General features: G+C 40.5%; 48 protein-coding genes (1 of these 48 running past the window's edge). 33 read left to right on the forward strand and 15 right to left on the reverse strand.

Annotated features, from left to right (window positions below; translation table 11 throughout):
* The first annotated feature begins 293 nt into the window (after positions 1 to 293).
* Entirely contained in the window at positions 294 to 1325 is a 1032-nt protein-coding gene (locus ACK4HU_RS15120) for a YncE family protein (RefSeq protein WP_409808126.1), read from the forward strand.
* Between the two features lie 165 nt (positions 1326 to 1490).
* Here ACK4HU_RS15120 and ACK4HU_RS15125 read toward each other — a convergent pair whose 3' ends face one another.
* Positions 1491 to 2426: a hypothetical protein gene (locus ACK4HU_RS15125; protein ID WP_409808128.1), complete on the reverse strand. Its 936-nt coding sequence runs from the start codon at positions 2424 to 2426 to the stop codon at positions 1491 to 1493.
* 342 nt (positions 2427 to 2768) lie between these two features.
* On the opposite strand from ACK4HU_RS15125, the gene ACK4HU_RS15130 reads away from it, so the two are divergent.
* From ACK4HU_RS15130 to ACK4HU_RS15140, 3 genes are all read left to right on the forward strand, one after another.
* On the forward strand, positions 2769 to 3572 hold the full coding sequence (locus ACK4HU_RS15130; protein ID WP_409808130.1) for an NYN domain-containing protein: 804 nt from the start codon (positions 2769 to 2771) through the stop codon (positions 3570 to 3572).
* Positions 3573 to 3937: 365 nt separating this feature from the next.
* On the forward strand, positions 3938 to 5755 hold the full coding sequence (locus ACK4HU_RS15135; RefSeq protein WP_409808132.1) for a serine hydrolase: 1818 nt from the start codon (positions 3938 to 3940) through the stop codon (positions 5753 to 5755).
* 101 nt (positions 5756 to 5856) lie between these two features.
* Positions 5857 to 6534 carry a hypothetical protein gene (locus ACK4HU_RS15140; RefSeq protein ID WP_409808134.1) on the forward strand — a complete coding sequence of 226 codons (678 nt, stop codon included), beginning with the start codon at positions 5857 to 5859 and terminating at the stop codon, positions 6532 to 6534.
* 4 nt (positions 6535 to 6538) lie between these two features.
* Here ACK4HU_RS15140 and ACK4HU_RS15145 read toward each other — a convergent pair whose 3' ends face one another.
* Positions 6539 to 7642, reverse strand: a complete 1104-nt coding sequence (locus tag ACK4HU_RS15145) for an ATP-binding protein (RefSeq protein ID WP_409808135.1) — start codon at positions 7640 to 7642, stop codon at positions 6539 to 6541.
* Between the two features lie 824 nt (positions 7643 to 8466).
* Here ACK4HU_RS15145 and ACK4HU_RS15150 point away from each other — a divergent pair.
* Positions 8467 to 8706 (forward strand): hypothetical protein, encoded by a 240-nt coding sequence (locus ACK4HU_RS15150; RefSeq protein ID WP_409808136.1) that lies wholly within the window; start codon positions 8467 to 8469, stop codon positions 8704 to 8706.
* Positions 8707 to 8709: 3 nt separating this feature from the next.
* Positions 8710 to 9120 (forward strand): PIN domain-containing protein, encoded by a 411-nt coding sequence (locus ACK4HU_RS15155; RefSeq protein ID WP_409808138.1) that lies wholly within the window; start codon positions 8710 to 8712, stop codon positions 9118 to 9120.
* Between the two features lie 115 nt (positions 9121 to 9235).
* On the opposite strand, the gene ACK4HU_RS15160 is transcribed toward ACK4HU_RS15155, so the two are convergent.
* On the reverse strand, positions 9236 to 9820 hold the full coding sequence (locus ACK4HU_RS15160; protein ID WP_409808140.1) for a hypothetical protein: 585 nt from the start codon (positions 9818 to 9820) through the stop codon (positions 9236 to 9238).
* Positions 9821 to 10055: 235 nt separating this feature from the next.
* Between ACK4HU_RS15160 and ACK4HU_RS15165 the strand changes: the two genes are divergently transcribed.
* On the forward strand, positions 10056 to 11237 hold the full coding sequence (locus tag ACK4HU_RS15165) for an ATP-binding protein (RefSeq protein ID WP_409808142.1): 1182 nt from the start codon (positions 10056 to 10058) through the stop codon (positions 11235 to 11237).
* A gap of 232 nt (positions 11238 to 11469) precedes the next feature.
* Here ACK4HU_RS15165 and ACK4HU_RS15170 read toward each other — a convergent pair whose 3' ends face one another.
* On the reverse strand, positions 11470 to 11709 hold the full coding sequence (locus ACK4HU_RS15170; protein ID WP_409808144.1) for a hypothetical protein: 240 nt from the start codon (positions 11707 to 11709) through the stop codon (positions 11470 to 11472).
* 905 nt (positions 11710 to 12614) lie between these two features.
* Here ACK4HU_RS15170 and ACK4HU_RS15175 point away from each other — a divergent pair.
* From ACK4HU_RS15175 to ACK4HU_RS15230, 12 genes are all read left to right on the forward strand, one after another.
* Entirely contained in the window at positions 12615 to 12782 is a 168-nt protein-coding gene (locus ACK4HU_RS15175; protein WP_409808145.1) for a hypothetical protein, read from the forward strand.
* Positions 12783 to 12969: 187 nt separating this feature from the next.
* Positions 12970 to 13182, forward strand: coding sequence for a hypothetical protein (locus ACK4HU_RS15180; protein ID WP_409808147.1), 213 nt, complete (start codon positions 12970 to 12972; stop codon positions 13180 to 13182).
* Positions 13183 to 13290: 108 nt separating this feature from the next.
* Positions 13291 to 13635: a DoxX family protein gene (locus ACK4HU_RS15185; RefSeq protein ID WP_409808149.1), complete on the forward strand. Its 345-nt coding sequence runs from the start codon at positions 13291 to 13293 to the stop codon at positions 13633 to 13635.
* Between the two features lies 1 nt (position 13636).
* On the forward strand, positions 13637 to 13993 hold the full coding sequence (locus tag ACK4HU_RS15190; RefSeq protein WP_409808150.1) for a DoxX family protein: 357 nt from the start codon (positions 13637 to 13639) through the stop codon (positions 13991 to 13993).
* 282 nt (positions 13994 to 14275) lie between these two features.
* Complete coding sequence (locus ACK4HU_RS15195) at positions 14276 to 14914, forward strand: peroxiredoxin (RefSeq protein WP_409808152.1); 639 nt, start codon at positions 14276 to 14278, stop codon at positions 14912 to 14914.
* Between the two features lie 12 nt (positions 14915 to 14926).
* Positions 14927 to 15241 (forward strand): thioredoxin family protein, encoded by a 315-nt coding sequence (locus ACK4HU_RS15200; RefSeq protein WP_409808154.1) that lies wholly within the window; start codon positions 14927 to 14929, stop codon positions 15239 to 15241.
* The gene (locus tag ACK4HU_RS15205) at positions 15222 to 15479 is read left to right on the forward strand and encodes a DUF6952 family protein (protein WP_409808156.1); all 258 of its coding nucleotides are present in this window, start codon (positions 15222 to 15224) and stop codon (positions 15477 to 15479) included. The genes ACK4HU_RS15200 and ACK4HU_RS15205 overlap by 20 nt, the downstream gene beginning before the upstream one ends.
* 395 nt (positions 15480 to 15874) lie before the next feature.
* Entirely contained in the window at positions 15875 to 16618 is a 744-nt protein-coding gene (locus tag ACK4HU_RS15210) for a carbonic anhydrase family protein (protein ID WP_409808158.1), read from the forward strand.
* A gap of 277 nt (positions 16619 to 16895) precedes the next feature.
* A complete protein-coding gene (locus ACK4HU_RS15215; protein WP_409808160.1) occupies positions 16896 to 17768 on the forward strand; it encodes a DUF6929 family protein in 873 nt (290 codons plus the stop codon).
* 42 nt (positions 17769 to 17810) lie between these two features.
* A complete protein-coding gene (locus ACK4HU_RS15220) occupies positions 17811 to 18776 on the forward strand; it encodes an arsenic resistance protein (protein ID WP_409808161.1) in 966 nt (321 codons plus the stop codon).
* Positions 18777 to 19133: 357 nt separating this feature from the next.
* The gene (locus ACK4HU_RS15225) at positions 19134 to 19448 is read left to right on the forward strand and encodes an HPF/RaiA family ribosome-associated protein (protein ID WP_409808163.1); all 315 of its coding nucleotides are present in this window, start codon (positions 19134 to 19136) and stop codon (positions 19446 to 19448) included.
* A gap of 377 nt (positions 19449 to 19825) precedes the next feature.
* Positions 19826 to 20251 carry a response regulator gene (locus ACK4HU_RS15230; RefSeq protein WP_409808165.1) on the forward strand — a complete coding sequence of 142 codons (426 nt, stop codon included), beginning with the start codon at positions 19826 to 19828 and terminating at the stop codon, positions 20249 to 20251.
* Positions 20252 to 20666: 415 nt separating this feature from the next.
* On the opposite strand, the gene ACK4HU_RS15235 is transcribed toward ACK4HU_RS15230, so the two are convergent.
* Positions 20667 to 20837, reverse strand: a complete 171-nt coding sequence (locus ACK4HU_RS15235; protein WP_409808166.1) for a hypothetical protein — start codon at positions 20835 to 20837, stop codon at positions 20667 to 20669.
* Between the two features lie 458 nt (positions 20838 to 21295).
* On the opposite strand from ACK4HU_RS15235, the gene ACK4HU_RS15240 reads away from it, so the two are divergent.
* Together ACK4HU_RS15240 and ACK4HU_RS15245 are read left to right on the forward strand one after the other, a co-directional pair.
* Positions 21296 to 21664: a multicopper oxidase domain-containing protein gene (locus tag ACK4HU_RS15240; RefSeq protein WP_409808168.1), complete on the forward strand. Its 369-nt coding sequence runs from the start codon at positions 21296 to 21298 to the stop codon at positions 21662 to 21664.
* Positions 21665 to 21677: 13 nt separating this feature from the next.
* Positions 21678 to 22061, forward strand: a complete 384-nt coding sequence (locus tag ACK4HU_RS15245) for a multicopper oxidase family protein (RefSeq protein ID WP_409808170.1) — start codon at positions 21678 to 21680, stop codon at positions 22059 to 22061.
* A gap of 150 nt (positions 22062 to 22211) precedes the next feature.
* Here ACK4HU_RS15245 and ACK4HU_RS15250 read toward each other — a convergent pair whose 3' ends face one another.
* Both ACK4HU_RS15250 and ACK4HU_RS15255 read right to left on the reverse strand, forming a co-directional pair.
* Positions 22212 to 23276 carry a WD40/YVTN/BNR-like repeat-containing protein gene (locus ACK4HU_RS15250; RefSeq protein WP_409808172.1) on the reverse strand — a complete coding sequence of 355 codons (1065 nt, stop codon included), beginning with the start codon at positions 23274 to 23276 and terminating at the stop codon, positions 22212 to 22214.
* Between the two features lie 346 nt (positions 23277 to 23622).
* Complete coding sequence (locus ACK4HU_RS15255; protein WP_409808174.1) at positions 23623 to 23886, reverse strand: hypothetical protein; 264 nt, start codon at positions 23884 to 23886, stop codon at positions 23623 to 23625.
* A 282-nt stretch (positions 23887 to 24168) separates the two neighbouring features.
* On the opposite strand from ACK4HU_RS15255, the gene ACK4HU_RS15260 reads away from it, so the two are divergent.
* Positions 24169 to 24972, forward strand: coding sequence for a zinc-dependent peptidase (locus tag ACK4HU_RS15260; protein WP_409808176.1), 804 nt, complete (start codon positions 24169 to 24171; stop codon positions 24970 to 24972).
* A gap of 846 nt (positions 24973 to 25818) precedes the next feature.
* Here the strand turns inward: ACK4HU_RS15260 and ACK4HU_RS15265 are convergent.
* Positions 25819 to 30033, reverse strand: a complete 4215-nt coding sequence (locus ACK4HU_RS15265; protein ID WP_409808177.1) for a chitobiase/beta-hexosaminidase C-terminal domain-containing protein — start codon at positions 30031 to 30033, stop codon at positions 25819 to 25821.
* 708 nt (positions 30034 to 30741) lie between these two features.
* Here ACK4HU_RS15265 and ACK4HU_RS15270 point away from each other — a divergent pair.
* Together ACK4HU_RS15270 and ACK4HU_RS15275 are read left to right on the forward strand one after the other, a co-directional pair.
* Complete coding sequence (locus tag ACK4HU_RS15270) at positions 30742 to 33906, forward strand: carboxypeptidase regulatory-like domain-containing protein (RefSeq protein ID WP_409808179.1); 3165 nt, start codon at positions 30742 to 30744, stop codon at positions 33904 to 33906.
* An 81-nt stretch (positions 33907 to 33987) separates the two neighbouring features.
* Positions 33988 to 35358, forward strand: a complete 1371-nt coding sequence (locus ACK4HU_RS15275) for an alkaline phosphatase family protein (protein WP_409808181.1) — start codon at positions 33988 to 33990, stop codon at positions 35356 to 35358.
* Positions 35359 to 35715: 357 nt separating this feature from the next.
* On the opposite strand, the gene ACK4HU_RS15280 is transcribed toward ACK4HU_RS15275, so the two are convergent.
* Positions 35716 to 36330, reverse strand: a complete 615-nt coding sequence (locus tag ACK4HU_RS15280) for a Crp/Fnr family transcriptional regulator (protein ID WP_409808183.1) — start codon at positions 36328 to 36330, stop codon at positions 35716 to 35718.
* Positions 36331 to 36697: 367 nt separating this feature from the next.
* Between ACK4HU_RS15280 and ACK4HU_RS15285 the strand changes: the two genes are divergently transcribed.
* The 4 genes from ACK4HU_RS15285 (at position 36698) to ACK4HU_RS15300 (ending at position 42264) form a co-directional block, all read left to right on the forward strand.
* A complete protein-coding gene (locus tag ACK4HU_RS15285; protein ID WP_409808185.1) occupies positions 36698 to 37585 on the forward strand; it encodes a dienelactone hydrolase family protein in 888 nt (295 codons plus the stop codon).
* Between the two features lie 158 nt (positions 37586 to 37743).
* Positions 37744 to 38373 carry a hypothetical protein gene (locus ACK4HU_RS15290; protein ID WP_409808186.1) on the forward strand — a complete coding sequence of 210 codons (630 nt, stop codon included), beginning with the start codon at positions 37744 to 37746 and terminating at the stop codon, positions 38371 to 38373.
* A gap of 156 nt (positions 38374 to 38529) precedes the next feature.
* On the forward strand, positions 38530 to 39003 hold the full coding sequence (locus tag ACK4HU_RS15295; RefSeq protein WP_409808188.1) for an acyl-CoA thioesterase: 474 nt from the start codon (positions 38530 to 38532) through the stop codon (positions 39001 to 39003).
* A gap of 423 nt (positions 39004 to 39426) precedes the next feature.
* Positions 39427 to 42264: a M16 family metallopeptidase gene (locus ACK4HU_RS15300; protein ID WP_409808190.1), complete on the forward strand. Its 2838-nt coding sequence runs from the start codon at positions 39427 to 39429 to the stop codon at positions 42262 to 42264.
* Positions 42265 to 42562: 298 nt separating this feature from the next.
* Here ACK4HU_RS15300 and ACK4HU_RS15305 read toward each other — a convergent pair whose 3' ends face one another.
* Positions 42563 to 44602 carry a family 20 glycosylhydrolase gene (locus tag ACK4HU_RS15305; RefSeq protein WP_409808192.1) on the reverse strand — a complete coding sequence of 680 codons (2040 nt, stop codon included), beginning with the start codon at positions 44600 to 44602 and terminating at the stop codon, positions 42563 to 42565.
* Between the two features lie 179 nt (positions 44603 to 44781).
* On the opposite strand from ACK4HU_RS15305, the gene ACK4HU_RS15310 reads away from it, so the two are divergent.
* Positions 44782 to 45993, forward strand: coding sequence for a hypothetical protein (locus ACK4HU_RS15310; protein ID WP_409808194.1), 1212 nt, complete (start codon positions 44782 to 44784; stop codon positions 45991 to 45993).
* A gap of 357 nt (positions 45994 to 46350) precedes the next feature.
* Positions 46351 to 47682, forward strand: a complete 1332-nt coding sequence (locus ACK4HU_RS15315; RefSeq protein ID WP_409808195.1) for a GntP family permease — start codon at positions 46351 to 46353, stop codon at positions 47680 to 47682.
* Positions 47683 to 47824: 142 nt separating this feature from the next.
* Here the strand turns inward: ACK4HU_RS15315 and ACK4HU_RS15320 are convergent, their stop codons facing one another.
* The 3 genes from ACK4HU_RS15320 to ACK4HU_RS15330 form a co-directional block, all read right to left on the reverse strand.
* Positions 47825 to 48619 carry an SDR family NAD(P)-dependent oxidoreductase gene (locus tag ACK4HU_RS15320; RefSeq protein ID WP_409808196.1) on the reverse strand — a complete coding sequence of 265 codons (795 nt, stop codon included), beginning with the start codon at positions 48617 to 48619 and terminating at the stop codon, positions 47825 to 47827.
* Positions 48620 to 48806: 187 nt separating this feature from the next.
* A complete protein-coding gene (locus tag ACK4HU_RS15325) occupies positions 48807 to 49898 on the reverse strand; it encodes a TIM barrel protein (protein ID WP_409808198.1) in 1092 nt (363 codons plus the stop codon).
* Positions 49899 to 49915: 17 nt separating this feature from the next.
* Positions 49916 to 52459 carry a c-type cytochrome gene (locus ACK4HU_RS15330; RefSeq protein ID WP_409808200.1) on the reverse strand — a complete coding sequence of 848 codons (2544 nt, stop codon included), beginning with the start codon at positions 52457 to 52459 and terminating at the stop codon, positions 49916 to 49918.
* A 631-nt stretch (positions 52460 to 53090) separates the two neighbouring features.
* On the opposite strand from ACK4HU_RS15330, the gene ACK4HU_RS15335 reads away from it, so the two are divergent.
* Positions 53091 to 54245, forward strand: a complete 1155-nt coding sequence (locus tag ACK4HU_RS15335; protein WP_409808201.1) for a DEAD/DEAH box helicase — start codon at positions 53091 to 53093, stop codon at positions 54243 to 54245.
* Positions 54246 to 54432: 187 nt separating this feature from the next.
* Here the strand turns inward: ACK4HU_RS15335 and ACK4HU_RS15340 are convergent, their stop codons facing one another.
* Positions 54433 to 56358 carry an AAA domain-containing protein gene (locus ACK4HU_RS15340; protein WP_409808203.1) on the reverse strand — a complete coding sequence of 642 codons (1926 nt, stop codon included), beginning with the start codon at positions 56356 to 56358 and terminating at the stop codon, positions 54433 to 54435.
* A gap of 63 nt (positions 56359 to 56421) precedes the next feature.
* On the opposite strand from ACK4HU_RS15340, the gene ACK4HU_RS15345 reads away from it, so the two are divergent.
* Together ACK4HU_RS15345 and ACK4HU_RS15350 are read left to right on the forward strand one after the other, a co-directional pair.
* Positions 56422 to 57027: an ACP phosphodiesterase gene (locus ACK4HU_RS15345; RefSeq protein WP_409808205.1), complete on the forward strand. Its 606-nt coding sequence runs from the start codon at positions 56422 to 56424 to the stop codon at positions 57025 to 57027.
* Entirely contained in the window at positions 57014 to 57472 is a 459-nt protein-coding gene (locus tag ACK4HU_RS15350; protein WP_409808207.1) for a hypothetical protein, read from the forward strand. The genes ACK4HU_RS15345 and ACK4HU_RS15350 overlap by 14 nt, the downstream gene beginning before the upstream one ends.
* 16 nt (positions 57473 to 57488) lie before the next feature.
* Here ACK4HU_RS15350 and ACK4HU_RS15355 read toward each other — a convergent pair whose 3' ends face one another.
* Positions 57489 to 57671 carry the end of an inorganic diphosphatase gene (locus tag ACK4HU_RS15355; protein WP_409808208.1) on the reverse strand. Its footprint extends 357 nt past the window's final position, so 183 of the gene's 540 nt are visible here — the last part of the coding sequence; the start codon falls outside the window, past its right edge; its stop codon occupies positions 57489 to 57491.

The raw sequence follows: 57671 nt of genomic DNA on the forward strand, positions 1-57671 counted from the left end.
TAAAACAAAACTAACGGACACCGAGCGAAGTCGAGGTGAAACTAAATAGAATTTGGCTAGTGGCAGAATTGCGGATATTCATATTATTAAAAATAAAGAATTCAAATAACTTCATTATAAAAAAATAACCCTTCAAGAATCAAATTTTTTGAAGGTTTATGCATCTATTGAAGCTCGGCTTTTTGTGGTCTTAGATCCGAACATCCGGGAAAACTGAATCCTTAAGATTCAAGACAGCACAGGACAATTCCTGAAGCTAGTTTTCATAACTTCTGCGGTCCAGAAATCTTGTCATGATAAAAATAACCAGTTTTTTACTGCTCCTAATCAGCCTCCTCCCTCTGGAATCACAGCCTCTGTTTGCCCAAGGCGGGATTCGGGCAGTTGATCCGGATTCACCGGTAGTAAGCTTTGGACCTACGCCTAGGGAGGCCTTGCTCGTGGGTGAGAAGGATGCTGGTCGTCTGGTGATTATCGATCCCGAAACACTTGAAATAGTGGCACGGATTCCGGCAGGGGGAAATCTTCATGAACTGGCAACCGATGGGCGGTATGTGTACATAGGATCTAATCTTCCTGGAATCACGGTGGTGGATGTGATGGCGCAAAAGCGGGTTGAGCCCATTGACATCAGCGCATTTGGAGACCGTCATGCCATTACTTTTGCAGGCAAACACCTTTATGTGGGCCATGAGACCAACCGCCTGATCTCACGTTATGATCCGGTAAAAAAGAAGTTTGACGAGGTCATCGGGCTCCCCGGAGGATCTCACATGCTCATCGTCACTCCCGATGAACAACGTATCTTCACAGCAAGCAGTAATGGCAGTATCATCGCCATTATCGATCGGGTAACAAATGAAAGAGGCCAGAAATATTTAGACTTCACTACTTTTCCCGGAGACACCCGTATGGAAGGCATGGCGCTTTCACCCGATGGAAACGAGTTTTGGGCCCTTCACATGAATGCGAAGAAAATATCGATCATCAACGTGCCTGAGAAAAAACTGGTCAGCACAATTTCGTTTGAAGGGGGATTGAACAACCGAATTAAGTTTACGAAGGACGGAAAATACGTATTGATGAATGAGCTACAGGGCAATGAGCTACGTGTCTGGGATGTCGCTTCACGCAAGGAAGTCAAACGTATTGACGTGGGTGCCGGTGGGGAAGGCATCTTCATCGATCCGGTACGTCCTCGGGCATACTATACGATGAGCGCCGGCAACAAGCTTGTTGTCATTGACACCGACACAATGACAATAATCAAAGAAATACCCGACCTTCTGAATCCTGATGGAATGGATTGGTTTAGTGCGAAATAAATATCAATGTGCTGGCAGTAAGCCCTACCTCGGCGTATTCTAACTGCTTGGGCGGAGTCCACTCTTTTATCGATAAATTACCCAATGAGCTTTGGATTAGGCGTAAGAGTTTGCAAAACTTATATCTACCAAAACCAATTTTCACGCTGTATTGCTTTCAAAAAATCAATCGTGTACAAAATAGCCGAACTCTGCAAAGGTATGACCAAACCACCACAAGCTGTTGTTAAAGAAGCTTTTGTTGACGCGACCGGCTTGAGACTGAAGTGGAATTTTGATCGTGCCATCGAGATTGCGGCTGGCCTTCTCTGAATTGTTTTCGGGTACCACTGCGCAGATATGACCCGATCTATTCTCATTCAGATTTCGGGCAGCTATGATGCAGATCTTGCCTTTATTGGCTTCTGCCTGCAACTCAGTCAAATCAAAAACTCTCCTCCAACCAAAATCATCCCCCCACTCATAAAACCAACGCAGGAGGTTATTCGCATTTAGCTCATTGACTGTTTGCCCATATTGCACAGGTACATGGACCCGATTGCTTAAGTCAATAAGTGCTCGACTAGACCACCAAACTCGGGGCAGATAAGCGCCATTGAGGTAGCAGTAGTCGTGCGCATATATATTGCAATAGGTACTGGTGGAGTTGGGTGCATAGCGAGCACTTCGCTCCACATTGATCCATTTCACAACTTGATGAATGGAGGCAACAGCAGATGCTACCGAGCTCAAGTCACGGGTAGGGCGGTTAGGCTCGCCAAGGGGATAAGCTCGACCTGTTATGACATTTCGGGCTACACTTTCCCGATTCTCTTTGAGATGCACCGCCGTCACCAAGTTGGGAAGAACTGGTATCGGATTCGAAGGTGTACTTTGGACAGCTTCAGGCGGAATTGCTTGCAAAAATCGACTTGCTACAAATCCCGTAACCGCTGCCGGACCAGAAGGCAAAAGACTGATCTCCCACCATCCCGAACCCGAATCAGCGATTTTTTCGACAAGTTGGCCATTGGGAAGTACCGCAATGATGTTACGGTGGGAATGGGAATTTGGACTACTTCTAAATCGAAGCGCATCTGCAACTACTTTATGTTTTGTCATAGCTTTTTGGAAAAAATTTAAATGAAAATACTACTTTTTCAATTAAGGTGAAACAGAATCTCACCTGAGCTTAATCATCTCGTTTTTAGACTGTTTGCCCTCTCCAAACTTATACTATTTATTTTTCGATTAGACACCAAATGAGAACTTGCTCAGCGGGGCGTAGTCCACTCTTTTCTCAATCAGTTACCAAATGAGCGTTGGACTGAGCGTAGTCCCGACAGCTGTACGAGAGCAAAACGCCTTCATATCAAAACGAATTTGTAATTTGCTGAAGGCAGCTATTGATAAAACTGACCTTAAATATTTAATTGCAAATATTGAGGAACAAAACTAAACAGAATGAAAATAGCACTATTGATCGATGGAGATAACGCTCAAGCAAGCTTAATAAAGGAGATTATCGCAGAAGTTAGCACATATGGAAAAGCTACGATTCGGAGAATTTATGGGGATTGGACAAGTTCAGGCATGAACAGTTGGAAACCAATCCTAAATGAAAATTCAATAAATGCGATCCAGAATTTCGCTTACACAGCAGGAAAAAATTCAACTGATGGAGCGATGATCATTGATGCAATGGATATTCTTCATTCTAAATCAGTGGATGGATTTTGCATAGTTTCCAGTGATAGCGATTTCACAGGTTTAGCCAAAAGAATTAGAGAAGAAGGACTATTTGTTATGGGCATTGGCCGCAAAACAACACCTATCGCATTCAAAAATTCATGTGAAATTTTCACTCTGACTGAAAATTTGGAACTATCAGAAACAAAAGCAGACGATTTAGAGGAAATTAAGACTGCTGCGACTCAGCCAAAAAGAAAAAAGAAAAACATAAAGCCGGAAGCAAATGAAAGTACGGCGAATAAAGCAGGTAAAAACACTGAATATAAGATTCCTCAAAATGAATTGGGAAAAATTGACAAGGCTTACAATTTAGCAACCAATGAAGGAGATGGAACTCACATATCTAAAGTAGGCGCGATTCTAAGACAAATTGACCCAAGTTTTGATCCCCGAACTTATGGATATAAAAATCTTTCACAGTTGTTTTCTTATATAGAAAAATATGAGGTGATTAAAAATGATGTAAATGGGTTGAATCACCCTTTGGTTAAATTAAAAACATCTACAAGTACTTAGGTTTAAGTTACGTGTGGATCTTGATTTACCACATGGGCTTGGTCCACTCTTTGACCGATCAGTAACCACATGAGCGCTGGACTTGAGGTAATTTTTAGACCCTGCAATCCAGCTCTCGTTTCCTCTTTGACTATCCGGATCACTAAAGTTTCAACTAAATACGAATCTGTAATTTAGAAGAAAAATAGCCGAAATAGCTTTTAACAGTTTTTTTGGAGACATTGAACAATAAACAAAACTCGGCTTAGGTGTAAGGCACATGGTGAGCATAGGCTACACAATCCTCGGTCTGGAATACTTCCATTTTTCTATCGGTAATCGTTTAAATTTTTTCTTTAATTTATTCAAAAATCAAAGTCTGACACATGAAACATCTTTTGGTTATTATTCTTCTATTTTTCACAATATCCTATTCATTCAGCCAGAAAAAATCTGCTCCCGATCGATTTTCAGGTTTGGATGCTGAACTCGAAAAAGTCCTGGACACTTGGAATGGTGCCGGATTTGCCGTTGCTGTGGTCGAAAAAGATAAAATCATCTACTCCAAAGGTGTTGGATATCGGGATTATGAAAATAAAATACCCGTAACCCCTAACACACTTTTCGCTATTGGGTCAAGCAGCAAGGCATTTACTTCCGGGCTTTTGGGGATTTTGAGGGAAGATAAAAAACTGTCTTTCGATGATAGTCCTATCAAACACATTCCCGAACTCAGGTTTTACAACAATGAGATGAACAACGGGATCACTATCAAGGATATGATGACCCACCGAACAGGACTTCCGAGGCATGACCTGAGCTGGTATTTTTTCACTACTCAATCAAAGGATTCTCTAATGCAACGCATACAATACCTCGAGCCTTTTGCAAAGGTCCGGGAACAATGGTATTACAATAACTACATGTTTTTGGCTCAAGGGGTAATTGCCGAACGAATTACTGGCAAGACATGGGAAGATAACATTAAGAAAAAGTTTTTTGATCGGCTGGAGATGAAAAATAGTAATGCGGTAATTGAAGGTCTGAAAAACGGAAATGATGCTTCCTTTGGCTACGAAGTGAAAAACGATTCCATCATCAAAAAAATGGATTACTACGACATAGCTGCCATGGGTCCTGCCGGAAGTATCAACAGTAGCGTCAATGAAATGTCAAATTGGTTGATAGCATGGATCAATGGTGGAAAATTCAAGGGCAACCAAATCCTGCCTGAAGCCTATGTCAAGGAAGCCATGAGTCCACAAATGATCATGGCAAACAGTATTCCTGACAAGGAATTTCCAGACATGCATCTTAGTAACTATGGGTACGGTTGGATGGTCTCTTCCTACAAAGGACACTACCGAGTGGAACATGGAGGAAATATCAACGGGTTCTCAGCAAATGCTGCCTTTTTCCCGATGGATAGTATTGGGATTGTTGTTTTGTCAAATCAAAACGGTTCACAAATTCCCGGGATTGTTCGGAATATCATTAGTGATAGATTGTTGAAAGTAAGTAAAACCGATTGGAACAAGATCCAAAAGGACAAAATTAATGAAGCCAAAAAGCAATCTGAAGCTGCACAGGCACAATCCAGTTCCATTCAAAAAAAGGGAACTAAAACCTCTCACATTCTAGCAGAATTTACGGGAGACTATACACATCCGGGCTATGGTACTGTAGATGTGCAGTTTGAACGAGATTCTCTTTTTGCCAGTACTCCTTATGAAAAAGTCTGGCTAAAACACTTCCACTACAATATTTTTTCATTGGTTGGAATGGAAAATGGAAAGGTTGATACCACGATGGTTTCGCCCATGCAGTTCAATTTCAGAATCAATAATATGGGTGAGATCGCTTCCCTATCTTTCAAAGCGGAACCTACAGTTGATGCCATAGAATTCAAGCGGAAACCCAAAGAAATCGAGGTAGACAAAGAAACCTTGGAAAAATATGCGGGAGATTATGATTTAGGTGGGATGGTTGCAAAATTTTATTTGAAAGAAGGAAATGAGACTACGCTTTTCCTCTTTGTACCCGGCCAACCGGAATATGACTTGTTGTCCATCGGCAAGGATAAATTCACGCTAAAAATTGTAGAGGGGTTTGTGATTGAGTTTCTGAAGGATGAAGCAGGAACTATTAAAGAAGCCAAATTCACGCAACCTAATGGGGTATTTGTAGCCAAGAAATGCCCATGATCCTGTACGTACGGGATCACAAAGGGGAATGATTATCTAGGGCATTCCATGTGACCGCTAAAAACAAATTATAAACACATGAAAAAACAGATAATAAACAGATGAAAATCCCATTTACCTGGCAATATCTTTTAGGTTTTTTTTGCTTGGCCTCGGTAATGGGGATTACCCATGAATTGGTTCATCACCTAGCCGGATACCTCATCTGTGGTGAGTGGGGATACAAAACATTCAATTCATTCGATTTAGCGGAAGGCTGCGAAGCAGCACATCCCAACACAGTTTGGATCGCCACGATCATTGCTCCAGTTTTGCTCAACTATGTGCCTTTATGGATTGGTTTTTTCATGTTACGTTCTCAAGAAGTAGGCAAAAAATTGTTCGGCTTCTCGCTCATTTTTAGTGTTATTCCAATAATGCGACTTGTTTTCAATCTGATGGGAGCGAATGATGAACCTTATGTAGTTCGTATTTTATTTGGCGATAATCAATTAGCATTTTGGTTGATGAATCTAGTTACTTGGCTGCTTATTATTCCCCCACTTGTACTTGCTTTTCTGAGTATTAAAAATAGATTCAGAGTACTGATTTTTCTGTTTTTCATCCTGATTTTTCCAGCTTTTGTATTTGTTTTCGTTGGAATTTTTCTTGAAAATCTGATTGTAAAACATCAATTTTTGTCCGATACCTTATGGGGAATGCCCTATCTCGTGCTTTTGGCAGAACTCCTTTCATATATTGGCTATTATAGCCTAAGAAAGCACTTAAAGACTCTTTAACCCACTAAATAGGTTTAAAAACGTCCTTACATTTTGTTTTTAAATAGATTTTAAACTCGGAGCCTTCGCCAAACTCACTTTCCAATTCGATTTTTCCTCCAGCATTGGTAACAAGTGTTTTCACTAAATGTAATCCAATACCTGAACCTTCAATAGTATCTGCTATCCTGTAAAACTTGGAGAAGATTTTTTTTTGTTTGACAGATTCAATTCCAACACCATTATCTTTCACAGAAATAATGAAATAATCATCTTCCTGAATTGTTTTAATAGATATTTTAAGATTACGATCAAGGCTTCTATATTTTATCGAGTTACTTACCAAATTATAGATTATACTTCTCAGCTGCCTTCTGGGAAACATGATTTCGGAACAGCCTATATCCAAATTAATCGAGGTGTTAGTATTGGCTATCTCTTTGATAAGAGCCAATTTTACATCTTCGAGAATGTGTTCAATATTTAACAATTCATCCACAGCCTCATACTTGTATTTTTGATTTCTGGATGCAAACAGTTCACCAATTATCAAGTTAATTTTATTCACACCTCTATCCAGCGAATCCAAATCCATCCTTACCTCTTCATGATCATCAAAATCGGATTCTTTTAGCATTTGAATGGAAAGCGTCATACTGGTGAGCCTGTTTTTTATATCATGGGCTATGGTATCCAGCAGGGTTTCATATTCAGCTATCAATTTTTCCTGTTCTTTTAAATCTTTAATTCGATTTGTGATGTCGATAAAAGTTACAATTACACCATTCGGCTCATTGTCTTTTCCTTTGAAATAAGGAATAATATTCATCTGATACCAACATAAATCAGTGGTTTGAATCTCCTTTTCAAGGATTCTTGATGTTGCCATTACCCATTTTATGTTTTTGATAATTGAGGGGTAGCGCAAATTGTTGGTGATATCGCTAATTGAGGAATTATAAGAATCTGGGGTAAGGTTAAACTGTTTCATCGCCGCAGGAGAAAATTTTCTCAAAATCAGATTCTTATCAATAAACAGCTGAGGGATAATGGTATTTCTAAAATAATCTGTAAAGTCATCATTCTCCGCCCTTAGATTTTTCAATTGTTCATTCAGTAGCAGTTCCATTGGACAATAAGGTTAGTTAAAAAGATATTTTTAAGCGTTTCGAAGCCGTAACTACCATTTCACACGCTTACATCGATTATAAAAGGCGTTGGAAATGAATCACGGCACTTTATCCTAAAACATCAAAGGAATTGCCAATCCCCGAAAAGTCGTCGTTGATTTATGAATTATAACTGTACATTTCGAGACCGATGATCCTGATTTCTATTACCGAGATCAAAAAACTGTAAGGAACTAAGAAATGCTTGATTCTGATAGATTGAAAGGCTTTTAAATCATCTGATTTCAAACTTAATAACGTAATATTTTTAGCGGAAGTGAGCAGTCATTTTGAGTTTTGATTAAGGAAAAAAACGATGTTAATCAGTGCCTTCCAATAACTGATTAACAAGGTATAATTTAACGCAAAACATAAGAAAACTTGAGGTTTTGGTCCTCACATTGATGCTTACTTCCACAGTTCATTCTTCCTGATTTTGGCTTCAAATTCATTGATTTGACTGGATTGATTGATACAATCCTAGGATATTTTATCGGAAACTCCACTTGGGCGTAGTCTATTTATTTCTCCATTAGTTACCCAATGAGCGTTGAACTTAGATGTAGATTGCAAAACGCCGATATATCAAAATGAATTTGTAATTCGTTCGAAATGAAACAACAATCAGGCATTACGTTAATTTCAAATGAATTGAATTTTGGGGTGTTTGCAAGCTATGAGTCCAATCAGCATCTTGACGACTCAAATCGGACAAATGAAATAATCAAGGTTTTAAACACTGCAGCAAAAGTAATTTTAGTAATTTGGTAAAAAGTCAAAAGAAATGACTCACGCAGAAAAACATATAATCGATACCTATTCGGAGCTTTTCGAGAATTTAAGTGCTGTCAGTAAGTTGGAATTGCTGGAAAGGCTTTCAAAGTCTATTCGTAATGGGAATAAATTCAAAGAAAAGGAGTTTTTTAGTTCGTTTGGAACATTCGCATCTGAAAAACCTGCCGAAGAAATAGCGAAAGAAATTCGAGAAAGCAGAAAGTTTAGAAAAAAAGATTTAAAACTTTAATTCATGCAATATTTGGTCGATACCAACATTTGCATATTCTTTCTTCGAGGAAAACTGAACGTTGATAAAATTATTAGGCAAAAAGGACTAGACAACTGTTTAATATCAGAGCTTACTGTGTTCGAACTTAAATACGGTGCCGAAAACAGCAATAACCCTAAAAAGTCACACGAAGCTGTTGACAAATTTTTAGGCGGTTTAACAGTCATTCCAATTTATGGGATAGTTAAAGAATATGCCGAAACTAAAGTCTATTTGAAAAAAAATGGAACACCTCTTCACGATGAGTTTGATTTAATAATTGGAGTTACAGCACTTGTCAACGAACTGACTTTAGTAACCGATAACACAAAAGATTTTCGATACATAAAAAACCTGCAACTAGAAAATTGGGTTGAAAGAAGTCAGAAGTGAGAGTATCAATCTAACACCCCATACTTGGCCGAAGTCTACTCCCCCAATAGGCTTAGTCTACTTTTTTCTCGATCAATCACCAAATGAGCGCTTGTCTAGGCGTTGAAAAACAGAACTAGTTTCTGTGCAACAAAATAACAGTAGTCAATGCCATATTAATCCCAAAACCTATAAACCATTTCGTCATAACTTTTTTTTCTTTGACTTTTCCTGCCTTATCCTCATACCCTATTCTGTAGTTTTCTTCCTCCATCAATGCTAGATCAGGGTAATTAAGATTATGTTCTTTCGGTGGCTCCTGCGTAATAAAGATGGCAGCTAAGAGGCCTGCCAAAGGCTGTAGAGATGTTCCCGCCAAAACCAAATATTCAGCTGTTGTACTGCCGGGATAAAAATTGCTCGCATCATTCCTTCCTTTCAAAAACATTTCTGTGGGCCTTACAGGAATCCTTTCACCTTCTAAAAAATAAAGTGTATCACCTTCTTGCCTTGAAATGTTGGAAATCTCAGATAAATCTTTCCTTAACTTCTGTCCTTTTGGGCTGTCATCCAACCTATAAACCAGCCTTTGAGATTTTATTTTATGGATGTACATGACTATTGTATCGCCTTCATTTGTTCGCACAACATCCTGAGCACATAAGGGTGAAAGTTGAATACAAAGAATCAAGAGAATCAGAGGAATGATTTTGCCGATCATTGGAGGTTTTTTAAACTTAGTTTCAAATTTAAACGCAAAGAAATTCTAGTTGTTTATCCAAATCATTATAATTAGTTCATACTTTCAATTCTGGGCTATCAATTTTGAACCTCTGCTTCCCAAACCAATTTTTTGAGTTAAAATCTGAGCTATTATGCTTTTTCTAAAAAGCATTTTGTATTTTTGCTTTATCAAAAAACTATTTTCAGCTTTTGCTTTTTGAAAATACTATTGTATGGAGTACTTAATTGAAAAATCAACGCGTAAATCTGAACAGGTACTAAGTAAAAAGAAACGATACCTCTACAGACAGATTGACTGGGAACAGCGATTGATTATTTTACTTGGTTACAGAGGAGCTGGCAAGACGACAATGTTGCTCCAGCATCTTACTGCTTCGTCCAAGCGGGGAATCTATATGAGTATGGATGATTTCTATTTTGAAACTCACCGATTGGTAGAGACGGTGGCATCTCTTTACCGCTTAGGTTACCGATTATTTCTTTTGGATGAGGTACACCGCTATGAATGGTGGTCTAAAGATCTCAAGCAGCAGTTCGATGACTATGAAGATATCCAATTGGTGGCTACAGGTTCTTCAATTTTGGATATCACAAAGGGAAATGCTGATCTGTCAAGGAGGGCTTCGGTCTATCATTTACATGGGTTGTCCTTTCGCGAATACCTGAATTTCAAGAGCAACATCGATCTGAACAGTCTACCATTAAATGAAATCCTGACAAATCATCATATGATCGCTCCTGATCTGCTTGATGTCTTTGACTTTAAGACTGATTTTCAGAATTACCTCAAGTCTGGCTATTTTCCCTTCTTTATGGAGGCAAAAAAGACCTACTTTCAAAAATTGCAGGAGACTATTCATTTGGTAATTGACAGCGATATCACTCCCTATGAGCAATTACAGCATAATACTACGAAGACTTTAAAAAAGCTTCTTTTTGTACTTAGTGAATCGGTACCGTTTACACCCAACATCAATAAATTGTCAGAAAAGCTGGAAACTCCTCGCAACACAGTACTCAGACTATTAGATATTCTTGAAAACGCACAGATTTTATTATTACTAAGATCCTCCACTAAAGGAATCAGTTATTTACAGAAGCCCGAAAAAGTATATCTCCAAAACCCCAACTTCATTTATCTCTTTTCTCCCACTATGGCCAATATTGGTAATATCAGGGAAACTTTTTTCTTAAATCAGATGAGTGCTGTTCATGCCGTTACTTCATCAAAATATGGTGATTTCATGGTTGACGATACGTTTGTGTTTGAGGTGGGAGGAGCCTCTAAAACAAGCGAGCAAATACGGGGAGTCCCCAATGCCTATCTGGCAGTGGATGTAGCAGGAGGAAATGACAAAAGAATCCCGTTATGGTTGTTTGGAATGTTGTATTGATCATGATTTATATTTGGTTTTCATACCAATATCTACATTAAACCCGAAATATGCATTAGACTTCCTATTACGAGCTCAAAATGCTTCAAAATCAATCGCTTTGCTGCATTTAACTCATTCACCGTAGCGGTGTTATGCCTCATTCGTTAAATGCTTGATTTTCTTGCATTTTTAGCTCTCATTACGGACCCTAATGCATAATCCGGGTTAAACCTCATAGGGCCTCCAAAGCTCAATCACTTGCCAATTCATTTTCCTCCAGTGATTTCACTAAGTTGGAAAAGGCGAGTTCGGACATTTCTAGTTTTACCACTTCCAAAAGCTCATTGAAAAATGCTTCCGGTGCATTTGCTTTCATCCCGCCAAGGACTATTTTTCTTTCCTGAGGATTTAATGCAGGGACAATAAACCTAAACCATCTTAGGATTTTTTCAGGGGTAAAAGAAGATAGAATTCTATGATGCTGGGCCATTAATTAAGAATACCTGATTGTATTGACAGACTTTTCGTTTAAAATGGCGGACGAGTAATTGTCGGATTTATATCCAGAATATCAAGAGGCTTTCTCAAAAGGACCGATGGTGTCAGCCTGAGCGGAGTCGAAGGCCATTTACAGCGAATACAACCGCATTTCGAGCTTCCCAACTCTCGTTGGTCAGGTGCTCAATGTGACAAACAGCACTTATTAGACAGCCTCTTCTTTTTTTACTGGAATTTGGTTTTGACCCCACCTGAGCGTAGTCTAAACGGCCCGTCCGAATTTTGAATCGTATTTGAATTGAAAAATTCAGATAGAATTTTTCCTACATTAGACCAAATCATTTTTCAATTCTTGCCAACCTAAATAATACCAATATGCACTATCAGGAGAAATTAGACGGGATCTTTAAAAAGGGGAATTTGTGGAAGCATCGAACCCTGAGGACCATTTTTGATCCATTTTCCAGTGAATGGAATGATACCTCGATGGAGGAGAAACTTGGTATTTTAAAAACCATCAAAGAAAATGATATAGACATCCAAGGCTTAATAATTCAATACAAGAGATTTTACAATGACGAAAACAAACCCCATGTTTCAAAGTCGGTTGAAGACGGATTAAGATTATTATTGATCCATTCGCTCGTTTAGTTTCATCTCTTAAATGATGGAAATAGAATTAGCCTTGCTGCCGTTTGGCTGTCGGGACTACGTTCAGTTCAGACCAACTTTTGATTTCACAGAGAAAGGGAACACTGATTTTTATTTTCCAAGCCTGGCTTGAAGTGACGCAAAGTCTATTGACTAAAGTAATTCTTCTTGTGTAATCTTAAAGATTGGCTACTACACTAAGCCGTAATCAATTCATTTCTCCATGAGTAAATCAAAATACAAGCCATGAAAACCAAAGTTTGCGCTCTATGCACCATCGAAGAGACAACGCTGTACCGAGTGCAAATCACGAAAGGAAAAACATGGATTTTTGTCTGTACCGATTGCTGCAATAAGGTAAAAGTCGAACCCAATTACCGCTATGGTGGCACTTGGAAGGGTGATCGCCATTAATTGAAACTCAGTAAAATGATCTGGTATAAACTCTACAATCTCTTTTCTTAATGACTTACCTCTATTATTAGTTTATTTAAATCCCAAAAACAATCGAATTGACTAAAATTCAATCAATTGTTATTCAAACAATTACAGTCAGAATGAGTTTGATTTTTGATTCCCATCAAAAATTTGTTTACAATCTATGCTGGATTTTATTGTCTCTCACCCGCTTTATATTCCTTTCATTATTCTCAATATTTATATCATTTATAAAGTAATAAAAATGGTATTGATAAATGACCAGGAAAAGAACGATGAAGATGATAATGGTGGGATTTCTGATGATAACAATCCTATTTTGGATCTGCCTCCAGGTGTTGAGCTCCCAGCTAGAGAACCAAGTTTAATTGTATAAATTCCTTAAATTTTTTAGAAAATTTGGCAGACCAGACTCCTTGGTTTCGGCTATATTGTCGACTCTAATCCAAAGAAAATACCTATTTTAACCTTAATTCTAAAGAAAATGAACACGTACTCTCACGTCGCCCAAGTCATCATAGCCTTATCAATTGTGATAATATGGATTTTTCGATTTTATAATGTTGAAAAAGAATTCAAAAGCTACCAGCTAAGTGATTTGACACGAAATTTGGTAGGTGCTTCAAAAATATCCCTTTCTACATTACTTGTTGCAGGAATTTGGTATCCTGATCTTGTACTTTATCCAGCGCTAATCATGGGTCTTTTGATGGTGGCAGCCCAGTATTTTCACTTCAAAGCAAAACATCCTTTGCTATATCATGTTCCTTCTTTTCTGCTTCTGATGCTGTGTCTTTTCATTGCCGCTGTGTCGGTCAAAATGATTTAGAATGAAATTAATCGATTTTCTGATCTATTTTTCAAGCCTCTCCTTCATAGGTTACGGAATTGCATATTTCACTTCACCAAAAATGAAAGCAGAGTTCAAACGATTTGGACTCGAAAAATTCGGAGCTTTTACAGCGATCCTGGAAATATTAGGAGCAGTTGGTCTACTCGTTGGTTTACGTTTTCATCCCGTTTTGATTGTATCAGCGGGAGGCTTGACGATGCTTATGTTACTGGGTGTTGGTGTGAGGTTAAAAATGAAAGACTCGTTTTGGGTTTCCCTTCCAGCCTTGTTGTTTTTACTTTTGAATGCATATATTTTGTATTTAGCTATTGAGGTTCAAGCCCCTGCTTTATAATGGTCAGAAAATCTACCTTTTTTGATTGCTGTGCTAAATTTTCAAACCAAATCCTCTCAAACCAATGAGATTTTTTTTCAAATCTGAAAAAATTATTTTTCTGTAAAACTATTGTCGACGGTGTTCTCAGGGTAGGACTTTGAAGTTCAGCAGAACAAATGTTCGGAAGCTGTAAACTTTACATATTTTTTAATCTTATAGCGAAATTTCTTGAATTTTCTTTATAACTGTGCTTGAACACCTTTCGACATAATCGTGTTACACAATTAAACCAACAAGTACATGACTTATACAGGAAAAAAATTCCCGAATCTTAGTGTCAACGCCATCAATGAAATGGGTGACACATTTAAAACCAACGTTTTTGAAAGAGCTGTAAATGAAGGAAAGAAAATTCTCCTATTTTGGTATCCTAAGGATTTCACTTTTGTTTGCCCAACTGAGCTGCATGCTTTTCAAGCGGCTCTACCTGAATTTGAAAAGCGAAATACCATCCTTATCGGTGCATCATGCGACACTCCTGAGGTTCATTTTGCTTGGCTGAATACTGCAAAAGATAATGGAGGAATCGAAGGTGTAACCTACGATCTTTTGGCCGATAGCAATCGGAACTTGTCCTCCATTCTTGGAATTTTGGATATCCAAAAGGTGGAATATGATATGGATTTGAAGTCTAATTTGATAACAGGTGACAATGTCACTTATCGTGCAACTTATTTAATCGATGAAGAAGGATTGGTCTTCCACGAAAGCGTAAACCACATGCCTTTGGGACGAAATGCAAACGACTACATTAGGCTAATCGATGCTTACACACATGTGCAGGAAAAGGGTGAGGTTTGTCCGGCAAATTGGGAAAAAGGTGCCGAAGCCATGAAAGCTGATCGGGACGGCGTAGCATTATACTTAAGTCAGCATTAAAATTTGAATAGTATGTTAGAAGAAATAACCGAAGATAGCCTTCAGTCGATAATCGAAAGTAACGAAAAAGTAGTGGTACAATTTTCAGCCGGGTGGTGTGGAAATTGCAAGGTGATGAAACCAAAATTTAAGCGCTTTGCTTCAGAGAATGAGGGGATAGCTTTTATACTAGTCGATGCCGAAAAATTTCCAAATTCAAGGAAATTAGCTCAGGTTAATAATTTACCAACTTTTGCCACATTTAAAAAAGGATCGCTATTGAATCAGATCCAGACAAATAAGGTGGAATTACTTAAAGAATTAATCGATGAGATTGCCTCTAATTAAGCACATCGTAGGATTTATTGAAGAAAATGACTCCGATTTCGTATTGGAAGCTATTAGTCTACTGGAACATATTTCTGATGCAAAAGGTATCAAAGATGAAGAAATTGATACCATCGGAGAATTATTATCGAATATGTATGGTGCACTTGAGGTAAATAAAATGATCGCCAAGGGAATTCCACAACTCGACGCACTAAATTCATTCATGAAGCGGGTGACGAGTGCAATAGATAAATAAAAAATAGTTTTAAATAAATTTCGCCGAACGATCCAATTCTTTTCGGTTTTTAATAATTTATCAGAGGGTGATGGATTGAAGTTGCAATCCATCAACCCTAATTTTTTTAACCTTATATGAAGTTTCACCATGCTCACCATAGGTTAGTCCTTATATGGAAGCAAGCAAATTTTTTAAGAAGTAAACTTTTCTGAATCTGTCACAATTGGATGCCCATAGGAAGGGTATGCCTAAATCATTATTTTTAGGAATATTTCTCAAAAGTCCCACCGTGAAGATCTCAAATTCCGTACGATATTTTTAGTAATCTATTTAAATCCCTTTCATAACTCCTTTCCAAAGATGGAATACAAGGGCAGAAATAGAAATTCTCAAATTTTTAAAAAAATTTAAAAATGAAAAAGACAATCCTTGGCTTAAGCCTAACTATTCTTTTGTTTTCGTGCAAAACTGTGGAAAAACCTCTTATTGACGATGTAAGCAAATTAGAGGAAAACATAAAAATTGTATTGGAAGAACGAGTATTTTCTCAGGAAGAGCAACAGGCCCTAACTCCGGATTTAGTATTGATGAGATTGATGGCAGGAAATGATCGTTTTAAAAACAACTCATTGACTGCTCGAAACCATTCCTCACAAGTACGAAATAGTGTGCAAGGACAATATCCTAAAGCAGTAATACTCTCCTGTTTGGATAGCAGAATACCAGTGGAAGATGTATTTGATAAAGGTATTGGCGATTTATTCGTAGCTAGAGTAGCAGGCAACTTTGCAAATCCGGAAATTTTGGGAAGTATGGAGTTTGCCTGTTATGTTGCCGGTGCTAAAACGATTATTGTCCTAGGCCACCAACATTGTGGAGCTGTAAAGGCTTCGATTGACAATATTCAAATAGGAAATATTGTATCGCTTACAAATGGGATTAGGCCAGCTGTGAATATGGCGTCTGATTATACAGGTGAAAAAAGCTCCGGAAATGACCCATATGTGCACTATGTCTCTAAAAAGAATGTGTTACACACTGTTGATTTTATCCGTAAAAACAGCCCAATCTTGAAAGAAATGGAAGAAAAAGGACTGATAAATATTGTGGGAGCGATGTACGAAATGCAAACCGGAAACGTGGAGTTTTACAAGTAAAATGAAAATTTGAAGCTGAAAATTTCTTCTAATAAAAAGGAAGACAAAAACGGCATTTTGGTGAAATCCGGTCAAACAAGACACAGAATATATGCACCATTCAAGGAAATAAATCCAAACGATTTCAAAATTTCTTCCTAAGATACAGGTAGGGCAGATGTCTGTATTTGAGTATATTGGAGGGGAAAAAATGGGCTAGCACTCCACATCGAAATTTGAAAAATATAAGACTATTTTTATTACTCATCAAAATTGCAATACCCTGTAAGAATATGATATGGAAATCACCATTTTTGATGAAATAAAAATTGAGAATATTCCCAGCGGCTCCGGTATCATAAAATCTGGCCAATTGTACTACGTTATTGGGGATGATTCACCTTTTTTATTTTGCTTAAATAATGACTTTAAAATCGTTTCAAAAACACCCCTAGTAGACACTGCCAATTTCTCGGAAAAAAGGATAGAAAAATCTATTAAACCGGACTTTGAAGCGTTGGAATTAATTAGCGATTCTGAAATTGTAATCTTTGGATCAGGTTCGAAATCACCGGAACGAAATATTTTTATGAGAATCTTGCTAAAAGATTCCCTGATTATTGAAAAGTATGATATTTCTGAATTTTACAGCAACCTAAGGAATTTTACCATATTACAGGATTCTGAATTAAATATTGAAGCAGCAGCTTATCGGGATAATCAGCTATTTCTTTTCAATCGTAAAAAAAATTTGATAATAAGCTTTGTATATAAGGATCTGTTAGCATATATAAAAGGTGAGAAGGAATTTCCCAAATGGGAAATTGTGCAGTTTTCTTTACCAAAAATTGATGGAATTGAAGCAGGCTTTTCAGGAGCCACAGCTTTATTTGGAGAACCAAAAATTATTTTCACTGCTTCTGTGGAAAATACTGATAATGCCTATGATGATGGTGAAATATTAGGAAGTTTTATTGGTATTGTTGACATCTCAAATAATAATATATCCAAGTCATTTAATCATTGTAAGATCCCAAATCCGGAGGCTAATTTAAAAGTGGAATCTGTGGCTATTGAAGAAGAAATTTCAACCGGAAAAACTAAAGTCGTACTAATATCAGATGATGACAAAGGAAATTCAACACTAATTACTGCTTTACTATCATGGTAAGATATAAAAGTCAATGCCTGTCAAATAAAATATAAGATCAAAATGATTAACCGATTACTAGTTGAAAAATATCAGGCAGTATTTTATATCGTATCGATTTCTATAGGTGTATTAGTTGGAGCAAATTTTCCAGAGTTTTCTGGATCACTGGAGCTGGTATTATGGCCTGTTTTAGCTTTCCTTCTTTATGTCACATTCTCTCAAATACCTGTAGCCCATATTCCAAGTGCCATTTTTGACTTTAAGTTTATCACCGCTGCCCTGCTGGGAAATTTTGTCTTCATCCCCATTTTTGTTGCCTTAATAATAGCCCTATTACCAAACGATCCTGTATTGAAATTGGGAGTGGCTTTGGTATTATTGGTGCCTTGTACTGACTGGTTTATTACATTTACCCAATTGGGCAAGGGAGATACAAAATATGCTGTTGCACTGGCTCCCATTATTTTATTTGCGCAATTTCTTTTATTACCCATCTATATTTATTTGATGTTTGGTAAAACCTTGACAGTGGACATTGCCCAGAGCAACTTAATTGAAATTTTCATTTGGTTTATTGTAATTCCGCTTTTTGCAGCCTATTTAACTCAAAAACTTGCAGATAGAAATCGGTTTTGGAAAACATCCTTAAATCGTATGGGATGGTTTCCTGTCCCCTTATTAACCCTTGTTGTTTTCATTATCTTCAGTTCACAATTTCAAACCATTGCTGCTTCAAAAAATATTTTTGATACATTAACAATTGTATTTGTTCTATTCCTCATTGTCACTGTATTATTTGCGAAGCTTCTCACTTCCATTTTTAAATTACCAGTATCGCAAGGAAGAGTTTTGGCCTTTAGTTTTGGAACAAGAAATTCATTTGTTGTATTACCCATCGTCCTCGCCCTTCCCATTCAATACCAGACAGCAATTGTAGTAGTAGCATTTCAACCGTTAATCGAGCTTATTGGAATGTTGATTTACATTAAGGTTATACCAAATAAAATATTTAAAAGCAGTGACTAGCATATAATTCTGACATTTAAAACCAGACCTTTTTCTAGTTTCAACTATCCTGCATCTGCGCAGGACGGGTCGAACTATCCGCTCGAAGCAAGTACTGAAACCAATGCCATTCTCCTTGGTACAGCTTTAAGACTAAATCATGGAAATTAAGCAGATTGGACATTTCCAAGCCAAATCATCCATTTTTATCCAACCCTCGAACTCCCTTTACGTTCACTTATCGAGGCTGAGGGATAGATGGGAATATTCCATTAAAATGAATGCAAGTCCATTTTTTTCTGAATTTGACCTGAACAGGATACCTTTACGAGGCATATATTACAAAAATCATAATTAAATAATTAAAAATAGCGTACTATGAAAATCCAATTCAATACGGATAAAAACATCGAAGGCACAGAACAGCTGGAAGCATTTGTTTCTGAAAAGATTCAAAGCGGCCTAAAACATCACATTGAAAATATTACTCGGATTGAAGTCCATCTCTCTGATCAAAATGGCGACAAAGGAGGCAATGATGATATTCAGTGTAAAATTGAAGCAAGAGTGGAAGGAATTCAGCCAATAATTGTGGTCAGTAAAAATGCCACCAAAGAACAAGCCCTTGGCGATGCTGTGGATAAAATGAAAGCAAAGCTAGGAACCGTGATGGGGAAATTAAAAAACAGATAGGACTTCCCTCTAAATTGTAAATAGTAATTTCACCTCCGCGCAAACTAAGAATAGTCCGTCAAATGCGGACTATTTTTTTTCACTTTTACTCCTTAGCCAACCAGAATAAAAAGAGTTGATCTCCGTCCACCGAGATTTCACCACAACTATATTCTAAAAACCATCTCGAACGAATGGTCCGGTTATTTCTCAAGAGTTATTTTTAATTTACTAGGTAAGGGGTACTTTAATACTGATATTTGATACAATTCACAAAGGGATTTTAATTCACTTTTGTTTCCTTTTAAAAAACTTTTCTACTAAAGTCATGGTTCTTAAATTCCCGCTTTTCCATCAAAAATTCGATTTTATTCTCATCCGGGAAAACAAAAAAGAAAATGAATAAGACCGGGCCCATCATTGTGATAGAAGACGATCAGGGAGATCAAGCGCTCCTGACAGTAGCCTTTGAAGAATTAAATTTTACAAATGAAATTATTTTTTTTAAGGAAGGTGAGAAGGCCCTTGAATACTTAACCATGACGGCAATTGAACCTTTTATCATCCTCTCAGACATAAATATGCCTCGATTAAATGGCCTTGAATTAAGAGAAAAAATCCATACAAATGAGGACTTGAGAATCAAATGCATTCCCTATTTATTCTTTTCAACTAGCTCAGAACAGAAATTTGTGGTCGATGCATATTCCAAATCAGTTCAAGGATTTTTTGTGAAACCATATTCTTATGAAGAATTAAAGAAAACTATAAAAATAATCGTTGAATACTGGCAAAAATGCGAATCACCGAACTACATTAAATGAATGACTTCCCTACCAAGGAATTTTCTAAATTTTTTCTGAATTCGAAGTATCAAACTTCAACGGCGATTTATGATCAGCGGATTTATATGTGCTTCCTATTTCGTGACGATAAGAGTGGTAAACTTTACCTCAATGGGCTTCTTCAGGATGATCACACCAAGTGAACATCTTGCATTTTTGGTATCTGATATGTTTGTCTGGTTAGTTCCGCTAGCCATTATTTGGATGATTTGGCTCAGAAAAGATTATAATTTTCGTAATAACAGGAAAAGTGTGATGGATCAAATCCATTCAAAAGGTTAACGAATAAGGGCAGAGGAAAACTAAAAAAAGTACGCTTAAGCATGGCAAGCTCCCTCTTAAGTGTAAGGGAATTAACCCAACCTAAGCGCACTGATTACTGGTCGGTGAGTTTTTAAATGCCTTTTAGAGTAGTGCCAAGTGCAAGTGCAATGAAGCCAATAAGCAATAGCATGAAACTATATTCGGATATAAACTCTACCTGAACAAAATGTCCTATAATGCCGAGAATGCCTAAAATCATTCCAATGATCCAGGTAATTTTTAGTGGTGCGGAGGGTTTCATAAACTTGTTTTTTAAGTGAGGGTTAAATTTTCTTTTGATTTAGATCAAACATAACCTAGAAATAAAGATTTACAACATATATCTCGATAATCGTTTAATAACTCATCTATTTTTACGAAATAATATTCTGATTATATACAATTACCATTTTCTTTCCCTTCAAAAAGCAACCCGTGAAAATGGACAGAAAAGGTAATTTCTACGCCCCTGATCAGACCGCACAAAATAATCAATCGCTTTATGGCTGAATAACGTATATCGAAATATTGTTGGTAATCATACCCATAATTTATTTAATGGTTATGGGTGAATATTTAAACAATTTGCATCTCAAAGCAGTGATAATATTTGATTTAAAAAAACTTAAAGCAATCAGCTATACCTTAATCCCTTTTGCTTACGTTTCTTCATCAAACCAAAATATCGAGCACTTTAAAAAGCATTTCTCTAAGTAAAATATGAATCGGAGAAAATTTATTCGCATCTCTTCCCTCTCCGGAGGATTTGTGACTTTTGGCGGGCTCACTTGGATGCTACAATCCTGTCACAACATGGACATGGACATGGTTGGCAAATATGTGGGTGTTATCGAAGGGAAGTTTGACTGGGAATTACTTATTCCGCCATCCCAATCTGCGTCATCGACATCACTGACTTCAGGATTGAAGACTGCCCAACTCATGCAGGAAAAATCGGCTCAGGTATTTGGTTATCAAAATGGAATTTTGGGCCCTACACTCCATGTGACCAAGGGCGAACAGGTGACAATCCGATTTCTAAATCAATCGCATTTCTCAGTCTGCGGCGACGAGAACAAGAACTTTTGAAATCGGACATAAAATGAGTGGTGGACACGGCGGTCATGGGTCTGCAGGTAAAATGAAAGGAATGCATACCATCAATGACAAAACATTTGAAATGGATCGGATTGATGAAACGGTCAAAAGTGGAACGACCGAGATTTGGGTGTTTGATAATTCACTAGGAGACGAAATCCATCCGATGCACATCCATGGAGTTCAATTTCAAGTCTTGGAAAGGATTGGAGGCAGAGGTGTAAAAATCGCTTCGGAAAAAGGCTGGAAAGACACCGTCTTATGCCTTCCTGGAGAAAAAGTAAGTGTGATTATGACCTTCCCAAACCACTTGGGAAAATTTGTTTTCCACTGTCACAATCTGGAACATGAAGATGATGGGATGATGCTCAATTTTCAAATCACTTAATTTCCGAAACAACTTAAAACTCTAAAAAATTACATCCTTAAGTTTGAGATGGCTGAATGGACATAATTAGTCTATTCCCAAGTTGTTCTTTACCATCAAATCACTGAGACTCCGATTAGGAAAGTACAGTACTCGTCACTTTTTAATCTTTTATCTCCATTCCAATTTCAATACGTCAACTCCAATTGCAAATCCAAATTGACGCTCATTTCCCTCATAAATCCTGATTTTATTACATGCCCTACCTAAATCAACCGGAGTCCATGTCAGCCCACCGTCTAAGGTCTCAAAGCCACTATTAACAGTGCCAACAAATCCGTGATTTTCATTTAAAAATCCAACTCCAAATTCTCTTGCTCCAGAATCTTCTACCAAGTTCAGCTCTTTCCATGTTCTACCTCCGTCAGTGGATTTAGCAATTCTTTGCTGCTTGATTATTGGGTCGGGATTATAAGATTGAATAGTAACATACCCAACATCAGCCGTAGGAAACGAAACTTTCCAAGTTGTCTCAAATGGTCGATTACTTTGATAAACTTTAAACCATGTTTCTCCCCCATCTTCTGTCCTGAGAATTAAAGCATTGGATTTGGTTATGTCTGCATCACTTGCAGCACATGCAATCCCTGTATTTTTATCAAACATCTTTATATCAAACAGCATTTGTGCATCAGAATCCATGGCTCTGGAGGTCCATGTTTTTCCTGCATCATGGGAAACCATTAAATTCGCCGGACTCCCCACTCTTCCTACAGCATAAATGTGAGTTTTAAAATCAATCTGCCCGTGATTGATAAATTGTTCTCGAACGATATCCATGGCGCAAAGGCCCTTCACATAGGGACCGGAATAGGGTACTGGATTCCACGTTTTTCCCCCATCAGATGTGCCATAAAGTGGAATAGTGTCTGTTACATTTGGAAAATAGTCAGTTCCTACTGTCCCGACAAATCCGACTTGCTCATTCAAAAAAGCTATGGTTCGGAAGAATGAGCCTTTCATTTCCACCAGTTTTTCCCAAGTCTGTCCTCCATTCAAGGTTTTATATATCGAGCCGAGTCCATTGACATACCAGCCTTGATTTTCATTTATAAAACTAATATCATCCTGTTTGCCGGGATAAGGTTCAGTATTCAATTTAGTCCATACTGCTTGCTGTGCCTCAGCAAAAGAAGAAAAAAATGTAATTGTGATAATGACTAGAAGATTTTTCATGTGTTTCATGACAATTATTGCCTCGTTCAAGTAAACTTTCTCCAAGGAATACAGCCGATCTCTTTGATCAAAAGTCAATTACAGGATTGCAGAAATATGGGGATGAAAAAAGAGACAAAGGAATACAACAACAAAAAGTTAAACTCTACTGCACTACAATCCTTTTTCAGATTAAAAAATATGAATATAAAATTTGATTTAAATCCTCACTTGAGTCAATCACCTAGTTTCTTTGCAAACAACAGGATTTGAAAAAGTAGATGGGTGTAGTATCAATCAACTATCCAAAGTTGTCTTGAGCTACACCCAATCCATTCAAAAATTGAATTGCATCCAATTGGCGTAGTTAATCGTCGTTCCGCTCTGAACCCTGAGTTTTCACTATTTTATTGTAAATGCCAAATAGTAAAAGTGGTGCAGGCCATTGACCGATAAATAGCGCAGTGTTATTATGCTTAGTAAGTTTCAAAATCAAAGAAACACCCATGAAAGCAAATGCAGACCACATAAACACATCGGAAGGAATTTTAGAAGTTTCTTTTTCGATGGTTTTGGCTACTTCGCCCTCTTTGCCATAATTCTGCATAGTATCATTTCCATAATTCTCCATAACAATTGTTTGTTTAGTTAGATATAAAGTTCTTACTCCTTATCAAACAACCAGCTTGCCAGCCTACAGAAATAGGCTTTGAGGCCGCAGAGGGAACAAATCTCCATTTACCGGAAATTCTAACTGGGAGGTTAAAGCCAAGGAATGTGCGTTTAATTCCCCAAATGGTATTTTCTTTTCCCTAACAACTTTTTGTGGGTAATAAACTTTAAGTGGATAGGATACCATATTAAGCATGCAATTTGTTCCTAAGGAAACTAATATCATTTATCGCTGATCCCCTTGAAAACCTTTACTCTTCTATTTGCGGCTTTTCTGCTTATGCTATTAGTATGGGTAATCTATCGTTCCAAAGTCAAAAAAAGTGGATATGAGGTTCCATCGGCATTCCCAACGCACTGGCAGAAGTTTCTACTAAATAAGGTTTATTTCTACACTGCACTCTCAGCAAAAGAAAAAGCCCGCTTTGAATCAACGATCCAGCAATTTTTGAAAAGGATTCGCATCACAGGTATCGATACTGAAGTGACGGACGAGGACCGCCTGTTAGTAGCAAGCAGCGCGGTGATTCCTATATTTGCTTTTCCCAAATGGGAATATGACACGCTCTACGAAGTGCTCTTATATCCCGACCTGTTTTCTGAAGAGTTCGATTTCAAAGGGCACGACAGGGAGATTTCTGGTCTGGTAGGAACAGGGGGCGCTATTGATCATGTTGTGATTTTTTCAAAGCCTGCATTGTGGATGGGATTTGATAACCAATCGGACAAACATAATGTCGGCATTCATGAGTTTGTGCACCTTTTTGACAAGCAAGACGGGGACTTGGATGGTATTCCTGCTATCCTCATGGAAAACCAAGCAGTATTACCTTGGCTTCACCTCATCAAGTCTAAAACAGATGATATTATTTCGGGGAAAAGTGATCTCAATCCCTATGGTGCTGTAAGCAAAGTTGAGTTTTTGGCTATTGCCGGAGAGTACTTTTTTGAGCGGCCAGTCTTGCTTCAAGAGAAACACCCTGAACTCTATAAAGCAATGGCCTCGATCTTTCAGGTCGACTTGGCAGAGCAGCGGAAGAATTAATTTAGTTGCACTATATATCCTGCTTTGAGCATTAAAATGCTCAAACATTTACGAATTCCCCAAGCTGGTACAACTCTGAAATAGGAAAAAATTTTCTCCTCAGAAAATAAACTCATTTTCATAATTTATATCTCTTTAAATCAAATCCTTCTACCTTAGAACAAAGGTATCACGAAGGTTTGAAGTCACCATTTCACCAGAATTATTGCCTCGCCTGTTTATAATGGGTCTATCAGTCCCACTCATTTTTATTCCACTCGCTATTTTAACAACCACCTCCACTTTTGTTTTTGGACTAATCATGGTTTGGATAATTCTGAGAAAGCATAAAGATTAAAAGAGTCCTACTTGAAGGGTTTATAAAGCTTATCCCTTTTGTGGGAAATGAAAATTTCAAATGGTAATTCATTAATCTGATTATCCGCTTCTTTGCCAGTAAATCAAAATGGCCTCGGCTTCCCGCCACGGCGGACAAGCTGCTCGGCCACCGGATTTCAGGTTATTAAAGGGAGGGGACGTATATGGGGCTGCGCCCCATTTACCTCCCCTCCCTTAAAAGCAAAACTAACGGACACCGAGCGAAGTCGAGGTGTAACTTAATTAAATTTGGCTACTGGCAGAATGGATATACACATCCATAAAAAAAGGTCAGCCCAAATTGAGCTGACCTTTTAACTTTTAGTGACTTTAAGCATGTACGCTACTTTTCCATTAGATCAAAACCATTGATGAACATTGGCTCAAATACTAATATTTGCCCTCTTCCGTCTGCGGTCTGCGGTCTTCCAGCCTTAACCTTAGGAATATTGGACTACTGGCAGAAACGCGTATTTCCTTGATATTTTTTTATCTGACGATCAATCTTTCCACTGAAGGAACTCCAAATCTATCAGTTACATAGATCAAGTAAACACCTGGTGCCAGGCTGGAAACGTTGAACTGCACAATGCCTCCATTTGAAAGAATGGACTGAATTAACATTCCACTGGCATTTCTCAATTCTACATTCTGCAAACCTTCCACTTTCTTGAGCTCCACATTTACAATGCTGGAAGCCGGATTAGGGAATACTTTGACTTTGTTTGAAGGCCCTTTAGTCGGGAACGAGAAGGCTTCAGAGACAGCACTGCAACCTGCCTCATCAGTAATCATCACGGTGTATTTACCTGCACCCTGAATCTTGGTCTCATTCACTGAAGTTGTAGCTATCAATTTATTATTTTTGAACCACTGATAGGTATATGGTCCCGCCAGAGTGAATAGCTTAATTTTTTCAAAACCTACTACCGGTGTAGGAAGAGTTTTAATTTCTATCGACACTGCCTCAGTGGCAATTGGATTACAGATGTTAGAGTCGATGATGGCTCTGACAAGTGAAGAAGCTTCCAGATTTTTTACTGTGATACTTGTCAAGTCTGCTGATTCCTCGATGGCAACCCAAGTTGTACCATTATCGGTGGAAATTTCCCATCCTACAATGCTGTCAAATCTTCCACCAACCAATTCAAAGTCTACACTATTGACTCCAGCACAAACTTCCGTTGCAGATGAAATTACCATTGCCTGTTCCAAATCACATCTGAACAGGTATCGGGCTTTGACAGGCAAGTGATCTGATGTAGTCGTATTGTAATTCGGAATCAAATCGTACGGAGCAACAATTCGTTCAGAATTGACAATCCAATTATCCTTCAATTCATTGGAAATGATTTGATGATCGATCACATTTTCAAAGCTTGGGAATGTTCTCAAACCTGCATAACTCAAACTGATCGTAATCGGAATATAATTCTCCGTATCGTTCATATAATTGATGAAGGAAGTCTCCGAAGTACCCACTGTAGGTGCAGACTGATCAGCTACTGTTTCATCCAAATCATCATTGTAATCTCCAAGGATGATCAAGTTCACATCACTGTAGTAAGTATCCAGGGAATCCTTAAGCACATTGACATCATACTTTCTCATTCGGTAGCGTTGATTTGCCTCACTTTCACCTCCACCGTTTGAGCGGGTATGGACATTCACCAAGGTGATATTCTGCTGCACTCCGTTGATATTTGTTCGGATATCCATCAAGTATGGCAATCGACCGGAAGCCCAGAAACGATTTGGATTTGTCGACGGATAATTCACCAGCATGCTCGGTTCTACACCCTTCAAAAGCACTCTAGTCTGTATTGTATCCACCGTTGCCAGCTTAAATAGGTAGGTAAGCTTTTGGGCTTCTTCGGCAAAATCACCCGGTGTGGAAACAGCCGGAGATACTGCCATGCCATAACCTGGAAGTAAATTCACCAATTCTTTAAATTTGGATAAAGATGCAATCTCCTGGAATGCATAAACATCGGCATCAAGATCCTCAATGATTGTTTTTACATTCTGAAGCTGAAGATTAACATTTGTTGGTCCCTCACCTGCACGAGTAGATCCAAACCATTCGATATTCCAATTGACCACATCGAAGGTTTCATTTCTGTTTACCGTTGCCCCGGTTAGGTAGCCTCTGCTGACATTGATATCCCCACTCTCGAATTTGATCGGGGCAGCAAATGCTCCTTCAGCTGTTGGTGCAAATCGAACAGTTACAGATTTTGAACCTGTCAATTCTGCGATTGCATAAGTCAAAGTAGAACTGAATGAAGATCCATCTTTGGAAAATTCAAATCCTTGTCCGGCTGAGATTGTCAAATCAGCAACAGGGTTTGACAAGTTGAAACTGAAAGTTCGGGTTTGAGCAGATACGTCTCCAACCGGAACTATTCCAAAATGCCAATAGTCAACGTTTCCGATATTATTTGAGAAGAATGGTTCAGCAGGTACCTCTGAATTGAACAAAGCAAAGTCATCCAAAGTCCATCTTGCCGCTCCAGTTTCTGGTGAAGAATTGTAAACGAATGCAATTCGAACAGTTTGAGCTAGGTATTCGCTTAGATCAACTTGACCGGAAAAGGTCCAAACATCTGCGGAAGCAAATCTATCGCTTAGTTCAGCCCAAGTAGCAGTATTGGGGTCGCCGTTGACATAATCCGTAGAAATCATCAACTTCAGTCGTGGCCCGCCAAAAGCAACCCTGCTCCAAAATGTAATTAATGGAATGTTGAATCCAGTCAAATCATAAGGTGCCGAGATTAACCAATCCTCGTTTAGCACTGCGCCAACTCCGCCTCCAACAAATCCATTCATCTGAACTCCAAATGGTGCTGTGGCAGTTGGGGTGTTGCCTGCTCTACCAAAATTAGTACAAGCCCAAACCTGATCACCCAGCACACTTTGGGTTGACCATGATCCTCCAAGAGGACCAAGATTGGTTTGACAAATGCTATTGAAATTTTCAGAAATATTGAATGGATCAAATACAGAAGCTGTCACACTTACTGACGCTGCGGTTGATCCTGTAGTCTGATTGGAAATCGACGCATTAAAGTTGCCTACATTACTATTATCCAATTTCACGAATACCGTTTTTGAGTCGGCTAATTCTTCTTTTGAATATTGGATTGAAGACGAGAAGCTGGTTCCGTCTTTTGAGATGGAATAAGGAGCCGTAGCCGTGACCGTAACACCACTCGTGAGGTTGGTCGCTGTGAGTTCATAAGTAAGGACTGGGGCTGTAACCTCTTGGCTTACCGCACCAAAATTCAAGGAGGTTGGATTAGTAGTCAAGCTTGGGATGATCACTCCTGCAGCATTTTTGACTGTACCTTTAAAGGTTACTGGGACCGTGTTTGGAGAGAAGTTGGTGACTCGGGAGGTGCCCGTTCCTGAGATTGCTCCACCATTGGCCGATACATCACTTGTGCTGATAATTCTGAACTCTATATTACCGGATAGATTTTGTAGACCAGAAAGATTAATAGTTTGATTTACTGCCTGAACTGAGGAACCTACCACTACATGCTGCCATTCAGCTAATCTTGCTGTAAAGCCATCTCCGCTGTAAACTAAAGCAAAATTTCTAGGACCCCCACCTGAAGAGGTAGTACCTATTTGAAGTGAAGTCAAATCTACAAGCTTATCACCTGCTACATTAAACCCGAAAGTAAAGAACCTGTCATCACCTAAATTCCACCCATTAGAGTTGATGGAATTGGCACCTGCCGTCGCAACAATTCCCGCCCCTCTGGCAAATGCTCTTGCATCTACCCCTGCAACAAGTGCTGAACCTGCGGTGGATACTTGACTCCCTGTCTCACCGGTAAAATTCCAGCGGACAAAATCAATTGGATCGGGAGTTTCCGGTGAGCTCACATTAATGGTAAAACTGGCCGAAGCCACGCTACTTGGTGCAAAACCTTCTGCAATTGCAATGGCAGAAAGAGTTGTACTTTCCTCGATCAAAATAGGGGAAGTGTATAATGTACTGGTCGAAGTAGGAGTGCTTCCATCCAATGTATAATAGATGCTAGCTCCAGCAGTAGTAGAGGTAAGTGAAGCGCTTTGCGCAGCTCCAAAAGTGCCACCATTTGGACTGATTGTCGGCATGGAAGTTGGCTCCAAAGGCGGGACATCTCCTCCGAATGAATTCCAAGAGATGTTATCAATGACCAGCTGTCGATTATTAGATCCTCCGGTTAAATGTCTGATTTCAAGGGTGAAGTCTCCTGAAACATTAATGTTTTCAACTTCAAAAGAGAAACGTTCAGCACTTTCACCGCTGAAATTTCCGAAAACATCGGATTCAGCGATCTTAATGTCATTGATAAAGAGGCCAATCTGTCTTTCACCGGTGGAAGTGAAGGCTTTGCGCATTTCCACTTTGAAATTGCGAATACCTCCGCTAATGAGGCCGGATTTGATAGAGCTGTTATCTCCCGATCTTCGAAGGAGCAGGCCTTCATTATTTATTGGATAAACCTGTTCACCTGTGACATGGATGTAATTCCAAGTAATCGAATTATTTCCTTCGAAATTTCCATCTCGGTAAGTGTTGCCTGTGAGGCCAAGTTTTTCGAATGTCTCAATAAATTGATAGGTTCCACTTGACTGAGCGAAAGTGCTCAGGATGGCCATCATGAAGATTACGACACTCAAATTGATTTTGAGTAAATTTTGTTTCATATGAGAGAAATTAGTTATAAGAAGGGGTTAAGCATTCTGCTACAAAAGCTTGTAAAAGTAGATCTCTTCCCTGGAAGAATTGACATTCTGATGTTAACAAAAGATTAAAAAAAGACCCACGCTGCTTCTCAGCCCCGAAAGCTATCAGGATGCAATCTCGAGGTCTTTCCAAGGATTTGCCTGCCTGCCGTCGGGGGGAGTCCGATACTATTACTGGACAGCTCACAGAAATCATCCCACTTAAAAAAACAACCCATCCCCACCACCTACTTACTACTAACTTTTCACCACTTACAATCCCTTAAACTCCATAGCTTCCTTACCTCCTTACTTCCTTTCCTCCTAGCTTCCTTTCCTCCAAACTTCCCATCCAAACTGTAAACTAAGACTGACCACTGTAAACCGGACTTCGACTCTTGTCACACTGAGCGTAGTCGAAGTGTCAGCCTGACAATACTACCAAGTGAAAACTGCGAAGCCTAATGACCACTGACACCTCACCACATACCACTCAGGAACTTCCCATCTTCCTTACCTCCTCGCTTCCTAACCTCTTTACCTCCTAACTTCCAAACATCCAACTCCCCCTTTTTTACCAAATTGTTTCCTCTTTTAAGCTTTTATGAAGATTGACTACCATGTTAAATTTTAACATCAGCTAGGCTGGGTGTCGCTCTAGTTTTGGGGAATCAACTAATCTTCAAATCTATGAGATTCAAAACTTTTACACACACGCTAACCGTGATACTTCTACTCTGTATCATGCTAAAGCAAAATGTCTATGCACAGACAGTAAACGCAACCGTTTCAGGAAAAATTACCGACACGAAAGGTGAAACACTGATTGGTGCCCAAATTCTGGTAAAAAATGAGCAGACTGGTTTTACTGCTGCAACAGTGACCGGAGTTACAGGAAACTACATCGTATCGCAGATTCCTTTGGGTAACAATTACACAGTCACTGCCACCTATTTGGGTTTTGGTTCAAAATCCTTCACGGGCCTCGTACTGAATCAAGGGAATATCATCAAGCTCGACATCGTGCTCAGCGAAGAAATGCAGCAACTTGCAGAGGTCAGTGTAATGGCAAATTCTATTGCCAACAGCATCGATCGACTAGGGAGCTCAACTGCTGTATCAGCAAAGGACATGTCGACCTTACCCGTAAATGGCAGAAACTTCAACTCGCTGGTGGATTTGTCACCTGTTTCTAATGGAAATAACCTTCTGGGACAGCTTTTCTCATCAACAAACTACACCATTGATGGAATGACTAACCGTAGCCCACTATCAAGTGGGGCAACCAACAGAGGTCCTTTTTCCATCTCAATGGAAGCCATTCGAGAGTTTGAAGTGCTGACAAATGACTACGATGTAACCAATGGTAGAAGTGGTGGAGGGATTATCAGTGCTGTAACCAAAACCGGTACAAATGAAGTATCAGGTTCGGCATTTCTTTTTAACAGAGCTGACTGGTTAGCCAGCAAATACGACATTAGAGGAAATATAAGGAACAATGAATTTGCTATTCAGCAATATGGAGTTACACTAGGTGGGCCAATCATTAAGGACAAACTCCATTATTTCATTGCTTACGACGGGCAGCGAGATGCGCAACCTTTGTTCATTGCGGATATTCAAACTCCACAGGATGAGGCAAGATTCAATGTTTCGCGTTCATCCCTGGATAGATACCTTCAGATCTCCCGATCCAAGTATGGAGTCGCAGACTCTCCACAGACAGGAAGTTTTGATAAACTTCGATACTCCCATACAGCTTTTGCACGATTGGACTATCAGATCAATGCCAATAACCTTTTGACTGTCAGAAACAACTTCTCTTGGGATCTAAATAGCCAAGGGGTCAATGATAACACAGCAATCAACTTGTATGAAGTGTATGGTGATCACCTCTCCAAGGCAAACAGTTTGATGGCTTCTCTTCGTACTGTGTTAGCTCCTAATTTGACCAATGAAGTCAAACTTCAGTATATGTACGTACTTGATGACGGTCGTCCAAGTAATCAAATTCCTAGCGAAAATATCCCAAGAGCAATCGTGCAAAACGTCCGTTCTGAATTAGACGGGCGAATCGTAAATACCAATATTCAACTGGGAGGTCAGCGCTATTTGCCAGAGCGATTTGAATCTCATGTCTATCAATTGGTCAACAATCTGTACTACAATAAAGGAAAGACCAATTATACTTTTGGAGCCGATCTTTTGCTGAATAAATTGACTTCCCTGGCCACAAGTGAGTTTAACGGAAGATTTTTTTTCACAGGACTTGATAATTTTGAAAATCTGCGTCCTTTTCGATATGCAAGAGAAGTGGCTTTGACAGATCCTACTGTAAAACAAAACATCTTTGGAGGTGGTATCTACGCACAAGCCGATTCAGACTTGGGTCGGGGCAAAAGCTTGATTTTAGGATTGAGAGGTGATTATACAACCTATCAAAATGCGCCAAACTTCAATCAAACCGTATTTAACGAATTAGGATTGAAAACTGATGTCAAGACAGGCGGCTTCCAAATCCAGCCCAGAGTACAATTTACTTGGGACATCAACGAGCGTCAGACGGATGTAATCAGAATAGGCGGTGGGGTCTTTGGATCTGCGTTAAACAACTATACAGATGTAAACAACCTTCAGTTTGACGGTACCAAAATAGTTGCGGTGGACATTACTGGTGCTGCGGTACCAACTCCAGATTTTGTATCCTACAGAAATAACCCATCCACGGCACCAGGTGTGGACCTATTAAGTAGGCCCGGAGTCACTCCAGTCGCTACCATCAATATGAACAGCGAAGATCTGAAGGTGCCTACTGTCTACAAAGGCAATGTGATGTACAATAAGATCCTCAATAACAGACTTCGTGTTGGTGTTAATTTCATTGCATCTATAGCTAGAAACAACTACATGTATTTGGATAGAAATATGGTGGATGAGCCATATTTCAGATTGGCTAATGAAGGTAACCGTGGTGTTTATGTTCCAGCTGAAACCATCAGCACCACTAACGGAAACGCAGATTGGACGAGAGGAAGAAAGACTACCCAAGTGGGTCGGGTCTTGGAATTGGTTAGTGAAGGAAGAAATAATACTTATACAGCTGTAATTGACGCCTCCTATCGATATTTCAAAGATGGTCAGTTCACTGCAAGCTATACTTGGAATGACTCCAAAGACAATACTTCATTCAATGGCAACGTCGCCAACAGTGCTACCCTTTTCCAAATGGTAGTCGATGATCCTAGGGATCTTTCTCGTATGAGTTATTCCAATGGACAGTTCAGGAAAAAAGTAGTCCTATACGGCACCTTGCCTACGTTCAAAGGCATCACTGTTGGTGTCCGATACTCGGGCATCGGCGGAACTCGCTACTCTTTGAGAGTTAACGGAAACGTCAATGGAGATTTTGTTAACTCAAATGACCTTGCATTCGTATTCGACCCCAATGCTTCAGGGGTATCTGAGACCATCAAAGAAGCGATGCGAAATGTATTGGCAAACCCTGATAATTTAGCAAAAAGCTACATCGAAAGCAGCCTGGGCCAAGTCGCGGCAAGAAACGGCGGAGAGAATGGCTACTTCGGTTTTTGGGATATGCGAGCCACTAAAAAATTCTTCCTGAACAATTCGAGAAAAACAGGATTTGAGCTAGGAGCTGATATTTTCAACATCGGCAACATGCTCAACAAGGATTGGGGAAATTCCAAAAACCTTGGAAACCAGAACTTGATGACCCTCCGGAATTTTGATGCGGTCAACAGACAATATGTGTACGAGATCAATCCAAACGTAGGAGTTGCCAATCCAGGAGGCACACCTTTCCAAGTGCAGATATCCGGAAGAATTTTCTTCTAATTAATCCTTAAATAAAAGAGTCCGGCTACATCGATGTAGCCGGATTTCTTTTTTTATCCAATCTTAAACTAATTCATAAAAATGACTAATTCATCAAGTTCAGGGCTTTGGATTTTGATCTGTGGATTCATCCTTGGAATCACAAATCCATTCCTATTAAAAGCCCAAGAAACCCGACCCTCCCAGCACGTCGTGTTGATATCCATAGATGGCTTTCGGCCTGATTTTTATCTGGAAGAAAAATGGCCTGCTCCCAATCTTCAAGAAATGGCAAAATCAGGCGCAAGAGCATTGGGAGTAACCGGCGTTTTCCCATCCGTCACCTATCCTTCTCATACGACGATCATTACTGGCAGAACTCCAAATCATCATGGTATATTTTACAATTCGCCCTTTGAACCAACCGGTCAGACTGGTCGATGGTACTGGGAAAGTGAACTGATCAAGGTCCCAACACTTTGGGATGGAGTGAGAAAAGCAGGACTGAAAAGTGCAAGCTTTATATGGCCAGTTTCGGTCAACGCTCCAATTGATTATAACCTTCCGGAATTTTGGAGTTTGGAGCAAGGTTTTGGGAGAATCGATCCTATGAGAGAAAAAGAAACTCCAAAAGGCCTCCTTGCAGAAATGGAAGAGCAAGTTTTAGGTAAAGTAAATGAGCGAACCTTCAATGGGGATTACCTTAATCGGGAAGACAGAATTGGTGAAATGGCTGGCTATGTTTTGGAAACTTACAAGCCAAATCTGATTACCCTTCATTTGATCGCCACGGACCATTTCCAGCATGCGGAGGGAAGAGATGGTCCGATGGTCAGAAAATCTCTTGCAGCTACAGATCGAGCAATTGGAAAAATCATTGAAGCTGCTGATCGTGCGGGAATTTTGGATCAGACGACATTCATTGTGACCGGTGATCATGGATTCGTAAACATTCATAGTTCTATCAGTCCAAATGTATGGCTGGTAGAAGCAGGATTGATGGAAGATCGAGCAGATCGAGGTAAATGGAAAGCAGCCTTTCATACCAGTGGAGCGTCCGCATTTTTACACCTGAAGGATAAAAATGACACGGAAACAATTAAAAAGGTGCAGTCTATTTTGGAGAATCTACCTGAGAGCCAAAAGAAGCTATTCCGAGTTCTAAACCGTGAGGAATTGAAAGCAGCAGGGGCTGACCCAAATGCTGTACTTGGATTGGCTCCAATACAGGGAATTTCTTTTTCTCCCTCCAGTTCAGGTGCAGTTTTGAAACCTGCAAAAGGAGGAACACATGGCTTTTTCCCGGATTTCAAGGAAATCGAAACCGGGTTTATAGCATGGGGTGCTGGAATACGTGAGAATGTGGAAATCCAAAAAATGGGATTGGTCGATGTCGCAGCAGTGGTCGACTATCTGCTCAACTTGAAAATGGATTTGCCCCAAAGTAATCTATATCCAGGTATTAAAAAGTAATCTTAGAGAGGCTGACTCGTAAGTACCGAATGTTAGATTGAGTCTGAAAATCAATCATTAAAAAAAGGGTGATGACGGTTATGGATTTATTCAAAACTGGGGTCACCCTGAGGGCCTGCCTGTCTGGTAGGCAGGGAGTCGAAGGGTCTTCGTACTTCCCGACTCTCGTCGGTCAGGTGCTCAGACTGAATAACCATCTGTACCAAATAAATGTCCGTCCTCGATGGCAGCTTGCCTGCCGTGGTGGGAAGTCGAAATGAAGTTCAATTCCCTAGAAAAGGCCTTCGACTCCTGTCACCCTTTGCGGAGTCGAAGGGTCAGGCTGACGCCAGAACTCTTATGGAGACAGCCTTATTTTCACCTTAAAACCCGCTTTCTGATTTTTGGGGTGAAAAGTGAATCCTCTTGCAAAACTTTGGATACAGTCTGTCTTGTGAGGCCAGTAAGGTCAGCGATATCCTGTAGCGTTACCAACTTTCTTAAAATCACAGAATTTCCAAATGCATCAATGATTTGATCTTGGAAGTGAGGTAAAATCCGCTTCACCTTTTCCTCCGGATCCAAACTCCTTATAGCAAACAATCGATCTTCGGCACGACACCAGCGAATCACTAATTCTTTGATAAACCATTCCGCTAATTTGGGCTGACTGGTCACTAGCTGCTTAAAAAAATCGACCTCATATACCCTCAGTTTGGTTGGCGTTAGCGTTTTGGAAAATTCACAAAACTGCCCATTCAATAAATCGAGGTTGCCAAAAAAATCTCCCGGTTTAAGAATGTCGTAGCATACCTCTTCTCCTTCAGGAGAGTAAGCGCCTATTTTCACTGCTCCTGACACGATTTCATACATTGGAGTGATTCGCTGTGGAGGTTGATAGAGGAAATGACCTTTTTCCAAAGTGATCATTTCAAGTAATCGCTCACTTACTGCAATCCGTTCTTCCACCAAATATTCAAAAGGCCCGTACATTTCCGCATTTTTTCTTGAATTTCAATCAAGTTTTGATCAAAATTCACGTTGGCTGTGAAATTTAACAGCATCATAATTTTGAGTGACATTTCTTGACTAAAAACGACTCAGAGGATAATGATTTCTTAAAGTCACATTTTTCGCTTTTCCATAAATGACGCAGGGTCTATTATTTTTTCTCTATCGTGGTATGGTTAAAAAATCCACCAAGCACTCAAAATCAATATTTTGGGAGAATTAATTAATAGCTTTTGAATCTTATGAAAAAACTTCCACCCACATCATAAATCTCCTTAATCAAACGAAATGATATTTTTCCTAAACTGATTTTGAATAACTTATGATCAATAACGAAAACCAAAAACAAATGGAACAAATCCGTAAAGAAGACATCCCTCAGGAAGCCTTTGACCTCTACGATTATTATTGCCACAACAAACTTGACCGCAGAACTTTTGTCGAAAAACTATCTGTCTACGCTGTAGGAGGCATCACACTTACTGCACTCATGAGTGCTATGATGCCAGATTACACCAATACCCGCACCATTCAGCCAACTGATGACAGATTGCATAGCTCCGACTTTGTCATGTATGATTCTCCAAAGGGAGGAGGAAAGATCAAAGGGTTGCTCTCTACGCCTTCCGGAAAAGGAAAATTCCCAGGCATCGTAGTGGTACATGAAAACCGGGGACTTAATCCTTACATTGAAGATGTGGGAAGACGCTGTGCTGTGGATGGGTTTATCTCTATCGCTCCTGATGCATTGACTCCTTTGGGAGGATATCCTGGAAATGATGATGAGGGCCGGGCGATGCAAGCCAAACTTACCCGAGAATCCATGCTTGAAGATTTTATCGCAGCTTACGAATTTCTAAAAAAACATCCAGATTGTGACGGAAATGTCGGTGTAGTCGGATTTTGTTTTGGGGGTTGGATTGCCAATACAATGGCCGTGCGGATCCCCGATTTAAAAGGAGCAGTTCCTTTCTACGGAGGCCAGCCTGATTTAGCTGAAGTCCCCAAAATCAATGCTCCGCTTTTGGTAATCTACGCCGAACTGGATGAGCGAGTGAATGCAGGATGGGCAGCCTATGAAGAAGCTTTGAAGGCGAACGGAAAGAAATATGAAATGATCAATTACCCGGGTGTGAATCACGGCTTTCACAATAATACCACCCCGAGATATGATGAACCAGCAGCAAAACTTGCTTGGGATAAAACCATCGCATTTTTCAAGAAAAATCTGAAATAGCAAAAGGGGGTTTAGGACTCCCTTTTACGTTTTATCTCTCCTCCTATTAATAAATTCAAAGTCTGCCTAAATAATTTGTCCAACAAGAAAAACTTTACTTGTTTCTGTTCCTTTTATTCCAAATATTTGATTAGCAAAATCAAGAACTCCAGTATAAAATGAAGCATATTATACCTTATACATCCTTTCAGGAAGCAATTGAGGCATTTGACAACGGTGGAAAATTTTTCAACCTTTTTAGCCATGCACACGACGGTGTAGTGTCACCTGCTGAGTTGGGGAAAGTAGCCGGAGTCGCCAACAATAAACAAGCGATGATTCTATACCTCATGATGTCAATTTCTCGCTTGGATAACCGCTCCAGAGAGCGGGTTTTAGCCAGACTGGATTCTCACTTGTTTGACATTTACGAAAAATATCGACCTGTCCATATGAGCTTGGAGCAAATGCTTGAGCGAGGCAAGCCCGGTATAAGCACCACCTTGGTGGGAACTGTGAAAAAAATCAGTTCGGCTTTAGAGACAGAAGGATCAATTATGGTCCCCCTGACCGTTGGTGCAGAAACAAGTTTTACGATGGTCCCGATAGAAAATTCCTACGAGGTATACGAATTAAGATCAGAAGATAGTGATGCAATGATCTTGGTAGCTCATCATAAGGAAAAGGAAGCACTACCCGAGCGAAAACTCAGAGTCGGCGGAATGATTACCACGCTCAGCCAAGCGGATTCGGCAGATCTTGAAGTCCGGGTTTTTCTTGAAGCACAATATTATATGGAGGAAGACTAGGCTTACTTTTCTTTTCTCAATCAAAAGGAAAAAATACCAGGGATGAGCCTGCTGAGATTTTGATTTTTGATGCAGGAGCTCTAGAAGGTAAATCGTCGTCAAAGACACGGATCCTTACAAATAATCCTATTTTTGGCAAAAACAGACTAATCAATCATGTCATCAAGCAAGACCACATTTCAGTTTATCAGCGAACCCGGAGATGTCAATTTCGGAGGAAAAGTACACGGAGGATCTGTGATGAAATGGATTGATCAGGCTGCCTATACCTGTGCAAGAACCTGGGCTGAAAGCTATTGCGTGACCGTGTATGTCGGTGGTATCCGATTCTACAAGCCAATCAGCATTGGCGAGGTAATCAAAATTGATTGTCAAGTGATATTGACTGGAAGCTCGAGCATTCACATCATGGTGGAAGTTTATTCGCGAGCTTTTTCGCAGAAAAAGTTTGAGAAAAAGACCCACTGTATCATTATTTTCGTGTCTGTGGATGAAAATGGCAACCCAAATAATGTGAAGCCTTGGGTTCCAAAAACCGAGCAGGAGAAAAAACTTAAAGAATATGCCGAAAAGCTAAAAAAGCTCCGAGGAGAAATCCACGAAGAAATGAAGCCTTTTTTTAATGAATAGCGGTTTTAAGGAGTTGCGCCGTTCTTCAGGTCCGCGATAGCTATCGGGAGCAATCCTGAAGCTCTGTTAGGGGATTTGGAATCCCCATTCTCTTAATAAAAGTCGGATTGAAAATCCTATAACATTACCTCGGAATTGCAAATTCCGAGGAACGGCGTTCTTCAGGTCTGTGATAGCTATCGGGAGTAATCCTGAACTGTTGTTACGGGATTTGTATTTCCCTCAAGGGTAAATTCAGCGGATTAAAAATCCTACAACAGATCCTCGGGATTGCAAATCCCGAGGAACCCCCAAGAACCTTTCCCACGTACCAAATAAATTAGAACTTGAAAGTTTACCTTAAGAAATCTATATTCAAGCACCTGAACTAAATCGAATTGATCTCAGGGAAAGAATTTCTACCAAACTAAACACCACAATACAATGAAAAAATTATTATTAATCTTTTCGGCTTTTTGGTTTTCCCAAGCCCTGCATGCGCAAACAAAACTTGTCGAAAAAGTGACTCAAAAAGGAGATGAATTGATCATCCCGTACGAAAAACATGTTTTATCCAATGGTCTGACGTTGATCATTCACGAGGACCACAGTGATCCTGTAGTCCATGTGGATGTAACCTACCACGTAGGGTCAGCCCGAGAGGAAATCGGTAAATCGGGTTTTGCTCACTTCTTCGAGCACATGATGTTTCAGGGTAGTGACAACGTCGGTGATGAGCAACACTTCAAAATTGTGACCGAATCAGGTGGTACCCTCAACGGAACTACCAATACCGACCGGACCAATTACTTCGAAACCGTTCCGAACAATCAATTGGAGAAAATGCTGTGGCTGGAAGCTGACCGGATGGGATTTCTTCTTGATGCCGTGACTCAAAGGAAATTTGAGATCCAGCGGGAAACCGTAAAAAATGAGCGCGGACAAAACTATGACAATCGCCCCTATGGACTGGTTAACGAGGTCATCAACAAAAACCTATATCCATATGGTCATCCTTATTCCTGGTTGACCATCGGCTATGTCGAAGATTTGAATCGGGTAAATGTTGAAGATTTAAAAAACTTTTTTCTCCGCTGGTATGGACCTAACAATGCTACCTTGACCGTAGGTGGTGACGTGAAGCCGGCTGAAGTGGTGAAATTGGCAGAAAAGTACTTCGGATCTATTCCCAAAGGACCGGATGTCCAAAATATGAGTTTGCCGGCACCGACATTGACCTCGGACCGCTATGTCACCCTGGTGGACAATTATGCGAGAATCCCCCAATTGATATTTACTTATCCCACGATACCTTCTTTCCACGAAGACCAATATGCCCTTTCTTGCCTGGCGGAAATTCTGGGTCAAGGAAAAAACTCGATTTTCTATCAGGAAATTGTAAAGGGACAAAATGCCCTTGCAGCATCTGCATTCAGCAGTAATTCAGAACTTGCAGGAACCTTCAGATTAAGCATTACACCAAATCCAAATGGATCACTTGAAGCTAGCAAAAAGTTGATCGAGGAGGCACTTAAAGCTTTCGAAGCGAGAGGTGTGACGGATGAAGACATCGAGAAATTCAAGGGGTCTTTTGAATCACAATACGTCAACCGACTTCAGAGTGTATCCGGAAAAGTATCTCAATTGGCCTATTTCGAGACTTTCACAGGAAATCCAAATCAGATCGGAAGCGAATTGGAAAAAAACCTAAAAGTAACGAAGCAGGATGTACTGAGAGTTTATGAAAAATACATCAAAGGAAAGCATGCTGTTATCTTGAGTGTGGTACCAAAAGGTCAGGAATCCAATATCGCCGGTGCTGAAAATTATACGGTGGACGAAAGCAAATACAAAGCACCCGATTATGGTTATTCCGGCTTGACTTATCAAAAACCTAAGGACAATTTTGATCGCAGCAAAACTCCAGGTAACGGGCCGAATCCTGTGGTAGAAATCCCGGATTTCTGGAAAAAAACACTTCCCGGCGATATCAAAGCAATCGGTATCGAAACGGACGAGCTTCCTGTGGTCACGCTTACCCTGACGATCCCGGGTGGACATCTAGCCATGGCTAATGACACCTCAAAAATTGGTTTGCCGAGAATGTTTGCGGCCTTGATGAATGAGGATACCAAAAACTTCACAGGGGAACAGATGCAAGTCGAACTTCAGAAAATCGGAAGTCAAATCTCAGTTTTCAATGGGTTTGACGGAATTACCTATCGAGTTCAGACGCTCAAGAAAAATTTGGGCAGGACGCTGGAACTGCTCGAGGAGCGTATTTTCAATCCAAAATTCACTCAGGAAGCCTTCGATCGAATCCAAAAACAGGCCATCGAAGGATTCAAGCAAACCAAATCCCAACCTGCTTTCATTGCAAGTGATGTATTTGCTAAAATCAATTATGGAAACAGTATCCTAGGACTTAGCGAAAGCGGAACGGAGCGAACTATTTCCAACCTCCGATTGGAAGATGTTGAAAATTATTACGCCAACTACATGACTTCTAAGAATGCAAAACTAGTGGTGGTAGGTGATGTAGATGAAAAAGAAATCCTGAGCAAGCTCAACTTCCTGAGTAAACTTCCCAACAAGGAAATTAAACTACCGGCAGTTCCGACTGTGGCTTCTTCAGGAAAAACCAAAATCTATCTAGTTGATGTGCCAAGAGCAGCCCAAACGGAATTCCGTGTGGGCAATGTGACGGGACTTAAATATGATGCAACGGGAGATTACTATCTGGCTACCTTGACCAACTTCGCTCTCGGAGGTGCTTTCAATAGCCGAATCAACCTGAATTTGCGGGAAGATAAAGGTTGGACCTATGGGGCAAGAACCGGATTTAGCGGTGATAAATACACTGGAACTTTTGCCTTCAGCTCTGGAATCCGTGCCAATGCTACGGACAGTGCACTGGTTGAAGTCCTGAAAGAACTCAAAGAATATTCAACAGGAGGCATCACTTCTGAAGAAATCCAGTTCATGAAAAGTGCTTTAGGTCAGCGGGATGCCTTACTTTATGAGACAGGTTTTCAAAAAGCCAATTTCGTGGGAAGAATCCTGGAGTACGATCTCCCTTCCAATTTTGTAGATCGCCAGAACAAAATCTTAAAGGATCTGAATAAAGCTCAGGTGGATCAATCTTCTAAAAAGTGGATCAACACAGACAAAATGAATATCCTTTTGGTAGGTGATAAGCAGGCAATTTTGCCCGGACTCCAAAAATTCGGCTATGAAATCATCGAGTTGGATCTTGACGGAAATCCTATAGCAGGTAAGTAAATTCAGTGCAAAAAATTAAATATGGGGTTCTGAATGGGGTCAAGTAAACCCTATTCAAAACCCCATATTTTTTGTTCTTTTTTATTCTTTAGGACCGCAATAGCTATGGGAGCAATCCTGAAGCTTTGTTTAGGAATTTGTTCTTCAGGATTTGTAATCTTGAAGCTCTGTTTGGGGATTTTTAATCCCCATTCCTTTAGTAAATGCCAGTTTAAAAATCTTACGACATGTCCTTGGGATTTTAATAGACCTGCCAGGTTTCGAAAACCTGGCAGGTCTTTATCTTAAAAATTGACCTCTACTCCAATCCCTTTACCTTCTCCAAAAACAATCCCTCCACATAAAACTGCCAATCGGCAAACTTAAGTGCTTGATTAGCCAAGTGATGATGGTGATCTTGATCCAAGATGTAATCAGCGGGTTTGTTGAGCTGTCGCGTTTTGCCATATACACTTTCCAACTGATTTTGAATGGCTTTCCATTCAGCATCCATACCTACTAATTTTGCTTTGGCTTGACTTCGCTTTTCTCCACTTGGCTCATCCAATTCTGCTAGGGTAATTATTGCCCGATTAGAAAACTGAACCGCCTGCGCTACTTGTTCATAGACCTCAAGAGTATAGGTATTGCGAACAGCACGTTTTTTTGATTCCTGAATCACTTGAAGCACTGAATCCACTCGGGCCAGATTAGCTTCGGCCTTGATGATTTTATCCTGGTATTTCTGAGTCCAAGCTCCTGCGGAATCCGGATTAGGCAGAGAAATGAGGGCTTCATTAATAGGATTTTTTAGATTCTTCAGGTTGTTTCTATTTTTTCTTTGACCAAGAAGTGCATTTTTCCAAAAGGCAACAGGTTCTTCCAGTCTATTGATAAACTCCATTTCGGCATTTGCCAAGTTCGCACCAAAAGCCCGCTGTCTAAAAGCGGCATGAAGCTCCTCAGTGGTTCGTTTTTCACCAGCCCAAGTGTATTCTGCGAAAATCGAGATTCCTCTTTGGTACAATTCAAAATGAGGAGAATCATCATCCCATAGCGTCAAAAGCAATCCATCAGCCTTATTTCTGATGGAAATCAAAGCGAAATCGCGAATGTTGTTGGTATTGCTTTGATCAAGTGGCATGAGGTTCCATCGGGTTTGTCCGGCTGTTGCTCCCATTACTTTGAAGCCATTGTCGGTAAACCATTTGATCGCACGATTATTCCCGGGAGATTCAGGCATATCGTAGTTCCATCGCATGTAAACACAGTTTTTCGGGAACATATCAATGTACTTGTTCAAGTTCGGCTCATTGACTGACCAAATACTATCGACATGTGCAGTCGTTAACTTTCGATCGTAAATAGAGCGATAGACCCCGGCATTTTGCAAAGGCATATCATCCCAGAAAATCGGTGTCAGCCCTTTTTGCGCAGCATATTCGCTTACCCGATTAAGCCAGATCAATTGCAGTTCCAAAGGAGATTTCCCACTGCTTCTGCCCGTGGTATGGACTTCATCACCTCCGACATGCAGGTAATTGGCATAAGGAAAAGCCTTCAAGGCATCTTCATACAAGTCAAACTGCACTTTGTACGTTTCTTCATTCAGTGGATTAAAAGCCCAGTCACTTTCCGGATCATCCCTTAGTGGCATGTATTCATCATGCTTTAGAACAAAAGAGGCGTGACCCAAGCCCTGTACTAATGGACTTATTCGGATATTCCGCACCATTGCATAATCACTTATTTCTTTCCATTCAGCTATCGTCAACCCATCCGAGGAACCCACTTTAGGCTGTACTTCATACTTGAGTTTGTCTTCAATTTCGATGATAACCGCATTGATTTTTAGAGCAGCAAAGCGATCCATCAACTCATAGTAATATTCTTTTTTCTCCAAATGATGCTTCACATCCAAATGAACAGCTCGATAAGCCAGCGCAGGTTCGTCAGAAATAGAGCAAAGAGGAAGTGGAACATCTTGATCATTCGCATCTTCCAACAACTGTCCCAAAGTCATCAATCCATACCATAGCCCCGCCTCAGTACTTGCCTTGATTCCCACCTTTTGATCGGCAATCTCCAGCAAATATCCTTCAGAATTTACCTCCAGTTCAGGATCTAAAGCAAAAGAGATCAGATCATTTTGAAAATCAGAAAGAGCATTGCCTGAAGTAAAGTGGTTTTTTGAATCCTGAAAAACCGATTCAAGGTTTGAACCTTTAAGGTTGGAGTTTCCAGTGATTTCAAACGAAGTTAGGCTTGGTAAAATGATAAAGTGGGCATCTGATTTTTCTTTTGACCCACAAGACCAAACTACAATTGTCAAAAAGAGTGAAGAAAGAAAATTTCTCATGGAGCTAGGGTTTATTGGTGGTTAATTTCAACTTTTATTAGGCCTAATATTCAAAGTCGACCATTGAAATTAAGGGAAAATCCGACTTTAACCCAAGGATAAAAGATTCGCATAGATATTGTAACAAGTCGATTTATTAGCAAGAACCTGAGTCGTAATCCCTCGCTTTATCCCCTTATATGAACACAAAGGCCCTTTTCATCCTCCTAATTTCCTTCCTAACAGTCTCTTTTTCTGGTTTTGGACAGGTGCAGGACACTACCTCCATCTCAGAACAGATCAAAACTGAGCGGGACAATCAGTTAAAAGATCTCAATGAAAAGCTCAAACGAAATGAGGAAGAGGTTAATCGATTGACTGATAAACTTGCTGCTGCCGATAGTAGAACCTCCACTGATAAGGAAAAAATCAATGACTTGGAAAAACTCCAAATCGCTTTGGACAACCGCCTGAAATTTCTCGAAGAAGGTCCAAAAACAAAAATCAACCTTAACGGGCAGCTTGCTTTTACCGAACTACTCAGTATCCAACGAGACATTCAGCCGCTCGATCTGTTTATTTCCTCACAGTCTTTTTTCAATCAGTTGGGCAACATCGGTAAAATCCAGAATTACTCCACCTTCAATGCCTGGAAAAAGGATTATGATAATTGGTATAACCGACAGGGAAAAGACGATGCAATGATGGAAGTGATCAACAGTTCTCTGAATCTGATCAGTGCGGTGGGTAGCAATGTGCCCCTTTACGGAACTATGGTATCCACAGTCTCTTCAGGAATCACTGCTCTCGTAACCTCGGTAGGCAAAAAGGAGAAAGACTTGAGCGAAAAAACTCCCGCCATGCTAAAGCTCCTGAACGTCACCAGTCAATTTGAAAATCAAAAAGCGATTATCGATCATGAATGGGAACAAATCAATAAAGAACTCGAGCAACTCCAAAAAGAGAATGCCGCTCTTCTGGAAGATCAAATGAACTACTATGGTATCAGTATGCTAGAATACAAACGGAAATACCTCACAGCAACTTTAGATATCGATCGGGAAACCTTCAAGAATGAATGCAGAAGAGCAATCTCTGACAAAATTACTTTGCTGGAAAGTTCTCAAAATACCAAGGGAAAATGGCTGGGTCAGGTAGAAACTTACATGTTCAAAGTGCAGTCCCTTCGTCTGAGATTTGGTCAACTCACCTCCCGAATGCTGGTTAACATGGACCAATACGAAAGTCTGATCACTGTGTACTCCGACAGCACTCGATTCCCCGCAGAGTTCACCACCCAGATCAATGGTCTAAACAACTCGCTCAAAAATCTAAAAAACAAGTTTTACGCCTCTTACAATCCTGCTAAATACATCGAGGATTCAGCAGTAATGTATATTGAGAGACAGTAATTCGGCATTAAGATATACAGGGCGAAGATTACTTAATTCGATTTGCCAGTTCTTCACGAGAATAAATCAAAGAATTGAAATAGAGTCAATTTCAGCTCAATAATTAAAATCTAGGTTGAAGATGAGCTTCGGTCTTCGGTCTCCCGTCTCTTGTGCTGAGCGTAGCCGAAGCATCCAACCGAAATTCAATAAAATATTCGTCAGTTGAAGAATAGGGTCTATCCAAATTGAAATCGTAACCATTTATCCCATAATTATCTAAATCTGTTGGGTTTTCTGCATTTTTCTCTAATTTTTAAGGGTGAAGTATAAGAAGTACAAAAGCTTATTCTTTTTTAACCCACTTACAAACCCAAAATGCTGACACTTCTGATTATTCTGGTTGCTTTGGCCCTGATCCTGCTTGCCATCATCAAGTTTGACATTCATCCGTTTTTAGCACTTTTTGTCGGAGCCATTATCTACGGTCTGATGATGCGCATGCCCACAGACCTCATAGTAAAATCCATCGCTGATGGCTTTGGTGGCGTCATGGGAAGTGTAGGGCTTCTGATTTTGTTGGGGGTGATCATGGGGACTTTTTTGGAAAAAACCGGTGGAGCTATAGTCATTGCAGATCGAATTCTGAAGTGGATCGGTGAAAAATCCGTCAACCTTTCTATGATGCTAAGCGGATGGATTTTGTCAATCCCTGTCTTCGGTGACAGCACGATCATCATGATGAATCCAATTGCCAAATCACTTTCGGCCAAGAGTGGGATTTCCTACGCTGCCACGATAGTAGCACTTTCTCTTGGCGCTATGGCTAGTCATGCCTTGGTTCCTCCGACTCCAGGACCAATTGCAACTGCCGGTATTTTAGGTGCTGATTTGGGTCAGGTAATCTTTTATGGTGCATTTGTATCCTTGTTTACCCTCATTCCACTTTACTTCTTTGTGAATAATTTTGTGGTCAAAATCCCACTTGAACCTCAAATGATCGTAGGCGAAAAGGAACTGGTGAAGAAAGAACTTCCCACCTTTTTCAAATCACTTCTGCCGGTTCTTGTTCCTTTGATTCTGATCATTTTAGCCTCCATAGCCAATTATCCAACCAAGCCTCTTGGCGAAAGTGGACTGACCAAAGCCATCCAATTTATCGGATCACCTGTAATTGCCTTACTAATCGGAGCGATTCTATCATTCACACTTCCCAAGAAATTTGACCGCAAACTCCTTTCCTCTTCGGGTTGGATTGGAGAGTCTATTCTTTTGGCAGCTCCGGTTATTTTGATCACTGGAGCAGGGGCTGTTTTTGGGAAAATGCTTCAGAATTCAGGCGTTGGTGACTTAGTGACTTCCAGTATGAGTGATGCGAATTGGGGGATTTTCCTTCCGTTTTTAATTGCTTTCGCACTAAAAACAGCACAAGGTTCGACCACTGTCGCGATGATCACTACTGCTTCGATTATCGCTCCGATATTAGGGCCGCTTGGTCTGGATTCTGAGATCATGAAAGTCTTCACCGCCCTTGCGATTGGAGCAGGTTCCCTTTGTATTTCCCATGCTAACGACAGCGGTTTTTGGGTAGTCACCCAACTCTCAGGTATGAGTATCAAGCAGGGAAATATGTCCCACAGCTTAGGAACCTTGATCGCTGGGACAACTGCGATATTGATGATTTTTGTACTGAGTTTGGTGGTGGGGTAGAAAAGTCCGATGTCGGGTGACCGATGACCGATGTTAGCACTCACTTCATCATTCGATATTCATCATTCGATGTTCGAAATTTCTTATCCGATAGCAGCCGCTTCAGACCTCGTAAATCGTAATTCATATATCGTAAATCTCCTTACCTCGCTGTCCATCCCCCATCCACAGTCAGCATCGATCCTACCATGTAAGTTCCCGCATCGGAAGCCAAGAAAATCGCTGCACCTTGGATTTCTTTCAATTCGCCCCAGCGACCCAAGGCAGTAGCCCCGACCACAAACTTTTTTCCTTCTTCTGTATCTGCAATCGGTAGGTTCATCTCTGTCAAAAATGGACCCGGACAAATTGCATTGACCGTAATATTCCAAGTGGCCAACTCCAAAGCCAGAGCTCGTGTCATCTGAACTACAGCACCTTTACTGGATGCATAAGGAGTTCGATTGGCCAAACCTACCAAACCCAAAGTACTGGCAAGATTGATGATCGCACCTTTCTTTTTATCCTTCATGTACGGAGTCACGGCCCGACTTGCTAGCCAAGTGCCTGTCACGTTGACATCCATCACTTTGGTGAAATCCTCATAGCTCAGTTCGTCAATTGCTCCTCGGATATTGATGCCTGCGGAATTGATCAGAATATCTATGGAGCCAAAAGCCTCGAATGCTGTTTTTGCCATCTCTTCCATGCCAGCTTTATCCACCACATCGGCTGCAAAAGTTATCGCCTTCACACCATATTTAGCAGCAATTTCCGCAGCGGCGCCATCACCATCTGATGCATTTCGGCTAACCAGCATCACATTGGCGCCGGCAGAAGCCATACCGGCAGCCATAGCCAATCCGAGACCTTTGGAGCCGCCTGTGATGATAGCTGATTTGCCTTTAAGTGAAAAAAGAGAAATACCTGGAAGTTGGGAAAGATCGAATTGGGACATGGTTTTGAGGGTTAAGTTGGGAGACCGGAGACCGGAGACAGAAGAATTGTCCGAAGTCGGATGTCCGATGCTTGGTTAGTTATAGTTTATAGACTTGTTTGAAATTTTTGTAAGTGGTAAGTGGTAAAAAGTAAGTGGTTGTCTGTTTCACAACTTACCATTTACTGTTGACTACTCACAATGAAAATTACAAAAGATTAGCTCTGGAATAGGCAAGACACTTGACCACATTCTTCTCTTCAAAAGCCAGCTTTTCTTCAGAATTCAGGTTTTTTACTTGGGGAAGAGAATCGGGATAAGATTTGTCACGAACTATTCTGAGGATTTTTGCCAGATCTTGAGCTGGTGGGTTATCAAATGTCGTCCAGTAGCTTTCCTCCAAACATGGAATCTGCAAAGGATCACGAGTGATCATTTCCAAACTGAACGTGACATCCGGATTATGTTTTTGACATAAAGTCACTGCTTCTTTTAAATCTACGATTCCTGTACCGAGCTCCACTTCAGACAGTAAAAACCCATCTTCGTAAGGTTTGACTCCCATATCTTTCACATGAGTCGAAAATGCAAAAGGAGCTAAGGTCCGTATCACTTCCATCGGTTCTTCTAGCAGCGATACATTATTCCCAAAATCAAGCGTGACTCCTACCCAACTACTACTCAGGTTTTGAATAATCTGGGCGAGTTCGGCTGCTTTCCAATCTTTGTGATTCTCAATCGCCAGCTTCACCTTGTGCTTTCTGGCTATGGGTTCTGCCAAGAGAATTGAATCATGAGCATTTAACCGGAATGTTTCCCAATCTGCTTTCGTCTTGAAGTTTTCATACCTCCGTCCACTAAGACAAACAGTCCTCAAAATACTCACTCCAGCTTCTTTGGCCATCAACACTTCTTTTTCAAACCTAGAAACTTCCTCTTCACTTTTGGGCATGGCAATGCTTCCTTCCAGGTACATTCCCAGTTTTTCACGTTCATCTCGGACTTTTTTGGCAAAATCCTCTGCCCAACCTCCTACTGTTGTCTGGATTCCTCCTGCTCCGATTGAATGACAGTGCCGCATGAAATCCAGTGCATTTTGGAAACCCGGATAGGTTTGACTTTCTACCTTGGAACCGTATCGAATCCCATAGGAATGAACCACCACTCCCATTGAGACGCCTTTTAAGCTTTCCGGCAGAGCCGAAAAAGGAAAAGCCATCGCCGCGGTTGCCATTCCGGACTTTTTCAAGAAATCCCGCCTTCCGGAGGAAAATTTATCATTGTTCTCAAAAGGTTTCATAGGCTAGCCATTTTGGGTTAGGGTTTGGAAGAGGAAGCAAGTCCTTCAATATGTTTATTGAGTTCGGCTGCCGACCATGGATACACTCTGCCTTGATTCAAATGTCGGGTGGAGCTGACAGTTCTGCCCGAAACGGGTGGCGCTTGATTCCCCCACTCATTCCGAATGTAAGTAAGAATGGACGCAATCACCGCATCATCCATCGTCGAATGTGAAGGCATCACCGGTAAAATATCAGGTGCATCGTATTTCTTTCCTCCCACTTCAATCGGACCTTCCAATCCATGCAGCATGATCAAGGAAAGTCTGACTTCATCGCCGACCACCCATTCGGATCCAGCCAATGGCGGACCCATGCGAGCCGCACCTTTTCCATTATTCCCATGGCAACCCGCACAAGAAGTTAAGTATTTTGTCCTGCCTTCTGCAAACTGCTTCATTGCTTTTTCATCCAGATTACCAACTGAAGTAAGAGTCGAGGAAGGTTTATACCCAGGCCAAGAAAAGAGACGCTGCAGCATGGCAAGCCTATTTTGATCCAGTGGAAGATCTTTACGCTTGAATATCGATGGCTGACTGGGCAAATTAACTTTTCCAGGAGTTTCGATATCACTCGCTTGAATAGCCATACCTGTTAAGATGACGGACTCTTTCCATCCAATTTCTTCTGTATCTGTAAGTGCCAATAATCCGCTGATTTCTATTGATTCGCCATTGTTAATGATGGCGCTGGTCAGCATTTCAAGGAAAACTTCCCGATCAGGATTCGATTCCTTCCATGGATCACTTGCAAGAAGTTTTTGAAGAAAGCCAAATTCTTCATCCTCCAAACTACTCATCACGGCATCTCGAATTAAGGCCAGATTTCCATAGTCTTTAAATATCTGACTGAATAATTTGGTTTTGGTTTCTGTTGAAAAAATCTCAGCACTCAAGGCCAGCTGAAGTGCAACTTTCTCGGAAGCTTTTGATGCCAAATCCAAAGAAATAACTTCCAATTGAGCAAGAATCTCTGCATTATCGAGAGCTGGGTTTTCAAGCTGTCGCAATGCAGTGGTTTTGATTAAGTCAGTGTCATTCGCTAATATTTCAAGCAAAAGTCCAGGATTCACTTTTCCCATTCCTTCCAAAGTCCATAGCGCATGAAATCGTCCAAACTCGGATTTTCCATTTTTCACCAAATCCTCCAGAAGCGAAACTAAAGTGGGATCGTTTCTTTCTACCAAAAGCCGTTGCGCCATGTCCCGATACCAACCGTCTTCATGAGACAGGTTCTTCACCAAATCGGCTGCGCTTACCTGAGAAAGTTTAGGTGCTTTTTTAGGATCAAAACCTTTCGGAACCACTCTCCAAATTCTACCCATATGTCCCGGAGAATCCAAACCGCGCTTCAAGGTTTGCTCTTTCAAATAGGGAGTCATATATCCTCCATACTGCACGATTCCCTGATACATGTCGGCGATGTATAATCCACCATCCGGTCCAACCGTGGCCTGAACCGGGCGAAATCTTTCATCCGTAGATGCTAAAAACTCCCTCCCCGGATTTGGGTCATGGGCATCTAATAAAAGCCCATTTTCGGTTACCACATTTCGCTTGATCAGATTTCCAGCATTTTCCAGGACAAAGATGTTTCCTAAATATTCCTTCGGGAAAAGTTGACTTCGATAGACCGTTGGGGCGCAGGCAGAAGTAAACTCAAACAGTCTTCCCAGTGAGTCTAAAGTTCCAGGGATATAACCACGATTCACAGCTGGATTGGATCGAATTGGAAATACTTTTCGGTCGATCGTCAATCCATGATCGATTCCTGTTGATGGTTTGTGATTTTTGTTTCTGGATAAATAATTGGCTGGAACCAAGTCCCCATGTAGCTGAGACCAGTTGTAATTATACATCAGGCGACCCTGATCGTCTTGGGAAATCCCCCATTGCCCCCGAAATTCAGTGGTGTCACGAATCCAATTTCCATCCTGAAAGCGATAGCGAAGGCGTGATTTAGCACTGTAATACCAATTGTCCACGTTTCGCACAAAGCCATTGTCCGAATGTTCTGGAATTCCATTGGCGGCATAGGTGGAGTCGAGCAAAATCTTGGAATCGGCTTTCCAGTCTCCATCCAGATCTTGGGTGATCCAAAGTCTGTTGTTTTCGGCGACCAAAGCCCCATTTTTAAAAAGTCCCAAAGCCCGTGGCATCAGCAAAGAATCCAGATAAACGGTTCGCTTGTCCATCTGCCCATCTCCATTTGTGTCCTCAAGAATTGCGATCGAACCAACGGGTTGCTTTTCCTCCGAACCCTCGATGTCATTCATGTAACCACGCATCTCCACCACCCAAAGCCTTCCATCCTCATCAAATTGGATGATCACAGGAGATTCCACGAGCGGTTCGGAAGCAACAAGCTGAACTTCAAATCCAGCTTCGATTTGAAAAGTTTTCATTTCCTCTTCCGCTGTCCTTGCCGGACTATCGGGAGATTCTGGGAGAGGACCGGGTTCTTTGCAGGAAAAGCAAAGCAGCATACCAACCGCACAGGTCAACAGGGTACTTCGAAACATATTCTTACAGGTATTTTGGGTTTGGGAAATCCGACAATTTAACTTGTCGAATACCATCGTTTCTAATTTGGATTTTATTCCGCTGATTTACAAGGCCAAATCGTTAGGTGGAAGCATTCCAATTTGAAAAGTCAAGGTTTGGTTCGGATCCGAAGAAAACAGAAGCCATTTGAGGACTTCTTCAGATGGTTCAGGACTTCAGACCTGCCCGATGCAGGCGGGCTTGGACCATTCATTATGAAGTCTTCAGACTGCATTTCAATTACCTCTTCTTACTTCGGGCAGCCTGAATACTGCATTAGCCTAAGCACAAGCCTACCTTTCGGCTAGACAGGTCGAAATACTTGCACTAATTGAGACTTACTCAAATTGATTTTTTGAACCATTAAGGGAATTAAGAAAATTAAGAAACTCAGTTCAAGACCTTAGTCATAGGTTTCAAACTCTAATTTTCTCAAATCTTAATGCCCTTAATTTCTTAATGGTAAGATCAAAATATCGGAAAATAAAAAGTTATTGAGGTTGTTGATGAATATTTCAACTATAAAAATTGAGCGTAGATTTCCTCCGACCCGATAGGAAAACAGAAGCCTTTTGCTGACTTCTCCTAACTTTGTAAAAAATATCGATTATGAATTTTTCCGACCTCGGACTGTCAAAAGATCTACTTTCTTCCATTGAGCGGGCAAAGTATGAAAGTCCCTATCCCATTCAAATTGAAGCGATTCCTGCTATTCTCAATCAAAAAGATTTATTGGGTTTAGCACCTACAGGTTCCGGGAAAACGGCTGCTTACATCTTACCTATTCTTCAGCTATTACTTCCAAAAGAAGCTCCAAGTGATCGTTTTATCCCAGTTTTGGTAATAGTGCCTACTCGGGAACTGGCAGTTCAGGTGGCAGAAGTGACGGAGAACTTCAGCCGTTTTTTACCCCGAAAGATCAAATCCATGGCTGTTTTTGGGGGAGTTTCGATCAATCCCCAAATGATGAAACTACATGGTGTGGAGATATTGATTGCCACACCGGGACGATTGATAGATCTCATTGGTAGGAATGCACTTGGTATCTCGAGAATTCACACTTTGGTTTTAGATGAAGCGGATAAGGTGCTGAATATGGGTTTTCGGGAAGAAGTAGAGCACATTTTGGAATTGCTTCCAAGCCGTCGGCAGAACATCCTTTTCTCAGCAACCACAGATTCTGAAGTGGATGTTTTGATCCAAAAACTACTCAAAGATCCGGTACGGATTCAGGTGGAAGGAGATAATTTCACACCGGACTTAATTGATCAATTAGCTTATCGAGTTAGTCCTGAAAATAAGGGCCCATTTCTTAGACAATTAATCAATTCCGGTGACTGGAGTCAGATTTTGGTTTTTGCCTCCTCAATAAGAACGGCCGACAATGTGGCAACCAAGCTGAGTAAAAACGGAATTGAGGCAGTAGCTTTTCATGGAGATAAAAGTCAAGGGGCAAGGACTGAAGCATTAGCAAGGTTCAAATCAGGCAAGACGCAAGTTTTGGTGGCAACAGATTTGGCCGCCAGAGGAATCGATATTCAGTTTCTTCCTTTGGTAATCAATTATGAATTGCCTCGCTCTCCAAAAGATTACATCCACCGAATCGGCCGGACAGGTCGTGCGGGAGCAACTGGAAAGGCGATTTCTTTGATCACTCCAGAAGAATTGCATCATTTCAAAGTCATTCAGAAGAAAATGGGCAAGCGGGTGCTTTTGCTGGACTCGGAGGATTTTGGGAAGGATCAAGAGGAAGCAATTTCCTGATTTCGGATTTCGGATTGTTTGTTTTGCATTTCTATTAGGATCTTCAAAAGATTGGCCTTTGAAATTTACTAATGTGGTTCATTACAGGGCCGTAAACCCGTACTGAGCGAAGTCGAAGCATCTGAATTCGTAAATCGTAATTAACTTTTCAACTTCCTTACCTCCTAACTTCCTTACCTCCTAACTTTTACAAAAACTCATACACGCTCCGATAGGCTCCTTTTTCTTCAAAATATCCCAAAAGCGAGTCAAAAAAAGGATGATGGGCTAAAGTGCTGCTATCCCCTATGAGAATAAGTTTTCGCTTTGCTCGAGTCAAGGCCACGTTCATTCTGCGCTCATCTGCCAGAAAACCAATCTCCCCTTTTTCATTGGATCTAGTCAAAGAAATCAACATCAAATCCCGCTCCTGACCCTGAAATCCATCCACTGTATCGATTGTAATCCAGTCTGCAAAGGCCTTCAGATTTGGATATTCGAAGGTCTCAAAGATCAGATGCCGAATCATCCTCACCTGCGCGGAATAGGGCGCAATCAAGCCAATAGTCCAGTTTTCCTGCCTAAACTTGGCAAATCCGATTCGCTTCATGGTTTCGTTAAGGTAAGTGCAGGCAAATCTGGCTTCGTCGGGATTGAAAGTACTCAAGCTTTCCGCCTCCTGTTGATCAGAATAGCCCGAACCGGCAGTATCGATCCATTCCAAAACAGGTTCATCTTCGCCAAGCGAATGTAACTGTGTATTTTCAGCAGCCTGTAATTTCCCCTTGTAAAACCACTCATTGGAAAAGCCCATTATATCAGCGGGCATCCGATATTGGACTTCGAGCATTTGAGCTGTTTGTGGCTGGCGATGGATTATTTTCTCAAAAAGCGTAGTTGAGAGACCTGCTTTCGAAGCTTCAAAAGATTTAATTGTCGGTGGCAATTGACAATGATCTCCTGCAAAAACCACCTTTTTAGCTTTCAAAATTGGAATCCATGTCGCAGCCTCAAGTCCTTGAGCAGCTTCGTCGATGAAAACTACATCGAAAATCATCCCTCTGAGATTGGACGAAGAAGCGCCTACGAGTGTGCAGGCAAAAACCTGAGTACGCTGGAAGATGTCGGAGCGAATGTAATCCTCCAATTGACTTGCAGCTTCCCGGATTCGGGAGACTTCTTGATACATCAGTTTTCGCTGAGCACGCTCCTCAGGACCAAAATTGCGTTTATATTGCTTGGCGATTTTGAGATAGGATTCAGTCTCTTTTCGGAGCTTTTTCAAATCACGAAAGCTGTCGTGGAATGCGATTTTGGCATCTAAGGTTTGATTGAGGATTTTTTCCTCCACACGTGCGGGATGTCCGAGTCGTAGCGTAGAAACACCGGAATCCACCAGTTTTTCCACCAATAGATCAACCGCTGCATTACTTGGCGCAGTGACTAAAATGCTTTGTCCCTTATCTACAGCCTCACGAATTGCAGCAATCAACGTGGTAGTTTTTCCAGTACCCGGAGGGCCATGAACAATGGCAAAATCCTGTGCCGTAGCAATTTTTTGGCAAGCTTGATTTTGGGAAAAATTCAAGCCGGGAAGATCGATTGCCGACAAATCTTTGAATCTTGGCTTAGCTTCTCCTAAAGCGATGTCTCTCAGTTCGGCAAGTCGGATATTTTCTCCTTTGATTACTTTTTTCAAGGCAGACTCCATCTCCCGATAACTCGCTTCATCAAATAGCAAATCCACTCCTAATCGGGAATCCTGCATCCAATCAGGAATCTCATCGGTTTGGAGTGTCACCACCATGGAATCTTTTTTCACTTGATTAACCACACCGTTGACACGGTTTTCCATTCCTTGGTAGCCTTCGTGTGTGGAGAAAAATGTCACTGATTTACCGGATGAAAAAGAAGATGGGTAGTTAGAATCCATTCGCTCGACTTCGACTAATAGCCGCTCTCCCATTCCAATTTTATGTTTTTTCAGAAGGATCGGATGCCAAGTAATTCCTTCCTTTTTCTTGTCCGCGATAGAGGTATTCAGAAATTTCTTTTTGTAATTGGCGAGGTCTTCTGACCATTCGAGTTTGAGAAGTTTGAGTCCTTGCTTAAGTTCTTCGAGGATATCCGGCATCTAGTGGTAATTTACAGTACAAACTAAGCAAAAGTCAGGCGGTTTACCTTTTAAAGAATTTATATGAACTTTCTCGCTCATGCTTATCTTTCTTTTGGCCACGATGAGGTGTTGGTTGGAAATTTTGCTGCGGACTTTATCAAGGGCAAAGAGATCCAACGATACGATAAGGATATTTTAACAGGGATTTTACTTCATCGGGAAATTGATTCATTTACTGATTCACATCCCTTGGTGCGAGCAGGACAATCTTACTTACGCCCAAGGTTCAGACATTACTCCACGGTGATCACGGATATTTTCTTTGACTATTTTTTGGGAAAAAATTGGGGGAAATATTCCAACATTCCGCTTGAAACATTTGTGAATCAGACTTATAATATCATAGACTCTCATTTGGTTCTTCTCCCGGATTCTTTCAAGGAGATGTTTGGCTGGATGAAAAGTCAAAACTGGCTGTACAATTATCGTGAGATCAAAGGAATCCAAAAAACCCTGATTGGATTAAGTCGAAGGACGAATTTTGATTCGAAAATGAATGAAGCACCAGAGGTGTTGTTAGAAAAAGAAGCAGAATTTGAACTGATTTTCTTCGCTTTCTTCGAGGATTTAGAGACTTTTGCCCGAGCTAAACTCACCGAACTTCAAAGCATACATGGTCATCATTAAACCCAAAATATCCACTTATATCTCTCTCGGTTTGATCTTGATTGTTCTCTTGGGAGGATTAATTCTTCTGCTCCGCGATTTTGCATACAAGGGCAGTTTTGGACTTTGGTTTTATCTGGTGTCCTGCTCGCTAATTACCCTTGTCATCTTGATGCTTTTGGTGAAAATGATGGCTGGCTGGCGATTCATCACCGCTGGCAAAGACCAGATTATAGTCAAATTACCACTCAAAGGGATGACCAAATCCTATCCGGTAAATGAAATTATGCTTTGGGAAGAAGAAATAATTCTTGCCAACAAAAAAGAATTCAAGCAGGTGACTATCGCATTCACAGATAAAAATTCGATTTCAGTATCAAATCATGAGCATGAGTCTTACACCGATCTGGTCAATTATTTAAAAAAGAAAGCAGCCAAGCAAATGATTAAAAGCAAAAAAGCCTGATTGCTCAGGCTTTGGACTATTTTGAAGTTCTGAAATTTTTGTCGTAGAGATCGACACTTTCCTGTATGATTCGCATGGCATCTTCTTTACCAAGGAAGTCTTCTACTTTCACTTCTTTGTTTTCCAATTTTTTATAATCCTCAAAGAATCTGTGGACTTCTTTCATCAAGTGTGGAGGAAGCTCATCGATATCGTTGAT

The organism is Algoriphagus sp. (assembly GCF_046296635.1).
Classification (GTDB): Bacteria; Bacteroidota; Bacteroidia; order Cytophagales; family Cyclobacteriaceae; genus Algoriphagus.

What these genes read in the sequence shown, in the direction of transcription:
- ACK4HU_RS15160 (WP_409808140.1), bottom strand. Translation starts at nt 9,820, where the DNA reads ATGATCGGCAAAATCATTCCTCTGATTCTCTTGATTCTTTGTATTCAA.
- ACK4HU_RS15290 (WP_409808186.1), top strand. Translation starts at nt 37,744, where the DNA reads ATGAAGCATATTATACCTTATACATCCTTTCAGGAAGCAATTGAGGCA.
- ACK4HU_RS15215 (WP_409808160.1), top strand. Translation starts at nt 16,896, where the DNA reads ATGGAAATCACCATTTTTGATGAAATAAAAATTGAGAATATTCCCAGC.
- ACK4HU_RS15270 (WP_409808179.1), top strand. Translation starts at nt 30,742, where the DNA reads ATGAGATTCAAAACTTTTACACACACGCTAACCGTGATACTTCTACTC.
- ACK4HU_RS15240 (WP_409808168.1), top strand. Translation starts at nt 21,296, where the DNA reads ATGAATCGGAGAAAATTTATTCGCATCTCTTCCCTCTCCGGAGGATTT.
- ACK4HU_RS15315 (WP_409808195.1), top strand. Translation starts at nt 46,351, where the DNA reads ATGCTGACACTTCTGATTATTCTGGTTGCTTTGGCCCTGATCCTGCTT.
- ACK4HU_RS15185 (WP_409808149.1), top strand. Translation starts at nt 13,291, where the DNA reads ATGAACACGTACTCTCACGTCGCCCAAGTCATCATAGCCTTATCAATT.
- ACK4HU_RS15140 (WP_409808134.1), top strand. Translation starts at nt 5,857, where the DNA reads ATGAAAATCCCATTTACCTGGCAATATCTTTTAGGTTTTTTTTGCTTG.
- ACK4HU_RS15250 (WP_409808172.1), bottom strand. Translation starts at nt 23,276, where the DNA reads ATGAAAAATCTTCTAGTCATTATCACAATTACATTTTTTTCTTCTTTT.
- ACK4HU_RS15135 (WP_409808132.1), top strand. Translation starts at nt 3,938, where the DNA reads ATGAAACATCTTTTGGTTATTATTCTTCTATTTTTCACAATATCCTAT.
- ACK4HU_RS15125 (WP_409808128.1), bottom strand. Translation starts at nt 2,426, where the DNA reads ATGACAAAACATAAAGTAGTTGCAGATGCGCTTCGATTTAGAAGTAGT.
- ACK4HU_RS15205 (WP_409808156.1), top strand. Translation starts at nt 15,222, where the DNA reads ATGAGATTGCCTCTAATTAAGCACATCGTAGGATTTATTGAAGAAAAT.
- ACK4HU_RS15295 (WP_409808188.1), top strand. Translation starts at nt 38,530, where the DNA reads ATGTCATCAAGCAAGACCACATTTCAGTTTATCAGCGAACCCGGAGAT.
- ACK4HU_RS15195 (WP_409808152.1), top strand. Translation starts at nt 14,276, where the DNA reads ATGACTTATACAGGAAAAAAATTCCCGAATCTTAGTGTCAACGCCATC.
- ACK4HU_RS15275 (WP_409808181.1), top strand. Translation starts at nt 33,988, where the DNA reads ATGACTAATTCATCAAGTTCAGGGCTTTGGATTTTGATCTGTGGATTC.
- ACK4HU_RS15335 (WP_409808201.1), top strand. Translation starts at nt 53,091, where the DNA reads ATGAATTTTTCCGACCTCGGACTGTCAAAAGATCTACTTTCTTCCATT.
- ACK4HU_RS15120 (WP_409808126.1), top strand. Translation starts at nt 294, where the DNA reads ATGATAAAAATAACCAGTTTTTTACTGCTCCTAATCAGCCTCCTCCCT.
- ACK4HU_RS15145 (WP_409808135.1), bottom strand. Translation starts at nt 7,642, where the DNA reads ATGGAACTGCTACTGAATGAACAATTGAAAAATCTAAGGGCGGAGAAT.
- ACK4HU_RS15280 (WP_409808183.1), bottom strand. Translation starts at nt 36,330, where the DNA reads ATGTACGGGCCTTTTGAATATTTGGTGGAAGAACGGATTGCAGTAAGT.
- ACK4HU_RS15320 (WP_409808196.1), bottom strand. Translation starts at nt 48,619, where the DNA reads ATGTCCCAATTCGATCTTTCCCAACTTCCAGGTATTTCTCTTTTTTCA.
- ACK4HU_RS15235 (WP_409808166.1), bottom strand. Translation starts at nt 20,837, where the DNA reads ATGAAACCCTCCGCACCACTAAAAATTACCTGGATCATTGGAATGATT.
- ACK4HU_RS15300 (WP_409808190.1), top strand. Translation starts at nt 39,427, where the DNA reads ATGAAAAAATTATTATTAATCTTTTCGGCTTTTTGGTTTTCCCAAGCC.
- ACK4HU_RS15220 (WP_409808161.1), top strand. Translation starts at nt 17,811, where the DNA reads ATGATTAACCGATTACTAGTTGAAAAATATCAGGCAGTATTTTATATC.
- ACK4HU_RS15345 (WP_409808205.1), top strand. Translation starts at nt 56,422, where the DNA reads ATGAACTTTCTCGCTCATGCTTATCTTTCTTTTGGCCACGATGAGGTG.
- ACK4HU_RS15305 (WP_409808192.1), bottom strand. Translation starts at nt 44,602, where the DNA reads ATGAGAAATTTTCTTTCTTCACTCTTTTTGACAATTGTAGTTTGGTCT.
- ACK4HU_RS15310 (WP_409808194.1), top strand. Translation starts at nt 44,782, where the DNA reads ATGAACACAAAGGCCCTTTTCATCCTCCTAATTTCCTTCCTAACAGTC.
- ACK4HU_RS15200 (WP_409808154.1), top strand. Translation starts at nt 14,927, where the DNA reads ATGTTAGAAGAAATAACCGAAGATAGCCTTCAGTCGATAATCGAAAGT.
- ACK4HU_RS15330 (WP_409808200.1), bottom strand. Translation starts at nt 52,459, where the DNA reads ATGTTTCGAAGTACCCTGTTGACCTGTGCGGTTGGTATGCTGCTTTGC.
- ACK4HU_RS15165 (WP_409808142.1), top strand. Translation starts at nt 10,056, where the DNA reads ATGGAGTACTTAATTGAAAAATCAACGCGTAAATCTGAACAGGTACTA.
- ACK4HU_RS15340 (WP_409808203.1), bottom strand. Translation starts at nt 56,358, where the DNA reads ATGCCGGATATCCTCGAAGAACTTAAGCAAGGACTCAAACTTCTCAAA.
- ACK4HU_RS15245 (WP_409808170.1), top strand. Translation starts at nt 21,678, where the DNA reads ATGAGTGGTGGACACGGCGGTCATGGGTCTGCAGGTAAAATGAAAGGA.
- ACK4HU_RS15210 (WP_409808158.1), top strand. Translation starts at nt 15,875, where the DNA reads ATGAAAAAGACAATCCTTGGCTTAAGCCTAACTATTCTTTTGTTTTCG.
- ACK4HU_RS15170 (WP_409808144.1), bottom strand. Translation starts at nt 11,709, where the DNA reads ATGGCCCAGCATCATAGAATTCTATCTTCTTTTACCCCTGAAAAAATC.
- ACK4HU_RS15175 (WP_409808145.1), top strand. Translation starts at nt 12,615, where the DNA reads ATGAAAACCAAAGTTTGCGCTCTATGCACCATCGAAGAGACAACGCTG.
- ACK4HU_RS15180 (WP_409808147.1), top strand. Translation starts at nt 12,970, where the DNA reads ATGCTGGATTTTATTGTCTCTCACCCGCTTTATATTCCTTTCATTATT.
- ACK4HU_RS15225 (WP_409808163.1), top strand. Translation starts at nt 19,134, where the DNA reads ATGAAAATCCAATTCAATACGGATAAAAACATCGAAGGCACAGAACAG.
- ACK4HU_RS15230 (WP_409808165.1), top strand. Translation starts at nt 19,826, where the DNA reads ATGAATAAGACCGGGCCCATCATTGTGATAGAAGACGATCAGGGAGAT.
- ACK4HU_RS15350 (WP_409808207.1), top strand. Translation starts at nt 57,014, where the DNA reads ATGGTCATCATTAAACCCAAAATATCCACTTATATCTCTCTCGGTTTG.
- ACK4HU_RS15325 (WP_409808198.1), bottom strand. Translation starts at nt 49,898, where the DNA reads ATGAAACCTTTTGAGAACAATGATAAATTTTCCTCCGGAAGGCGGGAT.
- ACK4HU_RS15190 (WP_409808150.1), top strand. Translation starts at nt 13,637, where the DNA reads ATGAAATTAATCGATTTTCTGATCTATTTTTCAAGCCTCTCCTTCATA.
- ACK4HU_RS15255 (WP_409808174.1), bottom strand. Translation starts at nt 23,886, where the DNA reads ATGGAGAATTATGGAAATGATACTATGCAGAATTATGGCAAAGAGGGC.
- ACK4HU_RS15265 (WP_409808177.1), bottom strand. Translation starts at nt 30,033, where the DNA reads ATGAAACAAAATTTACTCAAAATCAATTTGAGTGTCGTAATCTTCATG.
- ACK4HU_RS15150 (WP_409808136.1), top strand. Translation starts at nt 8,467, where the DNA reads ATGACTCACGCAGAAAAACATATAATCGATACCTATTCGGAGCTTTTC.
- ACK4HU_RS15285 (WP_409808185.1), top strand. Translation starts at nt 36,698, where the DNA reads ATGGAACAAATCCGTAAAGAAGACATCCCTCAGGAAGCCTTTGACCTC.
- ACK4HU_RS15155 (WP_409808138.1), top strand. Translation starts at nt 8,710, where the DNA reads ATGCAATATTTGGTCGATACCAACATTTGCATATTCTTTCTTCGAGGA.
- ACK4HU_RS15130 (WP_409808130.1), top strand. Translation starts at nt 2,769, where the DNA reads ATGAAAATAGCACTATTGATCGATGGAGATAACGCTCAAGCAAGCTTA.